Origin of the sequence: Neorhizobium descurainiae (assembly GCF_051400715.1) — a bacterium.
GTDB lineage: Bacteria > Pseudomonadota > Alphaproteobacteria > Rhizobiales > Rhizobiaceae > Neorhizobium.
Genome location: NZ_JBLFFK010000009.1, coordinates 56972 through 113116, shown reverse-complemented (window position 1 = coordinate 113116; position 56145 = coordinate 56972). Strand labels below are relative to the sequence as shown.

General features: G+C 62.6%; 55 protein-coding genes and 1 riboswitch (2 of these 56 only partly in view). Of the genes, 24 read left to right on the top strand and 31 right to left on the bottom strand.

Features of this window, described 5'->3' with window-relative positions; genetic code table 11:
- The 5 genes in view from ACMGE0_RS17270 to mnhG are tightly spaced (at most 1 nt apart) and all read left to right on the top strand, a layout consistent with a single transcriptional unit that may run on beyond the window.
- Nucleotides 1-238: the 3' portion of a Na+/H+ antiporter subunit C gene (locus ACMGE0_RS17270; protein ID WP_085421159.1), read on the top strand. It extends 101 nt beyond the left edge of the window; only the last 238 of its 339 coding nucleotides appear in the window; its start codon lies beyond the left edge, outside the window; it ends in the stop codon at nt 236-238.
- Nucleotides 235-1866, top strand: coding sequence for a monovalent cation/H+ antiporter subunit D (locus ACMGE0_RS17265; protein WP_436817107.1), 1632 nt, complete (start codon nt 235-237; stop codon nt 1864-1866). The genes ACMGE0_RS17270 and ACMGE0_RS17265 overlap by 4 nt, the downstream gene beginning before the upstream one ends.
- Nucleotide 1867: 1 nt before the next feature.
- Nucleotides 1868-2344, top strand: coding sequence for a Na+/H+ antiporter subunit E (locus tag ACMGE0_RS17260; protein WP_436817106.1), 477 nt, complete (start codon nt 1868-1870; stop codon nt 2342-2344).
- A complete protein-coding gene (locus tag ACMGE0_RS17255) occupies nt 2341-2622 on the top strand; it encodes a K+/H+ antiporter subunit F (protein ID WP_436817105.1) in 282 nt (93 codons plus the stop codon). The genes ACMGE0_RS17260 and ACMGE0_RS17255 overlap by 4 nt, the downstream gene beginning before the upstream one ends.
- Nucleotides 2619-3008, top strand: coding sequence for a monovalent cation/H(+) antiporter subunit G (gene mnhG, locus ACMGE0_RS17250; protein ID WP_436817104.1), 390 nt, complete (start codon nt 2619-2621; stop codon nt 3006-3008). The genes ACMGE0_RS17255 and mnhG overlap by 4 nt, the downstream gene beginning before the upstream one ends.
- A gap of 576 nt (nt 3009-3584) precedes the next feature.
- On the opposite strand, the gene ACMGE0_RS17245 is transcribed toward mnhG, so the two are convergent.
- The 7 genes from ACMGE0_RS17245 to dgoD form a co-directional block, all read right to left on the bottom strand.
- Nucleotides 3585-4787, bottom strand: a complete 1203-nt coding sequence (locus ACMGE0_RS17245; protein WP_436817103.1) for a mandelate racemase/muconate lactonizing enzyme family protein — start codon at nt 4785-4787, stop codon at nt 3585-3587.
- A 38-nt stretch (nt 4788-4825) separates the two neighbouring features.
- Nucleotides 4826-5857 (bottom strand): L-idonate 5-dehydrogenase, encoded by a 1032-nt coding sequence (locus ACMGE0_RS17240; RefSeq protein WP_436817102.1) that lies wholly within the window; start codon nt 5855-5857, stop codon nt 4826-4828.
- A gap of 40 nt (nt 5858-5897) precedes the next feature.
- A complete protein-coding gene (locus tag ACMGE0_RS17235) occupies nt 5898-6671 on the bottom strand; it encodes an SDR family oxidoreductase (RefSeq protein ID WP_436817101.1) in 774 nt (257 codons plus the stop codon).
- A gap of 59 nt (nt 6672-6730) precedes the next feature.
- Nucleotides 6731-8011: a TRAP transporter large permease subunit gene (locus tag ACMGE0_RS17230; RefSeq protein ID WP_436817100.1), complete on the bottom strand. Its 1281-nt coding sequence runs from the start codon at nt 8009-8011 to the stop codon at nt 6731-6733.
- Nucleotides 8012-8032: 21 nt separating this feature from the next.
- Nucleotides 8033-8539, bottom strand: coding sequence for a TRAP transporter small permease (locus tag ACMGE0_RS17225; protein WP_436817099.1), 507 nt, complete (start codon nt 8537-8539; stop codon nt 8033-8035).
- 78 nt (nt 8540-8617) lie between these two features.
- Nucleotides 8618-9625 (bottom strand): TRAP transporter substrate-binding protein, encoded by a 1008-nt coding sequence (locus ACMGE0_RS17220; protein WP_436817098.1) that lies wholly within the window; start codon nt 9623-9625, stop codon nt 8618-8620.
- 130 nt (nt 9626-9755) lie between these two features.
- On the bottom strand, nt 9756-10904 hold the full coding sequence (gene dgoD, locus ACMGE0_RS17215) for a galactonate dehydratase (RefSeq protein ID WP_436817097.1): 1149 nt from the start codon (nt 10902-10904) through the stop codon (nt 9756-9758).
- 310 nt (nt 10905-11214) lie between these two features.
- Between dgoD and ACMGE0_RS17210 the strand changes: the two genes are divergently transcribed.
- The gene (locus tag ACMGE0_RS17210) at nt 11215-11973 is read left to right on the top strand and encodes a FadR/GntR family transcriptional regulator (protein ID WP_436817096.1); all 759 of its coding nucleotides are present in this window, start codon (nt 11215-11217) and stop codon (nt 11971-11973) included.
- A 51-nt stretch (nt 11974-12024) separates the two neighbouring features.
- On the opposite strand, the gene ACMGE0_RS17205 is transcribed toward ACMGE0_RS17210, so the two are convergent.
- The 3 genes from ACMGE0_RS17205 to ACMGE0_RS17195 form a co-directional block, all read right to left on the bottom strand.
- Nucleotides 12025-12582, bottom strand: a complete 558-nt coding sequence (locus ACMGE0_RS17205) for a helix-turn-helix transcriptional regulator (protein WP_495885022.1) — start codon at nt 12580-12582, stop codon at nt 12025-12027.
- Between the two features lie 161 nt (nt 12583-12743).
- Nucleotides 12744-12989, bottom strand: coding sequence for a WGR domain-containing protein (locus ACMGE0_RS17200; RefSeq protein ID WP_436817094.1), 246 nt, complete (start codon nt 12987-12989; stop codon nt 12744-12746).
- 86 nt (nt 12990-13075) lie between these two features.
- Nucleotides 13076-13831, bottom strand: coding sequence for an IclR family transcriptional regulator (locus tag ACMGE0_RS17195; protein ID WP_436817093.1), 756 nt, complete (start codon nt 13829-13831; stop codon nt 13076-13078).
- 158 nt (nt 13832-13989) lie between these two features.
- Here ACMGE0_RS17195 and ACMGE0_RS17190 point away from each other — a divergent pair, with 158 nt between their 5' ends.
- From ACMGE0_RS17190 to ACMGE0_RS17175, 4 genes are all read left to right on the top strand, one after another.
- Complete coding sequence (locus ACMGE0_RS17190) at nt 13990-14697, top strand: 3-oxoacid CoA-transferase subunit A (protein WP_436817092.1); 708 nt, start codon at nt 13990-13992, stop codon at nt 14695-14697.
- Nucleotides 14694-15398 (top strand): CoA transferase subunit B, encoded by a 705-nt coding sequence (locus tag ACMGE0_RS17185; protein ID WP_436817091.1) that lies wholly within the window; start codon nt 14694-14696, stop codon nt 15396-15398. The genes ACMGE0_RS17190 and ACMGE0_RS17185 overlap by 4 nt, the downstream gene beginning before the upstream one ends.
- A 10-nt stretch (nt 15399-15408) precedes the next feature.
- Nucleotides 15409-16614, top strand: a complete 1206-nt coding sequence (gene pcaF, locus ACMGE0_RS17180) for a 3-oxoadipyl-CoA thiolase (protein WP_436817090.1) — start codon at nt 15409-15411, stop codon at nt 16612-16614.
- A 167-nt stretch (nt 16615-16781) separates the two neighbouring features.
- Nucleotides 16782-17249 carry a group III truncated hemoglobin gene (locus tag ACMGE0_RS17175; RefSeq protein ID WP_436817089.1) on the top strand — a complete coding sequence of 156 codons (468 nt, stop codon included), beginning with the start codon at nt 16782-16784 and terminating at the stop codon, nt 17247-17249.
- Nucleotides 17250-17274: 25 nt separating this feature from the next.
- Here the strand turns inward: ACMGE0_RS17175 and recX are convergent, their stop codons facing one another.
- The 3 genes from recX to ACMGE0_RS17160 form a co-directional block, all read right to left on the bottom strand.
- On the bottom strand, nt 17275-17829 hold the full coding sequence (recX, locus tag ACMGE0_RS17170; RefSeq protein WP_436817088.1) for a recombination regulator RecX: 555 nt from the start codon (nt 17827-17829) through the stop codon (nt 17275-17277).
- 95 nt (nt 17830-17924) lie between these two features.
- Nucleotides 17925-18656, bottom strand: coding sequence for a L,D-transpeptidase (locus tag ACMGE0_RS17165; RefSeq protein WP_436817087.1), 732 nt, complete (start codon nt 18654-18656; stop codon nt 17925-17927).
- A gap of 156 nt (nt 18657-18812) precedes the next feature.
- On the bottom strand, nt 18813-20342 hold the full coding sequence (locus tag ACMGE0_RS17160; RefSeq protein ID WP_436817086.1) for a S10 family peptidase: 1530 nt from the start codon (nt 20340-20342) through the stop codon (nt 18813-18815).
- A 284-nt stretch (nt 20343-20626) separates the two neighbouring features.
- Between ACMGE0_RS17160 and ACMGE0_RS17155 the strand changes: the two genes are divergently transcribed.
- The 5 genes from ACMGE0_RS17155 to ACMGE0_RS17135 all read left to right on the top strand — a co-directional run bounded on the left by ACMGE0_RS17155 (nt 20627) and on the right by ACMGE0_RS17135 (nt 26429).
- The gene (locus tag ACMGE0_RS17155) at nt 20627-21577 is read left to right on the top strand and encodes a DUF1403 family protein (protein WP_436817085.1); all 951 of its coding nucleotides are present in this window, start codon (nt 20627-20629) and stop codon (nt 21575-21577) included.
- A 2-nt stretch (nt 21578-21579) separates the two neighbouring features.
- Complete coding sequence (gene scpB / locus ACMGE0_RS17150) at nt 21580-22224, top strand: SMC-Scp complex subunit ScpB (RefSeq protein ID WP_436817084.1); 645 nt, start codon at nt 21580-21582, stop codon at nt 22222-22224.
- A 69-nt stretch (nt 22225-22293) separates the two neighbouring features.
- Nucleotides 22294-22665, top strand: a complete 372-nt coding sequence (locus tag ACMGE0_RS17145; RefSeq protein ID WP_436817083.1) for an antitoxin Xre/MbcA/ParS toxin-binding domain-containing protein — start codon at nt 22294-22296, stop codon at nt 22663-22665.
- Nucleotides 22658-23170, top strand: a complete 513-nt coding sequence (locus tag ACMGE0_RS17140) for an RES family NAD+ phosphorylase (RefSeq protein ID WP_436817082.1) — start codon at nt 22658-22660, stop codon at nt 23168-23170. Before ACMGE0_RS17145 ends, ACMGE0_RS17140 begins: the two co-directional genes overlap by 8 nt.
- 160 nt (nt 23171-23330) lie before the next feature.
- Nucleotides 23331-26429: a response regulator gene (locus ACMGE0_RS17135; RefSeq protein WP_436817081.1), complete on the top strand. Its 3099-nt coding sequence runs from the start codon at nt 23331-23333 to the stop codon at nt 26427-26429.
- A 34-nt stretch (nt 26430-26463) separates the two neighbouring features.
- Here ACMGE0_RS17135 and thiD read toward each other — a convergent pair whose 3' ends face one another.
- The 3 genes from thiD to thiM are packed head-to-tail and all read right to left on the bottom strand — an operon-like array spanning nt 26464 to nt 28696.
- On the bottom strand, nt 26464-27264 hold the full coding sequence (gene thiD / locus ACMGE0_RS17130) for a bifunctional hydroxymethylpyrimidine kinase/phosphomethylpyrimidine kinase (protein ID WP_436817080.1): 801 nt from the start codon (nt 27262-27264) through the stop codon (nt 26464-26466).
- Nucleotides 27261-27896, bottom strand: a complete 636-nt coding sequence (gene thiE, locus ACMGE0_RS17125) for a thiamine phosphate synthase (RefSeq protein WP_436817079.1) — start codon at nt 27894-27896, stop codon at nt 27261-27263. The genes thiD and thiE overlap by 4 nt, the downstream gene beginning before the upstream one ends.
- A complete protein-coding gene (gene thiM, locus ACMGE0_RS17120) occupies nt 27893-28696 on the bottom strand; it encodes a hydroxyethylthiazole kinase (protein WP_436817078.1) in 804 nt (267 codons plus the stop codon). Before thiM ends, thiE begins: the two co-directional genes overlap by 4 nt.
- 41 nt (nt 28697-28737) lie before the next feature.
- Nucleotides 28738-28834, bottom strand: a riboswitch (TPP riboswitch).
- Nucleotides 28835-28944: 110 nt separating this feature from the next.
- On the opposite strand from thiM, the gene ACMGE0_RS17115 reads away from it, so the two are divergent.
- Nucleotides 28945-31167, top strand: coding sequence for a heavy metal translocating P-type ATPase (locus tag ACMGE0_RS17115; protein ID WP_436817077.1), 2223 nt, complete (start codon nt 28945-28947; stop codon nt 31165-31167).
- A gap of 4 nt (nt 31168-31171) precedes the next feature.
- Here ACMGE0_RS17115 and ACMGE0_RS17110 read toward each other — a convergent pair whose 3' ends face one another.
- Nucleotides 31172-32047: an MBL fold metallo-hydrolase gene (locus ACMGE0_RS17110; protein ID WP_436817076.1), complete on the bottom strand. Its 876-nt coding sequence runs from the start codon at nt 32045-32047 to the stop codon at nt 31172-31174.
- A 94-nt stretch (nt 32048-32141) separates the two neighbouring features.
- Nucleotides 32142-33842, bottom strand: coding sequence for a glycoside hydrolase family 13 protein (locus ACMGE0_RS17105; RefSeq protein WP_436817075.1), 1701 nt, complete (start codon nt 33840-33842; stop codon nt 32142-32144).
- 125 nt (nt 33843-33967) lie between these two features.
- Here ACMGE0_RS17105 and ACMGE0_RS17100 point away from each other — a divergent pair, with 125 nt between their 5' ends.
- Together ACMGE0_RS17100 and ACMGE0_RS17095 are read left to right on the top strand one after the other, a co-directional pair.
- The gene (locus ACMGE0_RS17100; RefSeq protein WP_436817074.1) at nt 33968-34150 is read left to right on the top strand and encodes a hypothetical protein; all 183 of its coding nucleotides are present in this window, start codon (nt 33968-33970) and stop codon (nt 34148-34150) included.
- A gap of 11 nt (nt 34151-34161) precedes the next feature.
- Entirely contained in the window at nt 34162-34371 is a 210-nt protein-coding gene (locus tag ACMGE0_RS17095) for a hypothetical protein (RefSeq protein ID WP_436817073.1), read from the top strand.
- 156 nt (nt 34372-34527) lie between these two features.
- Here the strand turns inward: ACMGE0_RS17095 and ACMGE0_RS17090 are convergent, their stop codons facing one another.
- The 4 genes from ACMGE0_RS17090 to ACMGE0_RS17075 all read right to left on the bottom strand — a co-directional run bounded on the left by ACMGE0_RS17090 (nt 34528) and on the right by ACMGE0_RS17075 (nt 39421).
- Nucleotides 34528-35601 carry an HlyD family secretion protein gene (locus tag ACMGE0_RS17090; RefSeq protein WP_436817072.1) on the bottom strand — a complete coding sequence of 358 codons (1074 nt, stop codon included), beginning with the start codon at nt 35599-35601 and terminating at the stop codon, nt 34528-34530.
- A gap of 23 nt (nt 35602-35624) precedes the next feature.
- Entirely contained in the window at nt 35625-37196 is a 1572-nt protein-coding gene (locus tag ACMGE0_RS17085; protein WP_436817208.1) for an efflux MFS transporter permease, read from the bottom strand.
- Nucleotides 37197-37386: 190 nt separating this feature from the next.
- Nucleotides 37387-37851, bottom strand: a complete 465-nt coding sequence (locus tag ACMGE0_RS17080) for a MarR family winged helix-turn-helix transcriptional regulator (protein ID WP_436817071.1) — start codon at nt 37849-37851, stop codon at nt 37387-37389.
- 160 nt (nt 37852-38011) lie between these two features.
- Entirely contained in the window at nt 38012-39421 is a 1410-nt protein-coding gene (locus tag ACMGE0_RS17075) for a DHA2 family efflux MFS transporter permease subunit (protein ID WP_436817070.1), read from the bottom strand.
- 140 nt (nt 39422-39561) lie between these two features.
- Here ACMGE0_RS17075 and ACMGE0_RS17070 point away from each other — a divergent pair, with 140 nt between their 5' ends.
- The 4 genes from ACMGE0_RS17070 to ACMGE0_RS17055 all read left to right on the top strand — a co-directional run bounded on the left by ACMGE0_RS17070 (nt 39562) and on the right by ACMGE0_RS17055 (nt 44254).
- The gene (locus ACMGE0_RS17070) at nt 39562-40377 is read left to right on the top strand and encodes an IclR family transcriptional regulator (RefSeq protein WP_436817069.1); all 816 of its coding nucleotides are present in this window, start codon (nt 39562-39564) and stop codon (nt 40375-40377) included.
- 136 nt (nt 40378-40513) lie between these two features.
- Entirely contained in the window at nt 40514-41266 is a 753-nt protein-coding gene (locus tag ACMGE0_RS17065) for a gluconate 2-dehydrogenase subunit 3 family protein (protein ID WP_436817068.1), read from the top strand.
- 13 nt (nt 41267-41279) lie between these two features.
- On the top strand, nt 41280-43046 hold the full coding sequence (locus tag ACMGE0_RS17060; RefSeq protein WP_436817067.1) for a GMC family oxidoreductase: 1767 nt from the start codon (nt 41280-41282) through the stop codon (nt 43044-43046).
- Nucleotides 43043-44254 carry a c-type cytochrome gene (locus ACMGE0_RS17055; RefSeq protein ID WP_436817066.1) on the top strand — a complete coding sequence of 404 codons (1212 nt, stop codon included), beginning with the start codon at nt 43043-43045 and terminating at the stop codon, nt 44252-44254. Before ACMGE0_RS17060 ends, ACMGE0_RS17055 begins: the two co-directional genes overlap by 4 nt.
- A 49-nt stretch (nt 44255-44303) precedes the next feature.
- Here ACMGE0_RS17055 and ACMGE0_RS17050 read toward each other — a convergent pair whose 3' ends face one another.
- The 6 genes from ACMGE0_RS17050 to ACMGE0_RS17025 all read right to left on the bottom strand — a co-directional run bounded on the left by ACMGE0_RS17050 (nt 44304) and on the right by ACMGE0_RS17025 (nt 50744).
- The gene (locus ACMGE0_RS17050) at nt 44304-45560 is read right to left on the bottom strand and encodes an MGH1-like glycoside hydrolase domain-containing protein (RefSeq protein WP_436817065.1); all 1257 of its coding nucleotides are present in this window, start codon (nt 45558-45560) and stop codon (nt 44304-44306) included.
- A gap of 19 nt (nt 45561-45579) precedes the next feature.
- Nucleotides 45580-46638 carry an ABC transporter ATP-binding protein gene (locus ACMGE0_RS17045; protein ID WP_436817064.1) on the bottom strand — a complete coding sequence of 353 codons (1059 nt, stop codon included), beginning with the start codon at nt 46636-46638 and terminating at the stop codon, nt 45580-45582.
- Between the two features lie 15 nt (nt 46639-46653).
- Nucleotides 46654-47496 (bottom strand): carbohydrate ABC transporter permease, encoded by an 843-nt coding sequence (locus ACMGE0_RS17040; RefSeq protein ID WP_436817063.1) that lies wholly within the window; start codon nt 47494-47496, stop codon nt 46654-46656.
- Entirely contained in the window at nt 47493-48344 is an 852-nt protein-coding gene (locus ACMGE0_RS17035; protein ID WP_436817062.1) for a carbohydrate ABC transporter permease, read from the bottom strand. The genes ACMGE0_RS17040 and ACMGE0_RS17035 overlap by 4 nt, the downstream gene beginning before the upstream one ends.
- Before the next feature lie 74 nt (nt 48345-48418).
- The gene (locus ACMGE0_RS17030) at nt 48419-49693 is read right to left on the bottom strand and encodes an ABC transporter substrate-binding protein (protein ID WP_436817061.1); all 1275 of its coding nucleotides are present in this window, start codon (nt 49691-49693) and stop codon (nt 48419-48421) included.
- A 40-nt stretch (nt 49694-49733) separates the two neighbouring features.
- Nucleotides 49734-50744, bottom strand: a complete 1011-nt coding sequence (locus tag ACMGE0_RS17025) for a LacI family DNA-binding transcriptional regulator (protein ID WP_436817060.1) — start codon at nt 50742-50744, stop codon at nt 49734-49736.
- Nucleotides 50745-50950: 206 nt separating this feature from the next.
- Here ACMGE0_RS17025 and pepT point away from each other — a divergent pair, with 206 nt between their 5' ends.
- Both pepT and ACMGE0_RS17015 read left to right on the top strand, forming a co-directional pair.
- Nucleotides 50951-52186, top strand: a complete 1236-nt coding sequence (gene pepT, locus ACMGE0_RS17020; RefSeq protein WP_436817059.1) for a peptidase T — start codon at nt 50951-50953, stop codon at nt 52184-52186.
- A gap of 158 nt (nt 52187-52344) precedes the next feature.
- The gene (locus ACMGE0_RS17015; RefSeq protein ID WP_436817058.1) at nt 52345-53946 is read left to right on the top strand and encodes an ABC-F family ATP-binding cassette domain-containing protein; all 1602 of its coding nucleotides are present in this window, start codon (nt 52345-52347) and stop codon (nt 53944-53946) included.
- Here the strand turns inward: ACMGE0_RS17015 and ACMGE0_RS17010 are convergent.
- The 3 genes from ACMGE0_RS17010 to ACMGE0_RS17000 all read right to left on the bottom strand — a co-directional run.
- Complete coding sequence (locus ACMGE0_RS17010; RefSeq protein WP_436817057.1) at nt 53924-54484, bottom strand: isochorismatase family protein; 561 nt, start codon at nt 54482-54484, stop codon at nt 53924-53926. The genes ACMGE0_RS17015 and ACMGE0_RS17010 overlap by 23 nt on opposite strands.
- Before the next feature lie 125 nt (nt 54485-54609).
- A complete protein-coding gene (locus ACMGE0_RS17005; RefSeq protein WP_436817056.1) occupies nt 54610-55692 on the bottom strand; it encodes an ABC transporter substrate-binding protein in 1083 nt (360 codons plus the stop codon).
- 34 nt (nt 55693-55726) lie between these two features.
- Nucleotides 55727-56145, bottom strand: the 3' portion of a protein-coding gene (locus tag ACMGE0_RS17000) for a TetR family transcriptional regulator C-terminal domain-containing protein (protein WP_436817055.1). Its footprint extends 262 nt past the window's final position; the window shows 419 of its 681 coding nt (coding positions 263-681); its start codon lies beyond the right edge, outside the window; its stop codon occupies nt 55727-55729.

Genomic DNA, 56145 nt, shown 5'->3' with positions numbered 1-56145 from the left:
TTTGTCCTATGCCGTCAACCTGTTCATCTTCGGCGTCGGCGGCGTGAAGACCAACGTTCCGCCGATTCTATCCGATGACGTGGCCATTTCAACGCTCGCGGATCCGGTTCCTCAGGCGCTTGTGCTGACCGCGATCGTCATCGGTTTCGCCACTACGGCCCTTTTCCTCGTCGTGCTTCTTGCTTCCCGCGGACTGACGGGCACCGACCATGTGGACGGCAGGAGTGATCCGAAATGATAGGCTGGTCGCATCACCTGATCATCGCGCCGATCCTGCTTCCCCTTATGGCGGCAGCGCTCCTGCTGTTCATCGATGAACGTCAGCGCGTGGCCAAGGCTATGATCAGCCTTGGCTCGACACTTCTTCTCGCCGGGATTTCGTTCGTCCTGTTCCGGATCGAAAGCAGCCCGAACGGCTTTGACGGCGTTTATCTTCTTGGCAACTGGTCTGCGCCGTTCGGGATCGTGCTTGTGCTGGATGGGCTGTCGGCCCTCATGCTCCTCCTCACGGCAGTGCTCGCGATTGCGGCGCTCGTCTATTCCCTCGCGCGCTGGCACGCGGTCGGGGCGCACTTCCATACCATGTTCCAGCTCCTGCTGACGGGATTGAACGGCGCCTTTCTGACGGGCGACCTCTTCAACCTTTTTGTCTTCTTCGAGGTGATGCTCGCTGCCTCCTACGGCCTTTTGCTGCACGGGTCCGGGCCTCTGCGCGTCAAAGCAGGCATGCATTACATCGCCGTCAACCTTGCCGCAGCCCTTCTCTTCTTGATTGGCGTCAGCCTGATTTACGGTACGGCAGGCACGCTCAACATGGCCGATCTCGCGGCTCGCATCCCCCATATCGAGCCGGATCGACGCATGCTGATGGAGGCAGGCGCGGGCGTGCTTGGCATCGCGTTCCTGATCAAGGCGGGCATGTGGCCGCTTTGTTTCTGGCTTCCAACGGCCTACAGCGCCGCATCGGCCCCGGTTGCGGGCATCTTCGCGATCCTGAGCAAGCTCGGGATCTACATCATCCTGCGGCTCACCATGTTGCTTTTCGGCGATGGACCGTCGGCCGGCTTCGGGTCGGGCGTGCTGCTCTACGGGGGCATGGCCACGCTGATCTTCGGAACCATCGGCGTCCTCGCCTCCCAGGCACTCGGTCGGCTTGCAGGCTTTTCGGTTTTGGTGTCGTCGGGAACGTTGCTGATGGTGCTCGGCATCAACGACGGCGCGGTTTCCTCCGGCGCACTCCTTTATCTCGTCAGCTCCACCCTGACGATCAGTGCCTTCTTCATGCTGATCGAACTCGTTGAACGCGGTCAGGACGCCGGCGCCAATGTCTTGGCCGTTACCATGGAGGCCTATGGCGATGCGGAGGAGGACGAGCCGGAAGAGGGGGACGGCGTGACCATGCCGGGGACGATGGCGATCCTCGGCACCTGCTTTGCGGCATGTGGCCTCCTGCTTTCCGGCCTGCCGCCGCTTTCCGGCTTCGTCGCCAAATTTGCCATGCTGTCGGCGATGATGGGCACAGGCGCGATCGGCGTGCCGCCGACCGCCGCGGTGTGGGCGCTGATCATACTGGTGATCCTTTCGGGTGTCGCGGCGTTGATCTCGATGACCCGCGCCGGCATAAGAACCTTCTGGAGCTCGATTGAAGGAACCGTCCCGCGCGTCCTGGTGATCGAGATCGTGCCGGTGATGTTCCTCCTGGCACTGACGCTTGTGCTGACGGTGCGTGCGGAGCCAGCCATGCAGTATATGGATACGACCATCCGTACACTTAGCAATCCGTCGATCTATATCGATGCGGTCAGGAATACGGCGGTGGTCGAGAGCCCTGATGCCGGCACAACCGGTAACGGAAAGGGGGATTGATATGCTGCCCTATCCGCTTCTCACCCTTTCGCTGATCGTCATGTGGCTGCTCCTCAACGGCTTCACGCCCGGTCACTTCGTGCTTGGTGCCATCGTTGCGGTTTTCGCCTCCTGGGCGATGGCATCTCTCCGTCCGGACAAGCCGAAACTGAGGAAGTGGTATCTGCTGCCGAAGCTGCTCGGCATCGTCCTCTACGACATCGTCCGCTCCAACCTGGCGGTCGCATCGGTCATTCTGAGAGGACGGTCCAAGGGACACACGTCGAGTTTCCTGACCGTACCGCTGGAGATGGAAGACCGCACGGCGCTCGCGTTTCTTGCCGTCATCCTCACCAGCACGCCGGGTTCGGCCTGGCTCGAATACGATTCGGTCGATCGGACGGTTCTGCTGCATGTGCTTGACGTGATCGATGAAGATCAATGGATCGAGATGATCAAGAGCCGATACGAGACGCTCTTGATGGAGATATTCGAATGAGCGCCATTATCCTCCTCACCGCCGTTTCGCTTGCCCAGTTCATGCTTGCGGCGGCGATGGCCATCGCGTCCATACGCATGTTCCGCGGCCCGCGCGCGCAGGACCGCATCATCGGCCTCGATACCCTCTACATCAACGCCATGCTGTTGCTCGTCACCTTCGGTATCGGCACGGGTCGTGTCATCTATTTCGAAGCCGCATTGGTGATCGGCATGCTGGGTTTCGTGGCGACCGTCGCTCTTGCAAAATTCCTCATGCGCGGGGAGGTGATCGAGTGATACACTCCGCTGCCGACATCCCTCTCTGGGCCGCCGTTGCTGTTGCCTTCTTCCTGCTCGTCGGCGCGTCGCTGGCGCTGATCGGCGCGATCGGCTTCCTGCGCTTGCCGACTTTCTACGAGCGGATCCATGCGCCCACACTTGGCACGAGTTGGGGGATCGGAGGCGTCATGCTGGCATCGATGATCTTCTTTTCCGTTGCTTCGTCACGACCGGTGCTCCATGAAATCCTGATCGGGATTTTCGTGACGGTAACGACCCCCGTAACTTTCATGTTGCTCGCCCGCGCAGCGCTCCACCGGGACCGGGCGGAAAGCAATGGCAATGTTCCCGAAAAGCAAGGCAGAAGCGACGAGCCGGAACCGGATTCCGTACCATCGGCCTGAGTCCCGTCACAGTCTCGGGCCGTCGGACGGGTGGAATCCGGAAAAGTTCATCTCGGCAGTCACGTCCCGTTCCTCCGGCAGATTTTGGACCCTTCCGGCCGGCAGTGCTGCGGAAGGTCTTTCGCGGAAATTGTCAGCTGCCGGTCAGGCCGAACGCCTTGAAAAGCTGCATACCGGCGGTGATCAATCCGATCCAGACGGCGACCGACGCGAGAGCCATCAGAATCCAACTCATCCGGCGGGATATACCCCGCTTGCGCGGCCGTTGCCTCAAATGCCCGCGCCTTCGAACGTTCGGCGGATATAGCGGTCACCGTTGCCTGTGTGGCCCATCGTCTCCTCCGCAAGACATGCCTGATATACGGCGTTGTATGACCGCTGGAAGAGTTTGAGCAAGTTACCCTAATGGCTGAATGCCATCCGTCTGTCGGGTAACGGCGGCTACGCCGCGCATGAAAGAACGAGCGGGACGTCAATAGGTCCGGCCGCTTGGCTCACCGGCATGCAGCCGCCTGCACCCGGCACATATCGCCAATGGGCCTTGCAATTCGCTGGACCGATCGGGCGTGAAGATCGTCAGATGCTTTGTGCGTCCGACTTGCGTCTTGTCGCCGTGAAGGTCCGATCAAGCTCGGGATGGAGCTCCATGCCGAGGCCCGGGCCTGGCGGCACGGTGATCATGCCGTTCCGGACCTCCGGCAAAGCGGTCACGAGATCGCGATACCAGGTCCGGTAGAAGGCGCGCACGCTTTCCTGGATGAGCGCGTTCGGCGCGTTCAGCGAAAGATGCGTCGAGGCGCAGAGCAGCACCGGACCGGTGCAGTCGTGCGGGGCGATTGGCAGGTGCCAGGCTTCCGCCATGGACGCGATCTTGCGGGCTTCGGACAGACCGCCGCACCAGCCGATATCAAGCATGACGATGCCGGCGGCGCCGGTCTCGAGAAGGTCGCGGAAAGCCCAGCGGGAGCCGAGTGTTTCGGATGCCGAGATCGGCGCGGGCGAGACCTCGACATAGCGCTTGAGGCTCGAAAGACTGTCCATTTTGATCGGGTCTTCGTGCCAGAAGGTCTGATAGGGTGCCAGCGCCTTGGCGATCTGCATGGCCGGCAAGAGCTGCCACATGGAGTGGAACTCCACCATGATATCGATCTTGTCGCCGATCGCCTTGCGGATCTTTTCGAAAGGTTGCAGCGCCAGCTTCAGGTCGGGTAACGAGATATACTGGCCTCGGGTCTTCTCGGCTGCAGCATCGAAGGGCCAGATCTTCATGGCGGTGATGCCTTCCTCCAGCAGCGATTCCGCCAGCTCGTCGGCGCGGTAGAGGAAACCGTTCAGGTCATCATAGGAGGTACCGGCATTGAGTCCGTAATTGCCGGTCTGCTGTCCGGTGTTGCGCTTGACATATTCCGTGCCGGCGCAGGTGTTATAGGTGCGGATTTCCCGGCGGCTGAAGCCGCCGAGGAGCTGGGCGATCGGCTGGTTTACCGCCTTGCCGAAAATATCCCAGAGCGCGATGTCGAATGCAGAATTGCCACGTACTTCGGCGCCGGACGAACGGAAACCGATATAACCGACGAGGTCCTGCGCCAAGAGATCAATCTGCAGCGGGTCACGGCCGATGACGCGGGGCGCGATGTATTCGTGCACATGCGCTTCCACGGCCTGGACGCCGTAGAAGGTCTCCCCGAGACCTGTAATGCCTTCGTCGGTATGGACGAGAACCCAAAGGATGTTTTCGCGCTCGGCGATGCGGACGGTTTCGATGCCTGTGATCTTCATGGCTTTTTCCGTGAACGTGTAGAGTGTGCCTGTGGAGGTCAGAAAACCAGGTGAACCTTCATGGACTTCGTGCGATCGCTGGCGAGCTCGAAGGCTTCGACCGCCCGCTCCATCGGGATCTGCGCGGTGAGAAGAGGCCGCACGTCGATGCGGCGTTCGGCGATGAGCTTGGCGGCCCATTCGAATTCGGCGTCGAAGCGGAACGTGCCGCGCAGCACGATTTCCTTGGTGACGATCGCGCTGATCGGCAGGCTCACTTCCTTGCCGAGGCCGACTGCGACGATCGTGCCGCGGGGACGCACGACATTCAGCAGGCCGGCCATGACCGCGCCGTTGCCGGAGCATTCGAAAGCAGCATGGAAGGTGCCTTTGGCCTCTGCGTAGGGGGTAAGCGCATCCGGCTCCTTGGCCGTGTTGAACGCCTTGTCGGCGCCGACGGCCTTGGCGATTTCGAGCGCCGAATCCGAGATGTCGGTCGCGACGATCTCGGTCGCGCCGGCAAAACGAGCGGCGAGGATGGTCAGGCAGCCGATCGTGCCGGTGCCGGTGACGAGCACGCGCTTGCCGACCAGCGAACCTGCCTGCATGATCGCATGCAGGCAGACGGCAAGCGGCTCGCAGCAGGCGGCTTCCTCAAAAGGCGTGTCGGCGGCAACCGGTACGGCCTGTTCGGCCTCGACGACGATCTCCTCACGGAACAGGCCCTGGACATGCGGAAAGCGCATGGCCGACCCGTTGAAGCGCATGTCCATGGCGTGCTGGCGCTCGCCTTCGCGCATGAATTCGCAATCTCCGCCGGGCCGGCTGGGGTTGATCGCCACGCGCTGGCCGACAGTAAGATGGGTGACACCTTCGCCGATGGCGGCGATTTCACCGGAGGCTTCGTGTCCGAGGATCATCGGCTCGCGGACGCGCACCGTGCCGAACCCGGCATGGTGATAGTAATGGAGGTCGGAACCGCAGATCCCGCCCGCCTTCAGGCGGATGCGTACTTCGCCCGGACCGGGTTCGCCAACGCTGCGCTCCTCGATCCTGAGATCATGTTCCTTGTGAATGACGACGGCTTTCATCCGGTATTTCCTTGAGTTTTCGAGATGGGGCAACGGCTCGTCAGAGCTGCGCGAGCCAGCCGCCGTCGACGTAAAGCGTCTGCCCGTTGATGTAGTCGGAGGCCGCGCTCGACAGGAAGATCGCTGCGCCGACAAGCTCTTCCGGCTTGCCCCAGCGGTCGCTCGGGTTCGAGGCACGCACCCAGGCGTCGAATTCCTTGTTGTCGATCAGCGCCTGGTTCATGTCGGTCAGGATGTAACCGGGGCCGATCGCGTTCGACTGGATGTTGTGCGGCGCCCATTCGACCGCCATGGTGCGGGTGATTGCTGTGATCGCGCCCTTGGAGGCGGTGTAGGGCGCCACTGTGGCGCGGCCGGCGGCGCTGGTCAGCGAGGCAATGTTGACGATCTTGCCGCCGCGGCCGCGGGCGATCATACGCCTCGCCGCCTCGCGGGCGATGACGAACGAGCCGGTCAGATTGACGTCCAGCACCCGCTGCCAGTCCTCGACGTCCAGGTCGACCATCGGCTTTCGGAACTGGATGCCGGCATTGTTGATGAGGATGTCGATCTCGACCCCCTCGCGGTCAAAGGCCTTGAAGGCTTCGACGATCGAGGCCTCATTGCCGACGTCGAAATGCTTGCCGGAGACTTTGTAACCCTTGCCGGCGAGCTTCGAAACGGCTTCCGCCACACCTTCGGCGCGGGTGCCGTTGACGATCACGTTGGCGCCGACATCCGCCAGGCCCTCCGCATAGGAAAAGCCGAGGCCGCGAGTGGAGCCGGTGATGAGCGCCGTGCGCCCGGTCAGATCGAAAAGCTGCTTGAAGGACATGGGGATCGCCATCGAAAGAGGAGGAAGAACGGAAGGGCGGTAAAACCGCCCTCCAGCGGTCAGCGGAGCCAGCTTGCCGGCACGGTGATCAGCTCGGGGAAGAGCACGAACACGAAGAGCAGCACGGTATAGGCGATCAGGAAGGGCAGCATGCCCTTGATGACCTGATCGAGTTCGACGCGCGCCACGCCCGATACGACGTTCAGAACCGTGCCGACCGGCGGCGTGATGAGGCCGATCGCATTGTTCATCATGAACATCACCCCGAAATAATAGGGGTCGATGCCGGCCTGCTTGACGAGCGGCATCATGACCGGGGTAAGGATCAGGATCGTCGGGGTGAGGTCGAGCGCGGTGCCGACCAGGAAGACGATGACCATCAGCATGAACATGAAGAGGGTTTTGTTCTCCATGTATGGTGCAAGCGATTCGCCGATTTCCTGGGGAATGTTCGCGACCGTGATCAGCCAGGCCGAGACGTAGGCTGCGGCGACGAGGAACATGATCGTGCTCGCCGTCTTCGCCGCCTGAAGCAGCAGGGACGGCATGACGGAAATTTTCAGCTCTCCGTAGACGAACATGCCGATGAGGAAAGCGTAGACGACGGCCACCACACCGGCCTCGGTAGGCGTGAAGACGCCGGTCTTCATGCCGCCGATGATGATCGCCGGGAGCACGAGCGCCCAGACGCCTTCCTTCAGCGCCTTGAGCAGGCGGCCCATGTCGAACTTCTGGTCGGAGGCCATGCGCGGGTCTTTCCGGGCATAGAAATACCAGGTGACCATGAGCGTCGCAGCCATCATCAGGCCCGGTGCTATGCCGGTCATGAAAAGCCGCGTGACGGAAAGCTCCGCGGCGACGCCGAAGACCACGAAAGGGATGGACGGCGGCAGAAGCGGCGCCACGATACCAGCGGAGGAGATAAGACCGGCCGACAGCGGCACCGGATAGCCGGAACGGCGCATCAGCGGAATGACGACGGCGGCAAGCGCTGCGCAGTCGGCGATCGCCGAACCGGAGATTGCGGCAAGGATCAGCGCAGCGAAGACCGCCACATAGCCGAGGCCGCCGCGGAAATGGCCCACCGCCGCGATCGCCACGGCGACGATGCGTTTCGAAACGCCGCCCGCATTCATGATCTCGCCGGCGAGCACGAAGAAGGGCAAGGCCATCAGCGGATAATTATTGGCGCCGTCGAGAACGTTCTCGGCAAGAATCTGGACGTCGAAGATGTCCAGATGGATCATCAGAACGACGCCGCAGATCAGCAGCGAGAAGGCAACCGGGATGCCGAGCAGCATTGCGCCGCAGAGCGAGCCGACGAAAACAAGAATAGTCATGCGCGTTGTCCCCTTCGCCGCTTACTCGACCAGGCCTTCGGCGTTGCTGGCGAAGATTTCCTCATCGGGAATCCGGCCGGTCGCGACATCGAAGATCGAACGAAGTTGAAGAACGGCCATGCCGACGCAGCAGAGCACGCAGGAGAAATAGACCCAACCGAGCGGAATGCCGGCGACCGGCGAGTAATTCTCCAGGTTGTCCATGGTCTGGCGCCAGGCGCCGAGACCGAGCAGGTAGCAGCAGGCCAGGGTGGCAATGTCGCCGCCGATGCGGACGACGCGCTGAGCCTTGAACGGCATGGCTCGTACCAGACTGTTGACGCCCAGATGAGCACGGTCGCGAAGCGTCAGGAAGGCGCCGATGAAGATCAGCCAGACGAAGATGAAGCGCGACATCTCTTCCGACAGTGTGATGCCGGAATTGAAGCCGTAGCGCAGGACGACATTGCCGAAAATCAGGATGACCATCAGCGCAAGCGCGGCCATCAACAGTTTTTCCAGCGTGCCGAACAGGATGCGGGAAATCATGGGCGCTCCCCCATAGAAAAGAGATTGATGGTCCGGCCCTTCCGGGAGGGCAAGGGCCGGACCGATGCGGGGAAACGATTAGTTTCCGGCGCGAACCTTGGCGATCGTGGCCTGGATCTCATCGACGAGTTCGGCGCCCACGATCGGCTTGTACTTCTCGATGACCGGCTTGGTGGCTTCGCGCAGCTTGGCGAGCTCCGCTTCCGGCAGCGTGTCGACCGTCATGCCCTGGGCTTCGAGATCGGCAACCACCTTGGCATTGCCCTCCTCCATGAGCTGGCGGAGATACACCATGGACTCCTTGCCGGCCTTGACGATCGCTTCCTGATCGGCCGGCGTCAGCTGTTCCCAGAACTTCTTCGAGGTGACGAGAATGCAGGGCGTGTAGACGTGGTTGGTCGTCGTGCCGTACTTCTGGACCTCATAGATCTTGTTGGCGTACATGTGGATGTACGGATTTTCCTGGCCGTCGAGCGCGCCGGTTTCGAGCGCGGTGAAGACTTCCGCATAGGACATCGGAAGCGCGTTCGCGCCGATCGCCTTCCAGCTGTCGAGAGCCACCTGGTTCTGCATGACGCGGACCTTCAGGCCCTTGATGTCGTCGGCGGTCTTGACCTCATGCTTGTTGTTGGAAAGCTGGCGGAAGCCGGTTTCGCCCCAGGCGACGCCGTGCAGGTTGTGCGGCTCGAGCAGCGTCATCAGCTTGTTGCCGATCGTGCCGAGGAAGACGGCGTCGACTTCCTTCATGTTGCCGAACAGGAAGGGGAAGTCGAAAACCTGCACTTCCTTGATCTTGCCGGCGATCGGCGCCAGCGAACCGTAGAACATTTCCTGCGTGCCGCTCTGGGTCGACTGCAGCATCTTGTCGTCGCCGCCGAGCATGCCGCCGTGGAACACGGTGACCTTGACGCGGCCGTTGGTATACTGGCCGGCGAGTTCGGCGAACTTGTTGAGCGCGACCGCCTGCGGATGTTCCTGCGGCATGGCATGGCCAAGCTTGGCCCGGATTTCCTGCGCGGTCGCGATCGTGCCGGCTGCGGCGGTGGCCAACATGGCGAGGGCGATGGCGGCTGCAAGTTTCGTCATTCTACCTTTCATTGAACCTCTCCCTTTGGTTCCAGTCAAAACGGTGGTCTCCCCACCCACTCCCGAACCATCGGCCATGCGATGTGTCCGACAATCTCATGCGGCCAGGCAGCTGCCGGCCTTCAAATTCTCACCACTCGGCAACGCTGCCGTCTTCATGACGCCAGACGGGGTTGCGCCAACGATGGCCTTCCCTGGCGCGCGCGATGACGTATTCCTCGTCGACCTGGATCCCGAGACCAGGGCCTTGCGGGATGGCGACAAAACCGTCTGCATAGGCAAAGACGTCCTTGTTGACGATGTAGTCGAGGATGTCGTTCGCCTCGTTGTAGTGGATGCCGAGGCTCTGCTCCTGAATGAAGGCGTTGTAGCTGACGGCGTCGACCTGGAGGCAGGCGGCAAGCGCGATCGGCCCGAGTGGGCAATGGGGGGCGAGCGCCACGTCGTAGGCTTCCGCCATCGCCGCGATCTTGCGGCATTCTGTGATGCCGCCGGCGTGGCTCAGGTCCGGCTGGATGATGTCGACATAGCCGTCCGCCAGCACCTGCTTGAAATCCCAGCGGGAATAAAGCCGCTCGCCAAGCGCGATCGGCGTCGAGCAGTGATTGGCTATTTCCTTGAGCGTCTCGCGGTTCTCGGAAAGAACCGGTTCCTCGATGAACATCAGCTTGAACTGCTCGAGCTCCTTGGCGAGCACCTTGGCCATCGGCTTATGGATGCGGCCGTGGAAATCGACGCCGATGCCGATATGCGGGCCGACCGCCTCGCGGATGACGGCAATGGTCTCGACCGCCTTGTCCACCTTCTCGTTGGTGTCGACGATCTGCATCTCTTCCGAGCCGTTGAGCTTGATCGCCTTGAAACCGCGGGCGACGACGTCCCTGGCATTGCGGGCGACATCCGAGGGTCTGTCGCCGCCGATCCAGGAATAGACCTTGATCCGATCGCGGCACTGTCCGCCGAGCAGCGAATGCACCGGCACACCAAGTGCCTTGCCCTTGATGTCCCAGAGCGCCTGGTCGATGCCGGCCAGCGCGCTCATGTGGATTGCACCGCCGCGATAGAAGCCGGCGCGGTAAAGGACATTCCAGTGATCCTCGATCAGGAACGGGTCCTTGCCGATGAGATAGTCTTCGAGCTCATGCACGGCCGCCTGCACCGTCAGCGCACGGCCCTCGACCACCGGCTCGCCCCAGCCGACGACGCCCTCGTCCGTTTCCATCTTCAGAAACAACCAGCGCGGCGGGACGAGATAGGTGGTCAGCTTGGTAATTTTCATCAGTCTTCCAACTCATCGGCCGGCTGCAGCGCCGATACATTCGCATCCGTGCGATGGAGACGATCCTTGTTCTCGACAAGCGACAGACGATCTCGTTCGCGCAACGCATCAAAGCGCGCACGGGCTCAGGCCTGCCGTTCTGCAGGATCGTCAGCTGTCGGTGTTCGGGTCTCCTCCGGCACCTCCAATTGCGATCTAAAATAAATCGTATTTATTGTCAATTTAAATGCGATTTATCTTTAGGCCCAGTTGGAGTATGGAAGCGTTCAGGGATCACGAGGGTGGAGCGGATATGCCGGAAGCTGGGAGAATGAGCGGGAGAAATGGCGGCAAGGGGGGCCGTCGTCCCGTGAAGGACAATCTCCTTCACGTCCTCATCGACAAGATTGTTTCCGGCGAGATCGCCGAAGGCTCAACGCTACCGAACGAGGCGGAGCTCAAGGATCATTACGGGGTCAGCCGAACCACGCTGCGTGAATCGATGCAGCATCTGGTGGCGCAGGGCATGGTCCGGTCGCGCACCCGTGCGGGCACGATCGTCCTGCCTCGGGCGCAATGGAACTATCTCGATCCGATCGTCCTGGATGCCGCGATGCGACATCCGAAAGACAAGCTGTTCTACAAGTCGTTGGTGGACGCACGACTCGTGCTGGAGCCTGCGGCAGCTGCGGCAGCCGCGGAAAACGCAACGACCAAGCAGATCATGGTCATCGCGGAAGCTTTCGAAGACATGGTCGCCGCCCATTCGCTTTATACGGATGCGTGGAGTGATGCGGACTTGGAATTCCACACGGCGATCATCGACGCTTCCGGCAACTGGGTTTTCAGGCAATTCGCCACTGCGATCGGCGCAGCCCTTTTGGCGAGCTTCCGCATCACCAATCGGGCAAGCCAGTCACACGAACGAGCGCTCGACATTCATCGCGCCGTCTTGGAGGCAATCCGGATGCGTGATCCGGACGGTGCGCGCAAGGCAATGGAAGTCCTGGTCAATGGCGCCCGCAGGGAGCTTGCGGAAGCGCTCAGTCTAGGAAAGGGGGACATGCCGATCCTTCCCACCCGATCATAGAACCCGCTGGCGATCTCGGCCGGTGCCACGGCATATATGGGGATTCGCACGCTACCCGGGGCGGGCGGCTTGCCGGGGCGTTCTACCGAACCGTTTCCGAAAGGCTGTCGCGAAATTGGCGGGATTGGAATAACCCGCGATGAGGCTTGCCTCCGAAACGGTGACCTCCTCCGCCCGCAAGGCGGTAAACGCCCGCTCAAGCCTTTGCTGCCGCACATATTCGAACACGCTGAGCCCCACGGATTGACGGAACAATTTCTGCAGACCGCTGGCGCTCACGCCGGCTTCGCGCGCGATCATCTCGACGGTAAGCGGAACTACAAGATTGGCGGCAATGACATCGACGGCGCGCTGCAGCTTGATCCTGTCCTTGTGCGTCAGGATCGCTCCATCATCGATGCGAGGCTCCGCCTGCATGGCGACGGCAAGGCTCTCCGCGACAATTTCGACCGCCCGGCCTTCGAGATAGAGATTGCGCAGTTCGGGCACGAGGGGCGAAGGCGAGAGGATTTGCCCCACCAGTTCGACAGCCCTCGGCGTCAGAGCCCAGCGATGATCGCTCAGATGATCCTGGAGGAGCCGCCTGCCGCGCGAATTCGAAGCCTTCAGCGCAATCCGCGCCCACCTGCGGAACGACCAGGGCCTGAAAAAGCATGAACATCTGGTCGTGTCCTACTGGCGCCGGGGCGCCAGCGAGGATTAGGGTCTGATCATCGATGCGCGGTCCCATCCACAATGAACGAAAGCGACCGCGCGGCACTTGTCAGCTGTCAACCTTCCGGGGCCATCCTGTATCCTCGCCTTACCTTGCGGTTTGCGATCGCCGCCAGCCGCCCTTCCGCCTCCTGGCGCGAGCCGAAAAGCTCAATGCGAAAACGCCCTTTGGTGCCGATACGGCCCCAATTGCGGGTAAGTGCTACGCCATTGAAAAGGTCCGGCTCGACGGTCAGCATGTAGAAGCGCGCCATATTGCGGGAGGGGTCGCGGCGGGTGAGAAGAAGCGGTTCGTCTTTCATGCGAGGCAGAATCGCAAGCGACGATTCCGCCGTCCAACGACTTCGATGAATCGATGCAGTCTGATCGATTCATCCGGCTGATGGTTTCAGCGCAGCATAGGTTTCAGCGATTTCGCGACGGTCTTCAGTGGTTGAAGGTAGCGCTCAGCCATCTCGCCTGCCGATACTTGCGCCGCCGGCGCGCCGATATTGAGCGCAGCGATCACCCGCCCGCGATCGTTGGTGAGCGGCACGGCGATCGAGCAGAGGCCAAGTTCCAGCTCCTGGTCGATGACCGCAAAGCCTTCAGAGCGAATGCGGGCGAGTTCCTGCATCAGTTCGGCAGGGTTCGTTTTGGTATTCGGCGTGAATGCCTTCAGTACCGTTTTCCCGAGCAACTCCCGCGCCTCTTCCTCCGGCAAGGCCGCGAGCAGCACGCGTCCCATGGAAGCGCAATAGGCGGGCAGGCGGCTTCCCGGCATCAGGTTGATCGACATGACACGCTTTTGAGAGGCCCGGGCGATGTAGACGATTTCGGTGCCGTCCAGCACGCTGGCCGACGCGCTCTGATGCACTTCCTCCGACAGCTTGTCGAGAAACGGCTGGACGATATGGGGCAGGGGGGTTGCCGAGAGATAGGCATGGCCAAGCCGCAGGATCTTCGGCGTCAGCGCGAAAAATTTGCCGTCGTGATCGGCATAACCGAGCTCGGCAAGGGTGAGGAGGCAGCGGCGCGCCGTGGCCCGGTCCAGTTCCGTCGCTCGTGCGACTTCCGCGATCGTGAGCTTCGGCGTCGTTTCACCAAAGGCCTCGATCACCTTCAGCCCTCGCGCAAAACCACTGACGAAATCCGTTTCCCGCATGACTTCCTCCACCACGCGAAAAGATAATGTGCGATATATGAACAAAAGTCAATTATCGCACAAACTTCTTGCTGTCGGCTTTGCCGCGATTTATGTCTGAATAAGGAGGCGCGGAAGGACCGATTTCCGGGCCTGAAGCGAGGCAAGGAGAAATCCCTATGGACAAGACAATCGGGAGCCTGGCGGAAGCCGTCTCGGAAATCGGCGATGGCGCGACCGTCATGATCGGCGGGTTCGGCGGTTCCGGCGCGCCGATCGAACTTATCCACGCCCTTATCGACAAGGGGCCGAAGAACCTCACCGTCATCAACAACAATGCCGGCAACGGCCGTATCGGCATTGCCGCGATGATCGACGCGGGCATGGTCAGAAAAATGATCTGTTCCTTCCCGAAGTCATCTGATCCGCGCGCCTTTACCGACAAGTATCTTGCAGGCGAGATCGAGCTCGAGCTGGTGCCGCAGGGCACGCTCGCCGAGCGCATCCGCGCCGGCGGCGCCGGCATTCCGGCCTTCTACACACCGACGGCCTATGGCACAGAGCTTGCCGAGGGTAAGGTGATCGCCGAGTTCGACGGCCGGCACTACGTGCAGGAGCGCTGGCTGAAAGCGGACTTCGCGATCGTCAAAGCACATCTCGGGGATACCTACGGCAACCTGACCTACAACAAGGCTGGCCGCAACTTCAATCCGCTGATGTGCATGGCGGCGGCCAAGACGATCGTTCAGGTCTCGAAGATCGTCAAGGCCGGCGAGATCGATCCGGAGCACGTCGTGACCCCCGGCATCTTCATCGACCGTGTCGTTGAAGTCGCAAACCCGCAGCAGGAAGAAGAGCTCATTCGAGCCGGAGTGGCCTACGTATGACCCCCGATACACAGAAGATTGACACCCGCGAAGACATCAAGCTCTCCAACGCCCAGATCGCCTGGCGCGCCGCGCAGGACATCGCCGACGGCGCCTATGTGAACCTCGGCATAGGCTTTCCGGAAATGGTCGCCCGCTACCAGCCGCCCGGCCGGCAGGCGATCTTTCACACGGAAAACGGCATCCTGAACTTCGGCGAGGCGCCACCTGCCGGCGAGGAGGACTGGGACCTCATCAACGCCGGCAAGAAGGCCGTCACGCTGAAGCCGGGCTCGGCCTTCTTCCACCATGCCGACAGCTTCGCAATGGTGCGCGGCGGCCATCTCGACGTTGCGATCCTCGGTGCGCTGCAGGTCGCCCAGAACGGCGACCTCGCCAACTGGCGGGTCGGTTCGAAGGGTGTGCCGGCCGTCGGCGGCGCCATGGACCTCGTCCACGGCGCCAAGCAGGTCTTCGTCATCACCGAACACGTCACCAAGAACGGCGATCCGAAGCTCGTCGAGAAATGCACTTTCCCGCTGACCGGCGTTGCCTGCATCACGCGTGTCTATACGAGCCATGCGGTCATCGATATCAGGCAAGGTCATTTCGTATTGCGCGAGAAGCTGGCCGGCATGACCGTCGAGGAACTGCAGGCCATGACGGGTGCGACCCTCCACATCGACGGGCCGGTTGCCGACCTTGTCGTGCCGGAACTTTGAGGAGAATTCCATGACCGAAGCCTATATCTGCGACTATATCCGCACCCCGATCGGCCGTTTCGGCGGCTCCCTCTCCTCCGTCCGCGCCGACGATCTCGCCGCGATCCCGTTGAAAGCGCTGATGGAGCGCAATGGCAAGATCGACTGGGAAGCCGTCAACGACGTCATCTATGGCTGCGCCAACCAGGCCGGCGAAGACAACCGCAACGTTGCCCGTATGGCGGCGCTACTTTCCGGCCTGCCTGTCTCGATTACCGGCACCACCATGAACCGGCTGTGCGGCTCCGGCATGGATGCGGTCATCACCGCCGCCCGCGCCATCAAGGCAGGTGAGGCGGAACTGATGATCGCCGGCGGCGTGGAAAGCATGAGCCGCGCACCTTTCGTCATGCCGAAGGCCGAGACCGCCTTTTCGCGCAACGCCGAGATCTACGACACGACGATCGGCTGGCGTTTCGTCAATCCGTTGATGAAAAAGCAGTATGGCGTCGATTCCATGCCGGAGACCGGCGACAACGTGGCGATCGACTGCAAGGTCTCCCGTGAGGCCCAGGACGCGTTTGCCGTCCGCTCCCAGGCGAAAGCCGCCGCGGCACAGGAGAACGGCCGTCTCGGCAAGGAGATCACGCCGGTGAGCGTGCCGCAGCGCAAGGGCGACCCCGTCGTGGTTTCCAAGGATGAGCATCCCCGCGCGACAAGCATGGAAGCGCTCGCCAAACTGAAGCCGGTCAACAAGATCGAAGGCGGCACCGTCACCGCCGGCAACGCCTCCGGCGTCAACGATGGCGCGGCGGCGCTAATCATCGCGTCGGAGGCGGCGGCGAAGAAATACGGCCTCACTCCGATCGCCCGCGTCATGGGCGGCGCGACGGCCGGCGTTCCGCCGCGCGTCATGGGCATCGGTCCGGCACCGGCGACGCAGAAGCTCTGCTCCCGCCTCGGACTTTCGCCGAAGGATTTCGACGTGGTCGAGCTCAACGAAGCCTTCGCCTCCCAGGGCATCGCCGTGCTGCGTGAACTTGGGCTTGCGGAAGATGCCGAACACATCAACCCGAACGGCGGCGCGATCGCGCTCGGCCATCCGCTCGGCATGTCGGGCGCACGCATTTCCGGCACGGCGGCGCTGGAACTGTCGCTGCGCAAGGGCCGCTACGCGCTCGCCACCATGTGCATCGGGGTGGGGCAGGGGATCGCGGTCGCGCTGGAACGGGTGTGATAAAAATGGCCCTCCCGGAGGCGGGAGGGCCATCAGCTTATCCGTTCCGCAGTCGGCGCTTTCATGCCTGTTGTTTGACAGATCGTCGCAACCGGCAGTTCAGTCTTTGGCGCCAGTCCACGGCACCTAGAGCGGACCGCGAATGCTGCAGAGCCGGGATTTTTGACATGAACAACGAATTGCAGGGGCGCGCTGCTCACGTCGCAGCGATCCGCGAGCGCGTCGGAGAGGAGATGAAAGTGATCGGCATCGACGAGGCTTTCATCGGCAATCTGGTCGACACGTTTTATGGCCGCGTGTTGGCCCATCCGGAATTGGGACCTGTATTCGACACAAGGCTTTCGGGGCGCTGGCCCCAGCACATGGAGAAGATGAAGAGCTTCTGGTCTTCCGGTGCCTTCCGCAGCGGCGCCTACGGCGGAAAGCCCGTCCAGGCGCATCTCGGCATTGCCGACATGACGCCGGAGCTTTTCCCGAAATGGTTGGAGCTTTTTGCCGCGACGCTGAACGATGTTGCCCCGAATCAGGAAGCGAAAGCTTGGTTCATGACCACGGCGGAGCGCATCGCGCGAAGCCTGACGCTCTCGCTCTTCTACAATCCGGCGCTCGACGACCCGGCTCTCAAGCGGGCCTGACCGGCAGAAGGTGCCGTCTTAACCGTTAGAGGGGGCGACCTGAAGCCAGCGCCTCTTCGGCTTCGTCCAGCGGCATTTCGAAAACCCGTTTGCCGATTTCGAAGCTGAAGCCTGCCCTGGCAAATGCGGAGAGCTCCTTCGCCTTGCGTTTTTCATCGAGTTCTCCCTTGCGGAATGGCCCGAAGGCACGTTTGCGAGCAAGGACAAGAGCCGCGTACAGGTCGTCCGCCTCGGCCACGGCTGCTGCGACAGTCTCTCCCGCGACACCCTTCTGCGACAGTCTTAGAGCAATGGCTCGTTTGGACCTGCCGCCGCGCATGCCCGAGCGCGTGCTGATTTCGGCATAGGCCACATCATCAAGCGCCTTATGGCCATGGGCGAACTTCACGGCAGCGTCGGCCAGTGCCTTCGCCTGTGCTTCGGTGATGTTCTCGAATTTCTGCAGCGCCTTCCGCAATATGGCGTTGAAGAGCTGTTTTTCCGTATGCATCCGCCGCTCAAGGCGATAGATCGCCGAATTGCGCGCCCATGACAGCATCCGCGGCGTCAGCGTGTCGGATTGCGGCTCCTGTTCGTCCAATCCCAGTTTGCGCCTCCAGCCCCTTTGCCCATTGTTTCTGCGTTTTAAAGCGGGCTCTTACATGACCCGACCGTGGCGAAACAACAGCGGCTATATCAAACGGTGGAAACCGGCCTCAAAGGCTCCTGATGCACCACGATGCGGGCGTGATAAGGCACGCGGGTGTAGAGATCGAGGACGTCCTGGTTGACCAGCCGGACACAGCCGGACGAGGTCGCCTTGCCGATCGAGGCCCATTCCGGCGTGCCGTGCAGCCTGTAGAGCGTGTCTTGGCCGTTCTGGAAGATGTAGAGGGCGCGCGCGCCGAGCGGATTGGTGATCCCCGGCTCCATGCCGCCGTTTTCGACCGAGTATTTTTCGAGATGCGGCTGTCGCGCGATCATCTCGCGGGGAGGCTTCCAGCGCGGCCAGGGCTGGCGCCAGTGAATGATGCCCTCGCCCTGCCAGGCAAAGCCGTCGCGTCCTATCCCGACGCCGTAGCGCATTGCGGTCCCACCCGGCTCGACGACGTAGAGGAAACGGCCGGGCGTATCGACCACGACAGTTCCTGGCGTTTCGCCGGTCGGATCGACAACGCGCTGGCGGAAATATTTGGGATCCATCTTCTGATAGGGAATGGCAGGGATGAGGTGCCCGCCATCCTCAAGTGCCGCATATCTTGCCTGCAGTTCCGCATCCGCCGGAGGAGCGACCGGCCGGCTGACTTTTTCCGGAAAGGGGACCCGTCGGGCGGATGACGTCGTGGCGGCGCAGCCCGCCAGAGTTGCCGTCATCGAGATGGAGGCCAGCACGAAGGCACGCCGCGACAGCCGGTGTTCGCTGATCATTGATCGAAAGGACTCTCTGAAAAGTAAGGTTGCCCAGGCTAATAACGACTTCAGGCCGGCGCCAGCAAGGCGATGCAGATCACATCGCCGTCACCTCGCTATCATTCGGTAAGACGTGGCGGAAGCGCCACAGTCGCCTCTGTGAGGACGCAGTCCTCAATCCGTCGCCTTCGATCCGTAGAACGTCCTCACATCCGCTTCGAAACCCTTTCGCGAGTCCGGCTTCGTGTAGAACATGTGTCCGCCGCGGTAGGTTTTCAGCTCGGCGCGGCCGGCGGCGAGTTCCGGCGGCAGATGGTCGATCACGTAGCGGCTGGCGCCATAAGGGGTCAGCGCGTCGCTGTAGCCATGGGCGATCATCAGCTTGAACGTCGGGATCACGGAGAGCAGGTCGCGGATATCGGTCGAAGCGCTGGCGAGCGTCCGGCTATCGCCGCCGCGGCCGCCGTTCCATTCCCAGCGGCGGTTCACGTCCTCGTTCAGGAGATTGTAGGTCATCTCGGTCGAGAATTTCAGCTCGTTGCGTGCATAGGAAGCGAAGGCAGCGCCATAGGCGCGCGTATACCCTTCGAGGATAGGATCGTCGTTGCGGCTGTAGGAGCCTTCCGGATAGGCGTCCGGCACCGCATAGGTCGCGTCATAAGGGCTGACGATTTTTCCCGGCCCGCCCATCTGCTTGGCATAGACGTCCCCGACAAAACCGCGGGTGCGAGCCACCACGTCCCTCGGAATGCCGGTGAGGTCGGAGACGCGGCCGTAGAGCGTATCCGCCGCCGGGCCGGCAGGAGAGGGGCCGGCAAGCGAGGTGAGATAATCGTTCATGGCGAAACGTTCGGCTTCGGCCAGCCGTTCGGACGTGAACTGATTTCGCTGCTCCAGCACGGCCGCGGCGAGCGAGGGGAGCTGCAGCGCGGCACTGAGCGGATCATCGGAATTGGCGAGGAACTTGCCCTCGACCAGCGGCGACAGCATGATGATGCCGGACGTCAGGATGCCTTGGGTATTCTTCAACGAAACCGCGGTCTTGGCGGCGCGGAATCCGCCATAGCTCTCGCCGAGCAGGTATTTCGGCGCATCGAGCCGATTGTTCTTCTGGACATAGAGCGCGATCGCCTTGGCGAGGCTTTCGGCATCCTGCCGGACGCCGTAGAAGCCTCTGGCCGCATCGTCGTTGGCCGCACGGCTCCAGCCGGTGCCGACGGGATCGATCAGCACCAGATCGGTGAAGGCGAGCCAGCTTTCCGGATTGTCCATGAGCTTCGGCGTGGTGCCGTCGTCTCCGCTTGGACCGAATTCGAGGATCCTCGGGCCGACCAGGCCGAGATGCAGATAGGCCGACGCCGCACCTGGCCCACCGTTGAAGGCGAAGGTGAGCGGCCGGCCCGGTGTGCGATCCTTGGCGATATAGGCCGTATAGAAGATCTTTGCGTTGCGGTTGCCGTCCTGCCCGAAGAGGTCGAGCGTGCCGGCGGTCGCCGTATAGGGTAGATCGCCGGACGGCGCCTTGAAGACGTGCTCCGTTTCGGAATCGGCCGGGATGAGGCTGAAGATGCCGCCGGACGTGCCTTGTTCGGCCTGGCGCCCCCGGTCGCGCGGCTGGTCCCCGCCGCGGCTCTGCTGCGCCGAAACCGGCGCGGAAAGTGCAAGCAGCACGGCGAAAGATGCAATCGTCCGATGAAACAGCAAACCGAATTCCTCCTTGGCTCAGGCGAAACCCCTATGTAGGGCGGCCGGGCGATCCGCAAAATTCAACTCCTATTGATCGGAAGGACTGCGGCAGAACCGAGGACTCGCCATCAAACCAGCTAATGGCCGGCCCGACATTTCTTTCCCAATGCCGCGGGCTCCGGAGCAAATGTCGAATTCGCTCCATCAGCCGGACGTCAAAAAGGGGTGCAAAATCCGGGCAGGCCGTGCGGTTTCAGGCGAAAGCCATGGTCAGAAACGCACGCCGAGTTTAGGCTCGATGCATGATTCCGGAAGCTGCATCGTCCCGGTCGTCCTATCCGCCTCTTGCGGCACCGCGCTGGGCCGCGTCCTCCGCCTTTGCCGAAACGGCGGCGGATGCCGCCTTCATGGCGGGTGGAGCGCTTTATCCGCTCGATCAGATCGTTCGAACGGAGCCGGAATGGATCGGCGTCTGGCGCCAGCGCCTGGCGCTCAAATGCGCCGCAACAGCCGTGCGACTGGCGGGACGCATCGAGGACGAGAGGGCGTTGCGTGATGCTTGGCTGTTGCGCAGGCCGGGCGACGACCCCGGCCCTTCGGGCCAGATACTTTCCGCCTGGAAGCGGCTTGCTTCACGCCCGGCAGCGCTCGATACTGAGACACTGCAGTCGATCGCAGGCCTTCTCGGCATCCGCTGGGACGAAGCACTGACATCGCTTGCCGATGCTTTCGACGACCTCCGTCTGGGTGGGCGGGCAGCACCCTTTGCAGCCGCAGATATCATCGCAAAGGCGTTTTCGATCCACCCCGAGGCGGAAATGCTCGGCTGGTGGTTGGCCGACATGTTGGTGGCCGACAAGCTCCGCTGGTCGGTTCCGGTCCCGCTGATGATGGGGCAGCGCTTCTCCGCCGTGTTTCGCGGTGCGGGCGGGCGCGGACGCATAAGGCCTGGCGAAGAAGGGTTCGAGCGGGCGATCTGCTTGGCGCTGGCGCAGGCTGCAACCGAAGCTTCCCGGCTGGCGGCCGAAATCGCCCGCCGCGCCGAACGGCTCGCGGCCGTCACGCCGAAACTGCGCTCGAAAGGGGCGGGCGATGTGATCCGGCTGCTGCTGTCCGAGGACGCAATCGCCGGCACGGTGCAGACGGCAAGGCTCTCCCGCTTCGCATCGCGACGCCTCTTCGAAAGGCTGCAGCAGCTGGATGCGGTGCGCGAGCTTTCCGGCCGTCCCACCTTTCGCATCTACGGGCTCTGACCATGGCGAAGCGGGCGAGGCCGAATACGATCGACAGGGAGCTTGCGCATCTTTCTCCCAAGGAACGCCGTCGCGAATGGACGGCGCGGGTGGAAGCGGTGCTCTTCGCCTCCGCCGAACCGGTGTCCCGCAAAGTGTTGGAACGCGTCGTCGGTCCGGATTGCGATATCGAAAAGATCATCGAGGATATCCGCGAGGTGTTGCGTGACCGGCCCTATGAGCTCGTTTCGGTCGCCGGCGGCTGGCAGCATCGGACGCGGCCGGACTTTGCCGATGTGATCCATGCCTCGGGCGCCGCCAATGCTCCGCCCTCCGACCTCACGCAGCATCAGGCGCTGGTGCTGATGACTGTCGGTTATTTCCAGCCGGTGACGCGCGCCGAACTTTCCAAGATCTTCGGCCGTGAAGTAAGTCGCGATACGATCGCAACATTAAGACAGCTCGGTTTTCTGGCCTCCGGTCCACGCAGCCCGACGCCAGGCGCGCCCTATACCTATGTCACGACGCCGGCCTTCCTCTCGGCTTTCGGTTTCGACACGCTCCGCGACCTGCCGGATTCCGAAATGCTGGAGGATGCCGGATTGCTCAGCCGCAACTTGCCGCCGGACGATTTTGTTGAGCCGGAACTTGAAGAGGGCGACGACTGAGCTTGAAATACGCCATGGTTGCGCTCATATTGGACATGTATTGATTAAAGTGAGATCAGGATAGGTCCAATGGCTGCACATGCTTTCGAAATGGGCGCGTCATTCTTCGGTGAGCCGCAATCTTCCTTCCTGTCCGCGCGACGGGTTTGCGACCTTCTGGGGATCACGCAAGCGGAACTCGCGAAGCTGATCGGCGTCGCCCGCAACACGCTGACCGCCAAGAGCGGCGCCCGCAAAGTGGATGCGGCGCTGAGTCCGGTCGTGCGCATCCTCTCCATGGCAAGCGAGATGGCCGGCGACGAAAACCGCGCGGCTATCTGGTTCAAGCACCAGCCGATCCCCGGTTGGGCCGGCAAGACGGCTTACGATCTCGTCGGCGAAGGCAAGGCGGGCAAAGTGCTCGCCTATCTTGAGGCGGTGCGTTCCGGCGTCTATGCCTGAATCCAGCGAAACGCTGATCCTCTGGCGGGCCTATGTGCCACGCTGGGCGCATATCCCGCTTTCCGGCGACGGCGCGGCACGTTTCGGCGGGCGCTGGAACCCGATCGGGGCACCGGCCATCTATGCCGCACGAGAGCTCTCCACCGCCTGGGCGGAATATAATCAAGGCTTCGTGCAGCATCCGGCCCTGATCGCCGAGCTTCGGCTCGAAGGCGCCTGCCTGGCCGACCTGACAGACGCGAACGTGCTTGCCGATCTCGGCACGGACGAGAGCATCCACCGCTGCGAATGGCGGGCCGACCTCGACGTCGGAAGAGCGCCAGCGACCCATGCATTGCGGGAGAGACTGCTCGATCAGGGTTTCGATGGCGTCATCTATCCCTCCTTCATGTCGCCGGGCGGCACCTGCGTCGCGCTCTGGCGCTGGAATGGAGAGGGGGAGTCAAAGCTCACCGTCACCGATCCGGATGGCCGCCTCCCGAAGACCCCGGCGTCATGGCTCTGAAGGCGGCACAAGAAAAACCGTCCGACCGAGGGAAAAATCGAGGGCAGGACCCGTGGCTTTTTTGTGGCGGCGCCCTAACTGAGGATGGTCAAAAAAGGCTGTCCCGGTGATTGCTCGCATATAGGACGGCAGATTATGAGCTTATGTCGCCGAAAGCCCAATGATGAACTATGCGACCGCCGAGACGGCCTTTCTTTCCCATGACGGCGAAATGGCGCGTCTTGTCGCGGCCTTCGACTGGAAGCGCACATCGCTGGGCCCGATCGGCAATTGGCCGCAAAGCCTCAAGATCGTCATCGGCCTCATTCTCCAATCTCCCGTACCGATCGTGACGCTGTGGAACGACGACGGCGTGATGATCTACAACGACGCCTATTCTGTCTTTGCGGGCGGCCGACATCCGGCCTTGCTCGGCTCGAAGGTGCGCGAAGGCTGGCCGGAGGTCGCCGATTTCAACGACAACGTCATGAAGGTCGGTCTGGCCGGCGGAGCGCTCGCCTATAAGGATCAGGAACTGACGCTGCATCGCTCCGGCGTGCCCGAGCAGGTCTGGATGAATCTCGATTATTCGCCGATCTATAACGAAGACGGTAAGCCCTTCGGCGTCATGGCGGTGGTGGTCGAGACGACCGCCAAGGTGAGGCTACAGCACGGGCTGCGCGGGGAGCGGAAGCAGCTCAAGCAGATGTTCGAGCAGGCGCCGGGCTTCATGGCCATGGTGTCCGGGCCGGATCACGTGTTCGAAATGGCCAATGCCGCCTATATGCGGCTGGTCGGAAGCCGTGAAATCCTCAGCAAGCCGATTCGCGAGGCATTGCCGGAAGTGGTGGATCAGGGATTTCCCGATTTGCTCGACGAAGTGCGAAAAAGCGGCCTTCCTCATGTCGGTCAGGCAAGGTCCGTGATGCTGGCGCGCCGGCCGGGCCTGCCGCCGGAGGAGCGGTTCGTGGATTTCGTCTTCCAACCGGTGCTCGACGAGGATCGCCGGACCACCGGCATCTTCATCCAGGGCAATGACGTCACCGACCAGAAGCGGGCGGAGACCGCGCTGCGAAAGGAGACGCGGCTTCTCGAAGTGCTGAACAGGCTCGGTGCCGATCTCTCCGCCGAACTCGACCTCGAAAAGGTGGTACAGATGACCACCGATGCGGGCGTGGAGCTGACGGGCGCCCAGTTCGGAGCCTTCTTCTACAATGTCAAGGACGAGCATGGCGAGAGCTACATGCTCTATTCGCTCTCCGGGCGGCCGCGTTCCGCCTTCGAGAATTTCCCCATGCCGCGCAATACGGCGGTCTTCGCGCCGACCTTCAAGGGCGAGGGCGTCATCCGCTCGGACGATATCCTGAAGGATCCGCGCTACGGCGGGAACGATCCTTACTACGGTATGCCCAAGGGCCATCTGCCGGTGCGCAGCTATCTCGCGGTGCCGGTGATCTCCAGGTCAGGCGAGGTGATCGGAGGCCTGTTCTTCGGCCATGCCCAGCCCGGCCAGTTCCGCGAGGAGCATGAGCGACTGGTGGTGGGCGCCGCCGGCCAGGTGGCGATTGCGATCGACAACGCACGGCTCTTTCGGGAGGCGGAGAGGGAAATCGCCGAGCGCGGTCGGGCAGAAGAGGCGCTGCAGGCGCTGAATACAGGTCTCGAGCAGCGCGTTGCGTCAGAAATCTCGAAGCGCATGAAGGCGGAAGAGGCGCTGCGGCACTCGCAGAAGATGGAGGCACTCGGACAGCTCACCGGCGGCGTGGCGCATGATTTCAACAACCTGCTGCAGGTCATCTCCGGCAACCTCCAGCTTCTCGTGAAGGATGTCGGCGACGATCAGCGTGCCGGTCGCCGGATCGAGAATGCGCTTGCCGGGGTGCAGCGCGGCTCGAAGCTCGCGAGTCAGTTGCTGGCCTTTGGCCGCCGCCAGCCGCTCGAGCCGAAGGTCATCAATATCGGCCGTTTTCTGACCGGCATGGAGGAGCTTCTGCGGCGCACGCTCGGCGAGGACATCGAGATCGAGACGATCCGCTCCGGAGGTTTGTGGAACGTGCTGGTCGATCCGACGCAGATCGAAAACGCGCTTCTCAACCTGGCGATCAATGCCCGCGATGCGATGGACGGTGGCGGCAAGCTGACGATCGAAGCGGGTAACGCCTTTCTGGACGACAACTATGTGCGCCAACACGCGGACGTGCCGGCAGGACAGTATGTGATGCTCGCCGTGACCGACACGGGTACCGGCATGTCGCCGGAGGTGATGGAGCAGGCCTTCGAGCCGTTCTTCTCGACGAAGCCCGTCGGCAAGGGTACAGGTCTTGGCCTTTCCATGGTCTACGGCTTTGTCAGGCAGTCCGGCGGCCATATCAAGGTCTATAGCGAACTGGGGCAGGGCACGACGGTCAAGATCTATTTCCCGCGCGTTCAGCGCAGCGAGGATTTGGTGACGGACGCCGATTTCGACCTCGTGACCGGCGGCACCGAGACCATCCTGGTGGCGGAGGACGACGAACAGGTGCGCGCCACCGTGGTGGAGATGCTGGGCGACCTCGGTTACGGCGTATTGAAGGCCAAGGATGCCGCAGGCGCCCTGAGCGTCATCGAAAGCGGCGTGCCGATCGACATGCTCTTCACCGACGTGGTGATGCCGGGGCCATTGAAAAGCACCGAACTTGCCCGCCACGCGCGCGAGCGGTTGCCGGACATCGCCGTGCTCTTCACCTCAGGCTATACGGAAAATTCGATCGTGCACGGGGGGCGGCTCGATCCCGGCGTCGACCTTCTCTCCAAGCCCTACACGCGCGAGGCGCTGGCGCGGAAAATCCGCCATGTGCTGAGCAACCAGCAGCACCGCAACCGGATGAGAGCAACGCTGGCGGCCAAGTCCATGCCGGCCATGGATGAGCGGCCGTCGACGCCGCGCTGTTCGGTGCTTCTCGTCGAGGACGATTTCCTCATCCGCATGAGCACCGCCGATCTCTTGACCGAGCTCGGACATCAGGTTCTGGAAGCCTCGACGGCCGAAGAGGCGCTTGCCATGCTGCAGGAGCAGCGTTTCGACGTGGTGGTGACGGACCTCGGGCTGCCGGGGATTTCCGGCGGACAGTTCGCGCAGGAAGCGCGAAAGCTTTCTCCCGAGGTCGGCGTCGTCTTCGCGACGGGCAGCGACCGCATTCCCGAAGAGGCGGCAGTCGAAGGAGCCGTGCTGCTCAAGAAACCCTATGGAAACGAGGATATCGCAGCGGCTTTCGAGAAGATCGCGGCACGGAAGTCGTAGCAACATATTCAGGATAGATGGTGAGTAGGTTCGTTCACCACCATTCATGAAAATGCTGCACGGGGCCATGGCCAGTACCGACGTTAAGCATCTCTGCGGCTGCGATGGCGCCGGCAAGATAGGCCTTGGCTATTGCGACAGCCTCGGCCGGCGCTGCCCCCTTGGCGAGTTCGGCGGCAATGGCGCTGGAGAGTGTGCAGCCCGTGCCATGGGTGTTCTTGGTGGCCGTGCGCCTGCCCTCGAACCAGTGGAGCCCGGTCGATTCGGCCAGCACGTCCGGGCTGTCCTCGCTTTCCAGATGGCCGCCCTTCACCAGCACCGCCTTGGAGCCGAGCTTGCGCAGACGCTCCGCCTGGATGGCCATGGCTTCGCGGCTCGTCGCGGCCGGCACGTTCAGCAAAGCTGCGGCTTCGGGCAGGTTGGGAGTGACCACGGCTGCGATCGGCATCAGGCGATGGGCGACCGCATCCACGGCCTCGGAGGCAAGCAGCGGGGAGCCGCCCTTGGCGATCATCACCGGGTCGAGCACGATCGGCAAAGTATCGTGGTAGGGACGCAGCACCTCGGCGATCGTTTCGGCGATCTCGGCGTTGGCGATCATGCCGATCTTCACCGCATCGACGCGGACATCGGCAAAGATCGCGCGTATCTGTTCGGCGACGAAGGCTGCCGGCACGGCATGCACACCGGTGACACCCTGGGTGTTCTGGGCAGTCAGGGCCGTCAGCACCGCCATGCCATAGGTACCGCGGGCGGAGAAGGTTTTCAGGTCGGCCTGGATGCCGGCGCCGCCGGAGGGATCCGAGCCGGCAATGGAGAGAACATTCCTGATCATGCGCGGGCCTTTTCGATTTCGCCGGCTATTCTGCGCGCGGCCGCCTTGGGATCGGGCTGACCGCAAATGGCGGAAACGACGGCGATGCCCTTGGCGCCGGCGGTCAGCGCCGGGCCGGCATGTTCCGCCTTGATGCCACCGATCGCCACAGCCGGCACGGGTGCTGCCGAGACAATACGGGCGAGGCCATCGAAACCGATCGGCTGCTTGTGGTCCGGCTTGGTGGCGGTGGCAAAGACCGGACCGATACCGACATAATCGATCACCGACGGGTCCACCCGCCGCGCCAGCTCTTCCGTTTCGACGGAGAGGCCGAGGATCATGTCGCGGCCGATGCGTTGTCGTGCCATCACCGCGACCATGTCGCTCTGGCCGACATGCACGCCGTCGGCCTCGATGGCGATTGCAGCGTCCACATCGTCGTTGACGATCAGCGGCACGCCGGTGCCGCGGAGCGCCGCCTTCAAGGCGCGGCCTGTCTCGATCATCTGCGCTATGTCGGCATGCTTGTCGCGGAGCTGCACGATCGTGGCGCCGCCTTCGACGGCGAGCCTGGCGGTTTCCACCATGCCGATCCCACTGCAGAGATCGGGATCGAGGACGAGATAGACGGAAAGGTCGAAGGTCTTCATGCAGCGGTGATCCTTGCCTTGGCGTCGAGCGTCTCGCCGGTCAGCGCCGCGAGATGGTCGAGGAAGAGAGGGGAGAAGGAGCCGGGGCCGGCGGCCGCTAGGGCGGCTTCCTCGCCAGCGACAGCGAACATCGCGAGCGCCGCGACCGTCGCCTCGAAGGGTCTGTCCGGGGCAGTCGCGGCGAAGGCGCCCGTGAGGCAGGTCAGCGAGCAGCCGAGCGCGGTGACGCGCGGCATCAGGGCCGAACCGCCCATGATGCGCGCCGAACGGTGGCCATCGGTGACGAAATCCACTTCGCCGGTGACGGCGACGATCGTGCCGTTCTGCTGAGCAAGGGCGACCGCCGCACCTTCCGCCGCATAGGTCGGGTCGCCGCTGTCCACGCCATGGCCGCTCGACCGGCTGCCGGCGAGCGCGATGATTTCGGAGGCGTTGCCGCGGATGATGGTAGGCCTCAATTCGAGGAGCTCGGCGGCGGCGGCGCGCCGATAACCGGTGGCGAAATGCGCGACCGGATCGAGCACCCAGGGCCTGCGGGCCTCGGTCGCGGCCTTCGCGGCCTCCTTCATGCCGGCCAGAAAATCCGGCGAGAGCGTGCCGATATTGATGGTGAGTGCCGCGGCGATGCGGGTAAATTCTCCGGCTTCCTCCCTCGTATGCACCATGGCGGGGGAGGCGCCGGCCGCCAGCATCACGTTCGCCGCGATGTTCATCGCCACGAAATTGGTGATGTTCTGCACGAGCGGGTTTTTCGCACGCATCGCCGTCAGCAATTGGCCGGAAGTCTCTATCGTCTGCATTTTCGCCTCGTTCGGCGGGGCAGACGCAGGGGCGTATCTGTTCGAAGGCCCGGACGACTCCCTCCGCCAGCATGATCTGGTTCAGGTTCAAAGGGTGCTTCTCAGCCCGGCTTTCGTCGGACGCCCCTGTCTGAGACTAGGCTTACAGCAAAGGTCATCGCTGCCGCCAGCAAATTTTTGAAAAAAGCTCTTGAAGCTAGAGCGGCTAGAGGTTGTAGGGAAATGTCTCGACCCGGAAGGAAGAGACGATGACAGCGACAAATCAGGCTCGGTACAAGGTTGGCGGCATGGATTGCGCGAGCTGCGCGACGAAGATCGATACGGCAGTGCGCCGCATGCCGGGCGTCGAGGACGTCTCGGTGTCTGTAGCGTCCAGCACGATGACGGTCAGCCATGACGGCACCAGCGATCTCGGTGCGATCGAGAAGAAAGTTGTTGGGCTGGGATATTCGCTGAGGGCGCTGGGGAAGAAGGCGCCTGCGGGCGACGCCGGCCACATGCACGACCGTCATCCTCATGACCACGACGGCGGGCACGATCATGGGGATGATCATTCCGCCCACCCCGAAAAAGGAGAAGGCCTGCACGGCCACGATCACGGGCCGATGGAAGGGCCGTGGTGGAAGAACGCCAAGGGGCGTCTGACTATTCTCGTCGGTTTGGCGCTGGCTGTTGCCTATGGGATCGGCCATCTGATCCCGGCTTATGATACCTATATCTTCACGGCTGCGATGCTGATCGGCCTCATTCCGATTGCCCGCCGGGCGATCATGGCAGCGCTCGCCGGGACGCCGTTCTCGATCGAGATGCTGATGACGATCGCCGCGGTCGGAGCGGTGATCATCAACGCGTCGGAGGAGGCTGCGGCCGTCGTCTTCCTCTTCCTTGTCGGCGAGCTGTTGGAAGGTGTGGCGGCCGGGCGGGCGCGTCAGAGCATCCGGGGCCTGACGGCGCTGGTGCCGAAGAACGCGCTCCTGGAAGTGAACGGCCGGACCGACGAGGTGCCGGCTGCAAGTCTTCGCGTCGGCTCGATCATCCTTGTCAGGCCCGGCGACCGGATTTCAGCCGACGGCGTCATCGTCGCCGGCGAAAGCACGGTGGACGAAGCGCCGGTAACGGGCGAAAGCACGCCTGTTGTCAAGGGGGTGGAGGACACGGTGTTTGCCGGCACGATCAACGGCGATGCGGCGCTTCGCGTGCGGGTCACGGCCGCCGCCGAAGACAACACGATCGCCCGCGTCGTGCGGCTTGTCGAGGAGGCGCAGGAGAAGAAGGCGCCGACTGAACGCTTCATCGACCGTTTCTCACGCTATTACACGCCGGGCGTCGTGGTCGTCGCGTCGCTTGTCGCCATCCTGCCGCCCCTCATCGCCGGCGCGAATTGGAACGAATGGATCTACAAGGGTCTCGCGATCCTCTTGATCGGCTGCCCCTGCGCGCTGGTCATCTCGACGCCTGCGGCGATCGCCGCCTCCCTTTCGTCGGGCGCCCGGCGTGGCCTTTTGATGAAGGGAGGCGCTGTGCTGGAAACCCTCGGCAGGTTGACGGTCGTGGCATTCGATAAGACAGGCACGCTGACCTCCGGCAAGCCGCAGGTGACGGATATCCTCGCTTTCAGTCGCAATGCCGAAGACGTGCTGCGCTATGCCGCAGCACTTGAGACCGGCTCCAGCCACCCATTGGCGCAAGCGATCCTTGCAAAGGCTGCAGATGAAGAGGTGGATATCCCAGCGGCGACAGATGCGAAGGCGCTGGGTGGCAAAGGTGTCACAGCGACCATCGAGGGCATGGACGTGTTTCTCGGCTCGCCAAAGGCTGCGGCCGAGCGGGTCTCCCTGCCGATGGCGCACTCGCGGCGGATCACCGGCCTCAACGACGAGGGCAAGACGGTCTCTATTCTGATTGTCGGCGGCGCACTTGCCGGGGCTATCGCCATGCGCGACGAACCGCGAGCCGACGCCAAGGCGGGTCTCAAGGCATTGGCCGATGCGGGCGTGAAGACCGTGATGCTGACCGGCGACAACGCCCGCACGGCTACGGCGATCGGAAAGCAACTCGGCATCGAGGTACGCGCCGAACTGATGCCGGAGGACAAGAGCCGCATTGTCGGCGAGCTGAAGCGCGAGGGCTTCGTGGCCGGCAAGGTGGGGGACGGCATCAATGACGCTCCGGCGCTCGCGGCGGCGGACGTCGGGATCGCCATGGGCGGCGGCACGGATGTGGCGTTGGAAACGGCGGATGCTGCTGTGCTGCACGGCAGGGTCGGAGACATCGCCGGGATGATCGAGCTCTCGAAACGGACGATGCGCAACATCTACCAGAACATCACCATCGCGCTCGGCTTGAAGGCGGTGTTCCTGGTGACGACGATCATCGGAGTGACGGGTCTCTGGCCGGCCATTCTTGCCGACACGGGCGCCACCGTGCTTGTGACGATCAATGCACTGAGATTGCTGAGGGTAAGGACCTGATCCGCTATGTCCAGACAGAGCCCGGCAGGGCGCCGATCGGGATTTTGAGGTAACGGCGGCCATTGTCTTCCGGCGGCGGAAGCTCGCCGCCGCGGATATTGACCTGCAAGGCATGCAGCATGAGCTTGGGAATGGGCAGCGTTTTGTCGCGCGCCTCCCGCAGGGCCACGAAACCGGCCTCGTCCATGCCGGCAACGTGCGGATTGTCTCGTCTTTGCTCCGCAACAGTGCTTTCCCAGCGCGCCGCCCGTCCGCCCGGCCGATAATCGTGGCCGGTGAAAAGGCGCGTCCTCTCGGGCAAGGCGAGAATCGTCTGGATCGATGACCAAAGACTGGTGGCGCTTGCGCCGGGAAAGTCGGCGCGGGCCGTGCCGCTGTCCGGCATGAAAAGCGTATCATGGATGAAGGCGGCGTCGCCCACGACATACGTGACAGAGGCGGCCGTATGACCCGGAGAATAGATCACCTGGACCTGAAGCGTGCCGACCGCGAAGACCTCACCATCGGTGAAAAGCCGGTCCCATTGCGAGCCGTCGCAGGCGAAATCCGGCCAGTTGTAGATGTCCTTCCAGATCTGCTGGACTCTCCTGACATGCTCGCCAATGGCTGTCGATGCGCCGGTGCGAGCCTTCAGGTAATGGGCGGCGGAAAAATGATCGGCATGCGGATGAGTGTCGAGAATCCATTCCGCCGTCAGGCCATGCGTGGATATGAAGGCGAGGATGGCGTCGGCATTGTTGGTTCCGACCGTGCCGGATTTCTCATCGAAATCCAGAACCGGATCGATGATGGCGCATGCCTTGGTAGCGTTATCCGCGACCACATACTGGATGCTGCCGGTCCGGTCGTCATAGAACCCCTGCACCTCCGGTATCGCCATGACCGCTGTCCCTGCTGCCCGTGCTCCGGCGGCAAGACTAGCGTGCCGCCTCAGATACGGAAAGGGGAGACAAACGGCGTTTTGCCATCCTCCTTTAGGGGCCCTGTGATAGGATCGCAAACGCCTCGTAAGGCTTCAGATCGATATTTTCGCCGGGGAGAGCGTCGATCGGCTCATAGTTCGAGATCAGGCATTTTCCCGATACCGCGAGCTCGCATGGAACAGTCAGCGGTACCTCTCGCGGCGTGAAATTGGCAATCACCACCAGCCGGTCCTTATCCAGCGTACGGGTATAGACGAACACATCCGGATGCTGATCCAGCCAGGACTGGTAGAGCCCATAGACGATGACCGGATGGGTTTTGCGGAAAGCGATCAACTTCCGATAATGGTTCCAGATGGAACTCTCGTCCGTCATTGCCGCTTCCGCGTTGATTGTCGCGTAATTGGCATTCACCTCGATCCAGGGCACGCCCTTCGTGAAGCCGCCATGGAGCGCAGCGCTCCACTGCATGGGCGTGCGGGCATTGTCGCGGGCGCTCTCGTTGGCGCCCCTGATGAAATCTTCCGGCGACAGTCCCGCCTCGACATGCAGCCGGTGCATGTTGATCGTCTCGATATCGCGATACTGCTCGATCGTGGTGAAGGGCACATTGGTCATGCCGATCTCCTCGCCCTGATAGACGAAGGGGGTGCCTTTCATCAGGTGCAGCACGGTCGCCAGCATCTTGGCCGATTCAGCGTGATAGCCGGTGACGTCGCCATATCGCGACACGGCGCGCGGCAGGTCGTGATTACCCCAGAAGAGCGAGTTCCAGCCGTCATCCGAGAGCGCATATTGCCATTTGCTGAGCACGGACTTCAGCGTGACGAGATCAAAAGGCTTGGGGCGCCACTTGCCGTACACCTCGTCCCATTGCTGCGTAACATGCTCGAACTGGAAGACCATGGAGAGCTCGTTGCGGTCCCGCCCGGAATAAAGAAGCGCCGAGCCCGGCGTGGCGCTCCAGCATTCGCCGACCGTCAGGATATTGCGGCTGCCGAAGGTTTCGCGGTTCATCTCCTGCAGGTATTCATGCAGGCGCGGTCCGTCCTTGACCAGTTCCTGGTCCACCTGCTTGCCGATATAGTCGATGACATCCATCCGGAAACCGGCGATGTCCCGCTCCAGCCACCAGTTCATCATCCTGTAGATTTCCCGGCGAACCTCAGGGTTTTCCCAGTTGAGGTCGGGTTGACGGCGGGAAAACATGTGCAGGTAATATTCGCCGGTTTCGCTGTCGAGCGTCCAGGCCGGGCCACCGAAGGAGGACATCAGCCCGTTCGGCGGGCCGCCGTCCTCTGCCGGTTTCCGCCAGATGTAGAAATCGCGGAACGGATTGCCCGGCCCCTTGCGGGATTCGACGAACCAGGGGTGTTCGTCGGACGTATGGTTGACGACGAGGTCGAGGACGATGCCGATCCCATGCTTACGCGCCTTCGCCACCAGATGATCAAAATCGGCAAGCGTGCCGAATTCCGGCGCGATATCCCGGTAGTCGGATATGTCGTAGCCGTTGTCGTCCATCGGCGACTTGTAGATCGGCGACAGCCAGATCACGTCTATGCCGAGCGATTTCAGGTAGTCGAGTTTCGAGGTAACGCCGGGGATATCGCCGATGCCGTCGCCGTTCGAATCGCAGAAGCTGCGTGGATAGATCTGATAGACGGTCGCCGTGTGCCACCACTTGCGCACGACCGGCGGCGCTTGCGGCTGCCGGATCGCGGCGGCGGATTGGTCCTGAAACTGGTCCATCTGGGAGTCTCCCTCAAGTCTCTTGGGCCGAACGCCCGAGACCGGAGCCTGTTCCTTCTTCGGGGAACATCGGCAGCCACCGGCGGTTAGGTTTTCGGAAAATCCGAGACGATGAGGAGACCCAAATGAGCAGCAGACTTCCCCCTACGCCCCAAGACAACCTGAGCCACAAGGGTACGGGCGAGCAGAACCATTCGGCGGATGCAAAACGCGGCGCGACGCCGGCGGCCACCGATCCCGCCAAGCAGGGTCAGCAAGGCAATACCAAGGTCAACACTACCCATCAGGGCTATCAGCAGGACCGATAAGGAGCCATCCCATGTCCACATCGCAAAAGACCCCGGCGAGCATCCGTCAGGGGGGACCGGGTGCAAGCCACGAGAATGCCAAGGCGCCGCTCGACGTGAAGAAGCCGCCGGCCGAATCCGACCTGCGTTCCAAGAGCCGGGTCTCCGGCGGCGGCGGCGAACGCGACAGCCACCATACGCACGATGCGGAAAAGAAGGGCGGCGGCACTCGTCCTGCCTGATGGGTCTCCTTTAGGGCAGCATCCATCTCCACCTCCAGCGCCGGATCGATTTCGGATGCGGCGAAGACAAACGCCCCGCGCCGTTGTGCTGAACAGTGGCGCGGGGCGTTCTCCGTCGGATCGCCATGGAGACGGGGCTCGATCGCGGGGGAGCGATCAGTTGAGCTCCGCCGCCTGGACTGAAGCCGCACCGCCTTGCGCGAGGTCCACGCTTGCTACGACCGACATGCCAGGGACGAGCCTGTCGGTGAGCGGCTGTTGCGGCTCGATGGCGATCCGGACCGGAATGCGTTGGGCCACCTTGGTGAAGTTGCCGGTGGCGTTGTCGGCCTTGATGACCGAGAATTCCGAACCCGTAGCCGGCGCGAAACGTTCGATCCGGCCGGTGAATTTCCGATGCCCAAGGGCATCGACCGTGAAGGTCACCTCCTGTCCCGGCCGCATGTCGGCAAGCTGGGTTTCCTTGAAATTGGCGACCACCCAGACATGATCGGGCACGACCGAACCGATCTGCGTGCCGACCGAGACATACTGGCCGATGCGGCCGGTCACCTCGCCGAGCGTGCCGTCCTGCGGTGCTGTGATGCGGGTGTTTGCCAGATCGATTTCGGCGAGCTTCACCGCGGCTTTGGCGCTTTCCACATTCGCCTCCAGCGAACGCCGGCCGACGACGATCGTGTTCAAATCCTGTTCGGCGACGAGTTCGGCGGCTTCTGCCTGATGCACGGCGGCCTGAGCCTGATTGTAGGCGGCGCGGTTCTTCTCGGCCTCGCTCTGACTGGCAATATTCTTTTCCAGCAGGTTTTCGGTGCGCTCGTAGGTAGTACGGGCGGCCTCGAAGGCAGCCTCGGCGCTTTCAACCGCCGCCTTGGCAGAGGCGATCTTCGCTTCCGCCGATTTGCGGCTCTGCTCGGAATTGGCAAGAGAAGCCTCGGCGGTCGCGAGCGCCGCCTTCGCCTGCTCCAGCTTCTGGGTGTAGATGCGGTCATCGATCCTGGCGATCAGATCGCCAGTCTTGACCTTCTGGTAATCCTGCACCGGCACTTCGACGAGATAACCTGCAAGCTGTGGACTGAGAAGCGTCACCTGGCCGCGCACATAGGCGTCGTTGGTCATTTCCACCGAGCCGTGGAAGGGCGGCAGATTCCAGGCGTACAGCACGACGAGCACGCCGGCGATGCCGACGAGGAATGCCACATAGGTGGCGATGGAGCGAAATACGGATCTCATGGTCTTAGGGTCTGTTCTTGAATTTATGAATGAATGGTGGAGGGCATCTCCGATGCCGGAACTGGGCGAGGCAGGAGGCGATGACGATTGCTCCAGGCAACATTGAGGAGCAGCACGGCGATCGCCCCGACCGCAATCAGGAAAGTCGCAAAGAAGGCATCGTTGTAGGCGAGCACATAGGCTTGGGTCTGCACCTGCTTGGCGAATAGGCTCGCCCCTTGTGCGGTTCTCTGGATGCCGTCGGGCGTCGATTTCGCATAGGCGCCGACATATTGCTGCAACCGTGCCGCCACCAGCGGGTCCGTCGACAAGAGCCGCGATGCCATAATGGCGGAATGATATTGTTCGCGGATTGTCACGAACGTGCCGAACAGCGCGCTGCCGATGAAGGCGCCGACCTTTTGCGTAAACAGGAAGACGGCAAAGAAGCTCAGGATGTAAGGCATGCCCTTCTTGATGGCCGCGGAAAAGCCGACGGCCATGGCGGGCGGCAGAAAGAGACCGCTGCCGAAGGCGATGATCGACTGGCTCACATACATCTGCTCAGGCCTCGTGAGCGTGGTGGCATAGCTATCCATCAGGGAACCGATGGCAAGCAGGATGAGGGCCACGAGGTGTATGCCGGCTTCGCGGCCGGGCTTCATGACGGCTGCACAGGCAAAACCGGATACGACGCTGGCGATCAGGATGCACCAGTAGAGCCCCGTCATCTGCTCGTTGAGCATGCCGATCTGGCGCAGGAAATTGATGGCCCCGGTTGATTGCTCGGTGAGAAGGATGCGGAAGACAAGCAGGACGCCCGCGAAGTGAACGATCTCGCGCGAGGTGATCCAGCGGAAATCCACCAGATTGTTCTTGCGGTTGAGCTCGATCATCGCCATCAGGCAGCCCGTGACGATCGCGACGATCAGCAGCCAGGCGAGCCAGTCCGCCTCGAACCACCAGTAGAGCCGGCCCATGGTGAAGACGATCGCCAGACATCCCATCGAAACGGCGAGGAGCGCGTAGTCCAGGATATCCATCGAGGAAATGACCTTGGCGCGCGGCGGCGAAGACAGCGGCAGGACATAGATGAAGCCGAAGGTGATCAGCGCCAGGCCAAGCTCCAGCAGGTAAAGGCCGCGGAGGTCGTTGGCATCAAGGAGCGAGGGTGAGATCAGCCCGGCGATCGGCGTTGACAGAGCAAGGCCGATGAGCGCCATGCACAGTCCGATATTGAGCTTCTTCTCCGGTGGAAAAATCTCCAGCATGTAGAGGAAGGCTACCGACGAAATGGGGGCGGCCGCAGCACCCGCGAAGAACCGCAGCAGGATATCGAGACCCAGGTCGTCGACCCACAGATGGGCCAGGCAGACCAGCACATAGGGAATGATGGCGATCTCGCAGAAATTCCGGATGCCGTACTGGGTGCGGACCTTGAAGAGGATAAGGCCGAGGCTGACGTTCGGAAACAGATAGGCCGCCATCAGCCAGGAGGCTTCGGTCTGGGTCGCTTCCAGCGGGCCGGCGAGTTGCTGCAGGTTGAGCGAGATCAGGCTGGTGCCGAGCCCCTGCATGACCGCAGCGGTCAGAGAAGCCATCACATAGGCTAACATCACCAACGGCGACTTGGGCACGAAGGCAGGCGGTGCAGCCGGCGCTGAAGACGTAGAGCCGGGGGAAGGAGCCGGCGCGGCGGATGCCGGCTCCGGCTGCTGTTCGGCGGCTCGAATGGTTTCGGCCGGCTCCGCATTCTCGCGGGATTCCGGCCGTTCAAGCATCTCGTCCTTCAGTTTTGCTGCTGCCTCACGCGAGGACATCGATATCCTCCAAATCGGTGACATTGGCCGAGATGCGCTCCAAAAGAGCCACGGCGGCGTGCAGTTCGTCGGGATCGATATCCTGGAAAATCTGCTCGCGAATCCGATCGGCGATGGAGCGGACCATGGCGGCCTGCTCTTCGCCATAAGGGGTGAGGACAATGAGCTTGACACGGCGGTCATTTGCGTCCGGCCGTCGTTCGATGAGCCCGTTCTCCTCCATCCGGTCGAGGAGGCGCACCATGGTCGCCTGCTCGAGCTCGAGATCGCAGGCAAGCTCGCTCTGGGTCATGTTCTGTTTCTTGGCGAGGCGGAACAGCGCCCTGGCGCGCGGATAGGTCAGCCCATGCGCGGTGACCTGCTGGTTGAACGCCGTGCGGATCTTGCGGCTCACCTTGGTGAGCGCCTCCAGGAAGTCGGATGCGATGGGATCTGATTTGATCGTGGACATAAAGTTAGTGCGCTAAGTGTTTCTCTTGCATTAGTTAGCATGCCAACTATCTCGTTTCAAGGGGAGATGGGGGGCAGCCGCCGAATTCTCCGGGCATGCTCCTCAAGTGGCGCCTTGTTCAGCCCGAATACGGCGGTTTGAGCAGCCTTCGAGCCTCCTCTCACTCCGCCGCCTCGGGCTCCTGGGCCTCTACCACCTCTTTCTTTCGGCCTGCGAGCACGTCTCCTGCATTCTGCGACAGCCGGAAGAAAGAAAGGCAGGAAGAAGCTGAGACGATCGCGATGATGGCGAAGGACATTGCGAAGGCAAAATTGGTCAGCGTCTCCGAACCGCCGGAAAAATAGTTCAGCAGCACGGCCGACAGCGCGACGCCGGTGCTCTGGGCGATGCGCTGCGCCATCTGCGACAGCGAGGTCGCATGGCTCATCTCCGAGTCCTCGGTTTCGGCAAATGTCAGCGTATTGAGCGACGTGAATTGCAAGGCCCGGAAGAAACCGCCGAACAGGATGATGACGATCATGACGACAGGCGCCGTGCCGGGCGTGAACGTGGCCAGAAGCGCCATCGACGCGCTGGCGATCAGCGCGTTCCACAGCAGGACGCTGCGGAAGCCGAAACGACGCAGGATGCGTCTCGTCATGGTTCGCATGCCGAAGGCGCCGATCGTGGAGACGAAGGTGATGGCGCCGGATTGCAGCGGCGTATAGTGGAAAACTTCCTGCATCAGCAGCGGCAACATGAAGGGCAGGGCGCCCATGCTGATCCGGAACAGCGAACCGCCCGTGACGCTCGAACGGAATGTGGGGTAGCGGAAGAGTTTCAGATCGAGAATGGCATTTGGCGTTTTGCGCGCATGCCGGATGTAGAGGCCGAGTAGGGCGCAGCCGACCGCAGCCAAAGCCAACGCGCTGGAGTTCATGCCACGGGCGAAGGAATCGAAACCGAAAATGACCGCGCCGATGCCGGCGCCGGTGAGGATGAAGCCCGGAAAATCGAAAGAGGTGCGTTCAGCCGGCGGGATCTTCTCGATGAGCGCGAGCGTCAGGATGATCGCGACAATGCCGACCGGCAGGTTGATCCAGAAGATCCAGTGCCACGAACTGATGCCGGTGATGAAACCGCCGAGCAGCGGCCCGATCGCCGGCCCGACGACGGCCGGCATGCTCATCAGCACCATGGCGGAGACAAGTTCCTCGCGCGGCACGGAGCGCACCAGGATCAGCCGTGCCGTCGGCAGCATCAGGGCGCCGCCGAAGCCCTGAAGGGCGCGGGCGGCGATCAGCATGGTGAGGCTGGCCGAGGCGGCGCAGAGCAGCGAGGCGAAGGTAAAGAGCGCGATCGCGGAACAGAACACCAGCCGGGCGCCGAAACGGTCGGCAAGCCAGCCGCTCAAGGGCAGGAAGACGCCCAGCGAAAGCACGTAGACGGTGATCGTCGAATGCAGCGCAAGCGGCGGTTCGCCGAGTGCATCCGCAATCGTCGGCAGGGCCGTGGCGATCGCGGTCGAATCGATCTGCTGCATGATAAGGGCCGATGCGACGATCAGCGGCACGGTCTTGCGGGTGTCCAATTTGGTGTGTTCTTCTATATGGAACGACGGTCCGATTTCAGGATATTCTTTTGGATATTCGGCTGTCAACGGCACTTTATAATTGCCCTGTTCGCGGCGTGTTGTCGGTGTGCTGTCGGCAGGCTGTCATGGGAGCGACGATGGAAATGAAGATCACGGGCATCGGAGAGGACCAGCAGAAGGGACGGCTTTCCTCGGTTTCGATGGCGATCCGGATCCTGAAAGCTTTTTCGGGGGACGAGGCCGAGATCGGCATCAGCGAACTCGCCAAGCGTCTCGGCATCGCCAAGAGCACCGTCCACCGCCTGGTCGTCACGCTGATGGCGGAGGGTTTCCTCGACAAGAACCAGGAGACGGGCCGCTATCGGCTGGGGCTTGGGCTTTTCGGCCTTGGCTCGCTGGTGCGCCACCGAATGGATCTGTCCACGGAAGCGCGCACCGTGCTCATCGATTTGCGTCAGGAGACGGAGGAAACGGTACTGCTGGCGGTGCCGGCCGGGTCGGAGGTGATGTATATACGGACCCAGACATCCCGCCAGGCCGTGCGCATCAATGCGGAGATCGGCATGCGGGCTCCAGGCTACTGCACGGCGGCGGGCCGGGCGATCCTCGCCTTTCAGCCGGAGGGCCGCATCGCCGCTGCCATTGCCGCGCCCATGGTTCCGCGCACGCCGAAAACGGTGACAGATCCGGACAAGCTCCTGAAGCTGCTCGCCAATGTCCGCCGTCTCGGATACGCCATTGAGGACGAGGAAAGCGAACTCGGGATGCGCGCTATCGCAGCGCCGGTCTACGACGCCCAGTCGGAGGTGGTCGGCTCTGTCGCGATTGCCGGTCCCGTTCAGCGCCTGTCGCTCAAGAATCTCAACGGTCTCGTCGAGCCGCTGCTTGCGGCGGCGCGGGCCATTTCCGTCCGCTTGGGACATCGCGGCTCTATGGGCTCCGACGAATTCTGACGATTTTACCCCCCTCTCCGGGGTTGCCGCCGTTCCTGAACGCCCTAGGTTGATTGCTGAACCGTTCGGTTCGATCACCTCGGCGCACGTCGTTTCGGCGCGTCACCGGCCTTTTCTCTTCCGGGGAGGTCTTCTTATGGAAACCCACTGTCTCAAGCGCCCAACGCGGCGCCAATTCCTTTCTTCCGTCGCATTCACCGTTCTTGCCGCCAGCTCCGGGCCCGTCCTGGCACGCAGCATTTCCGGCAGCCTGCCGTGGGAGGCGCGTTCCGCCGATCCGCCGGTACAGGTAAAGCCGGGAGGCTGGCTGTTCTTCACGCCGGAAGAGGTTTCGACCATGGAGGCGGTGGCCGATCGGCTGATCCCCGCCGACGAGCTTTCGATCGGCGGCAAGGAAGCGGGCTGCGTCGTCTACCTCGACCGGCAGCTCGTGGGTTCCTACGGCACGTCAAGCCGGCTCTATACGAAAGGGCCGTTCATGCCGGGCCTGCCAACGCAGGGATACCAGGCGCCCGACACGCCGGCACAGCGCTACCGCACGGGACTTGCCGCACTCAACGGCTGGACGCGTGACAACAAAGGCGGCAAGCGCTTCTTCGAGCTTTCGCCGGACGATCAGGACGCGACCTTGCGCGATCTCGAAGCCGGCAAGATCACGCTCGCCAACAATGTGGATGCCAAGTCCTTTTTCAATCTCATGCTGAGCAACGTGATGGAAGGCTTTTTCGCCGATCCGATCTACGGCGGCAACAAGGACATGGCTTCGTGGAAGATGCTGGGTTTCCCCGGCGCGCGATACGACTATCGCGACCACGTGACGAAGCACAACCAACCCTATCCCTTGCCTCCGGTTTCGATCGCAGGCTCGACGGAATGGATGACCAGGTAGGGACGAAGATATCATGACAACCATTCTACCGCGCAAGGACGTCGTCATTGTCGGCCTTGGCTGGACGGGCTCTATTCTTGCCCATGAACTGACTGAAGAGGGGCTCGATGTCGTGGCGATCGAACGCGGTCCCTGGCGCGACACGGCCACCGATTTCAACATCGGTTACGCGCAGGACGAACTCCGTTACGCGATCCGCCGCGACCTCTTCCTGCAGCCGACCGTCGAAGCGATGACCATGCGCAACAATACCGCGCAGACGGCACTGCCGATGCGCGACTACGGCTCCTTTCTGCCCGGCAACGGGGTTGGTGGCGCCGGTGTCCACTGGAACGGCCATACCTGGCGGTTTTGGGACAGCGACTTCCGCATCGTCGACCATCTCAACGAACGCTACGGTTCCGGCAGGGGCGCCGACCTGACGCTGCAGAACTGGGGTGTCAGTGCCGAGGAGATGGAAAGCGCCTACGACCGCTTCGAATATCTCGCCGGCATTTCCGGGAAGGCGGGCAATATCAAGGGCCAAATCCAGGAGGGCGGCAATCCGTTCGAAGATCCGCGCTCCCGCGACTATCCCCTGCCGCCGTTGCAGATGACCTATGCGCCGACGCTGTTTGCCGAGGTGACGAAATCCATGGGCCTGCATCCATTCCCCACGCCTGCGGCGAACCTCTCGAAGGACTATATCAACCCGCTCGGCATCGCTATGGGTCAGTGCACGATGTGCGGCTTCTGCGAGCGCTTCGGCTGCGCCAATTATTCGAAATCGTCGGCCCAGACGACCATCCTGCCGGTCCTGATGAAGAAGAAGAACTTCGAGGTCAGGACAGACTCGGAAGTGCTGCACGTGGACCTCGACGTCTCGAAGAAGCACGCCCGCGGCATTACCTATGTCGACACCTCGGGTCAGGAATTCTTCCAGCCGGCCGACCTCGTGCTGCTCTGCGCCTACGGCCTGCACAATGTCCGGCTGATGATGCTCTCGGGCATCGGCCAGATCTACGATCCGAACACAGGCGAGGGCACGGTCGGGCGGAACTACTGCTACCAGACCAATTCCAGCGCCCAGGTCTTCTTCGACGACAGGAACTTCAATCCGTTCATCGCCGCCGGCGCGCTCGGCCAGACAGTGGACGACTATAACGGCGACGCCTTCGACCACGGGCCGCTGGATTTCGTCGGCGGGGCGGGCATCAATTGCATCCCGACCAACGGCCGTCCGATCCAGACCAGACCGACGCCACCCGGCACGCCGCGCTGGGGCTCGCAATGGAAACAGGCGACGGTAAAGGCCTATAAGGCGACGCTCGGTTTTTCCTCCCAGGGATCGAGCTATCCGACCCGCAGCAACTATCTCGATCTCGATCCGACCTACACGGACCGGTTCGGACGGCCGCTGCTGCGCGTCACCTTCGACTTCCCCGACAACGATATCCGCATGTCGGCCTGGGTGACGGCCAAGATGGAGGAGATCGCCAAGACCTTCGGCGGGAGGCAGTACAATATATCGCCGCGCAAGAAGGGCTGGGACTCGGTTCCCTATCAGAGCACCCACAATACCGGCGGGGCGATCATGGGCGCGGATCCGAACACCAGCGCGGTCAACAAGTATCTCCAGAGCTGGGACGTGCCCAACGTCTTCGTCGTGGGCGCCTCCGCCTTTGCGCACAATGCCGGCAAGAACCCGACCGGCACGGTGGGCGCGCTTGCCTACTTCGCGGCGGATGCCATCCGCCAGCAGTATCTCCGCAACCCGGGTCAACCTCTGGTGTCGGCATGAAGAAGATCGTCTTTTCCGTAATCCTTGCGGCGGCCGCTCTTTCGTCAGGCTCCGCTTTTTCTCAGGCTCCCGATCAGGCCGACGAAATCATCCGCGGTCGCTATCAGGCGATCCTCGCCGACTGTGCCGCCTGTCACACCGCGCCGGGAGCGAAGCCGCTTTCCGGCGGCCTTCCGCTCGAAACGCCCTTCGGCCAATTGATCCCGCCGAACATCACGCCCGACAAGGCGACCGGCATCGGCAACTGGACCGAGCAGGATTTCCATAGGGCCATGAAGACCGGCATCGGCCATGACGGCAAGCGGCTCTATCCCGCCATGCCGTATCCGGCCTATACCAAGATGAGCGACGAGGACATCGGCAATCTCTGGTCTTATCTGCGGACGGTGGAGCCGGTCTTCAATCCGGTCGAATCCAACCAGTTACCGTTTCCGTTCAACATCCGGCTCTCGATGCTCGGCTGGAACACGATCAATTTCGAGGCACGTGCATTCGAGCCCGATCCGTCGAAATCGCCGGAATGGAACCGCGGCGCCTATATCGTCCAGGGACCCGGCCATTGCGGCACTTGCCATTCGCCGAAAACCTTCCTCGGCGCGGACAAGACCGACGAGGCGCTGCAGGGTGCTTCATTGCAGGGATGGTATGCGCCCAATATTACCGGCAATCCCCATATCGGGATCGGCAGCTGGAGCGAGGACGAGATCGTCCAATACCTGAAAACCGGGGCGAACGCGCATACGATCGCGTCCGGCCCGATGGCGGAAGCGATCCAGGCTTCGACCTCGCTGATGACCGACGAGGACCTGAAGGCGATCGCGACCTATCTGAAGAGCACAGAAGGCGGCCCGACAGAAAAGCCGCAGCCGCTTGCCGCCAGCGATCCGCATATGGCGGCGGGTGCGGCGATCTATCATGACACCTGTTCGGCCTGCCATGGCGGCGACGGCAAGGGAGCACGACAGCTCTTCCCGGCGCTTGCCGGCAGTTCGATCGTACAGCAGCCGAGCGCCGAAACCTTGGCCCGCCTGGTGCTGAACGGCAGTCAGGCGGTCGCGACACCCGAAGCGAGGACGACACCCTCCATGCCCTCGCTTGGCTGGCGGCTCTCCGACCAGCAGGTTGCGGACGTGCTCACCTATGTCCGCAACAGCTGGGGCAATGCAGCGCCGCCGGTGCAGGCATCGGATATCGCCAGCCAGCGGTAGAGCGGAAACAGGCGCCGATGAGGCGTCTGTTTCTTCCGGAGATACGGGATCAGGTCTTCATCAGCCACATATAGGCTGCGGCCGTCCAGGAGAAGCCGAGGCCGCCGCAGCCTTCGCCCGTCACCGGATCGAAATATTCGGCAAAGCCTTCCGCCTCGATCGCCGTGACGGTCGACCTGCGGAGCTCTTCCGCAGCCTGCGGATGTCCGTTGCGCTTCAGCCCGTCGATCAGCAGCCAATTGATGATTGCCCAGGCCGGGCCGCGCCAGTAACGCTTCGGCTCCCAGCTGGCGATTCCCGGCTTGGTGGTCGGGAAGGCCACTTTCAGCCCCTTCGACCATGCCTTCATCTCCTCGACCAGTGCATCGGCGATCTCTCTGCTAAGATCGAGCGAGAGGAGGGGGATGAAACCTGCCTGCGTGGCAGCGTTCACGTCGTCGCCGGAGATCAGGTCGCGGGAGACGAAGCGGGAGAGTTTCGGCCGCCACTGAGCGAGGATGGCCTTGCGGGTCCGCTCGTTGAAGGCGGAGATCTCGGCCGCATCTTCCGTTCTGCCGAACAGGCGGGCGAGATGCTCCAGGTCCTCGCCGGCTTTCAAAAGGATCGCGGTCGTCTGTATCTCGGCGATCTTGAACGGCGCCTTTTCCCATTGGCTGGCCGGGTCCCAGCCGCAGGCGGCATAGGTATCGACCAGATGGATGAAACGGTTGTAGTCCTCGTCGCGCGGCCGCATGTCGGCATTCACATGGCCGGTGTCCTTGCGCATGACGGGGGTGTCGGTGGTGGTCGGCACGCGGGCGAGCGCGATGTCCCAGGCGGGAGAATTGTCGCTGCCGCTCTCCCAGGGATGCAGCAGCGCCACCAGGCCCGTACCTTCCGGGTCGCGCGCGGAATACCACCAGCGATGCCATTTCAGCGCCGCCTCGTAAAGCGGCAGGGTGCGGGCTTCCGCCTGTCCGCCGGCAGCCTCATAAAGCTTGCGAAGCGCGATCGCGAAGACCGGCGGCTGGGTAATGCCGGAGGTGGGGATCACATGCTTGGTCCGCCAGACATTGGGACCGGGGAAATAGGTATCGCTCGGCTGATGGAAGACGATATGCGGGATCATGCCGTCCGCCCACTGGCCTTCGACCAGACGCTCCAGCTCCCGATAGGCGCGGTCGGTATCGTAGAGAGCGAAACCCATGGCGACGAAAGCGGAATCCCAGTTCCACTGGAAGGGGTAGAGCCGGTCGGCCGGAACCGTATAGCCGCCGCGGTCATTGGCGACGAGGATGCGTTTCGCCTCGGTGATATGCAGGTTCATTTCGGGTACTCCAGAATGCTCAGGCCATCACGGCCGGGAAGGATTTGCCGCTTTCGGGCGAAAGCCAGGTAATGCGGTTGCGGTCGAGCTTGAGACCGATCGTGTCGCCGCTTTTGACGGTCTCCGAGGCCGGCAGGATGACGCGGACCGGCTGGTCGTGGATCGAACCGGTCAAAAGCAGATGCGAACCCATGGGTTCGGCGACGCGGACCTTCATTTCCAGCCCCTCGGGAAGGGGCGCCAGCTCGACCGCCTCGCCGCGCAGGCCCAGCACGATCTCATCGCCGGATTCCTTCGGCGCCACAAACAGTTCGGCGCCGGCCGCCACCTGACCGTTCGAAACCGGCACCTTGATGAAGTTCATCGGCGGATTGCCGATGAAGCCGCCGACGAAACGCGTTGCCGGGTGATTGTAGATCTCGACCGGATGGCCGACCTGTTCGACCACGCCGCCATGCATGACGGCGATACGGTCGGACAGGCCCATGGCCTCCGTCTGGTCGTGGGTAACGTAGATGGTCGTGGTGCCGGCCGATTGCAGCACGGTTTTCAGCTCCGTGCGCATTTCGAGACGCAGCAGCGCGTCGAGGTTTGACAGCGGCTCGTCCATCAGGAGGACCTTCGGCTCGACCGCCAGCGCGCGGGCGACCGCGACGCGCTGCCGCTGGCCGCCAGACAGCTTGTTCGGATAGCGGTCGAGATACTGCTCGATATGCAACAGGCCGGCCGCCTTCTCGACCTGCGCCTTCACCCGCTGGTCGTCGGCCTTCTGCATTCGAAGCCCGAAGGCGACGTTCTCGTAAACCGTCATATGCGGGAAGACGGCATAGTTCTGGAAGACCATCGCCAGGCCACGGTCCTTTGGCGGCAGGCCGATTACCGATTTTTCGCCGATGCGGACGTCGCCGGAAGTGGCGGTTTCGAGGCCCGCGATAATGCGCAGCAGCGTGGTCTTGCCGCAGCCGGAAGGGCCGAGCAGCGAGACGAATTCGCCGTCGTTGATCGTCAGCGAGACCTCTTTCAGCGCCTCGAAGGAGCCGAAGCTCTTGCGGATACGGTCGATGACAATATTGGCCATGAGTGGATGGTCCCGTTACTTGGAAGAAATGCCCCAGATCGCGAAGAGGTAGCGCCTGACCGCGAAGATGAAGACAACGGAAGGGAGGATGAGCATCAGGCCACCGGCGAAGCGGTAATGCATCGGGCTTTCGGAAAGCACCGTCAGCAGATATGCCGTCAGCGTGCGGTTCCTGACCGTCAGGACGGAGGCTGCAAAAACCTCGTTCCAGGAGATGACGAAGGCGAAGACGGCGGTCGCCACGATACCGGGCAGCGCCAGCGGGGCGACGACCTTGAAGAAGGCCTGGACGCGGGTGCAGCCGAACACCCAGGCGGCTTCCTCAAGCTCCTTCGGCACGCCGAGAAAAATGCCTTGCGTGACGAGCGCCGCAAACGGGAGCGCCAGCACCGTGTAGATCAGGCCGACGCCGACGATCGTGTCGTAGAGGCCGAGCCTGATGAAGGAGACGGTGAGCGGCAGGGCGAGGATCGCCAGTGGGAAGGCGCGCGTGAGCAGCACCAGCAGCCGGTAACTGTCCTTGCCGTGGAAATTGTAGCGGGCCAGCGCATAGCCCGCCGGTGCGCCGAGGATGATCGAAAGCGCCACAGTGATGCCCGCCGCGCCGAGCGAATTCAGGAAGGACTGGACGACGCCTTCCGTTCTCAGGAACAGAAGGAACGGATCGATCGAGATGCCGGTCGGCAGGCCGGTTTTCGGCCATTGATAGACGCCCTGGCGGCCCCCGAGCGCTCCGAGCGCTACGAGGTAGATCGGCACCAGTACCCAGGCGCAAAGCGCCGCGATGCCGCTCCAGAGCAGCCATCGGCGGGAGGAGACGAAACCTGCCGGACTAATCGACGTTGCTTGCGAACTCATGGCAGGCGCTCCGGATCGACCTTGATGGCTTTCAGATAGACGATGGTGGCGGCGAGCGAGATGATCATGATCAGCACCGCATAGGCCGCGGCGACGCCATAATTCTGGTTCTGGTTCTGCCAGTTGTAGGCTTCGCCGACCAGGACCGGGAAATTGCGCCCGCCGAGAGCGTAGACGACGGCGAAGACCTCGAAGGCAAGCACGGTGCGCAGGATGAGCGCCGATTGCAGCGCCGGGCGGATGAGCGGCAGCGTGATACGCCAGAAGCGCGTCCAGGGACCGGCGCCGAAGATCTCGGCCGCTTCCCTGAATTCCTTCGGCACCTGGTTGAGGCCGGCGACGATGATGACCATGACGATCGCCGTGCCGCGCCAGATTTCTGCTACCGCGATCGCCAGGAAAAGGGCGACCGGCGTCTGATAGGAAAGCCAGCTCGCCTGCCGTTCGATGATGCCGAGGCCGAATAAAGCGGAATTGAAATAGCCGGTGTTCTGCAGGATCGACAGCCAGACGAGGCCGGCGGCGAGATCGGAAATGCCGAGCGGGATCGTCCAGATCCACAGGATGGTCTCGCGGCCGCGCCCGACCTTGGCGACCAGCGTGCCCATCACGAGCGCCATGCAGAGTTGTACCGGCACGACGACGATCGTCAGCAGGAAAGTGTTCCTGACCGAGCGCGCGAAGTTGATGTCGTTCACCATCCGCTCGGCATTTGCGAGCGAGGGCACGCCATTATCCGACATAGCCAGCCAGATCGTTTGCACCAGAGGCACGACGAAGAGCAGCGCCAGGAAAGCGACGGACGGCAGGATCAGCAGATAGGGTATCCAGGATCGATTATTGGTCATCGGCTCCCGCCTCGGAGGTTTTTCGATACGATGCCCGGGCATTCGCGCCCGGGGCATCGTCAGCCTTGGGAGGCTTATTCAACAGGGCAGGGGCCGTCGCTCTTGGCGTCCGGAGCCCAGCAGGGCGCCTTGGTGTCGGTCATCAGCTTGGCCATGGTGGCGCCTTGAGCTTTCAGCACGTCGGCAATCGGCTCGTTCTGCAGCACGATGCGCTGGAAGGCGTCCATATAGACCTTGTTGAACTCACCGCCCTTGTCGCCGAGACCAACCGGGAGAAGCGAGATCAGCGCGTCCTTGGAGGCTTGGGTGGCCGTTACCGCACCGGCGAGCAGGGCTACGCCGGGATCCAGGTCTTCCGGGAGCTGGACGTTCAGCGTCGGGAAGAAGCCGACCCGCGAAGCGGTAAGGAGCTGCACGTCAGGCGTCGTCAAGTGCTCTATGACCTTGGTTGCTCCAGCCGTGTCCGGTGCGCCTTTCGGGATCGCGAGGCCGGCGATGACCGGCATGTAACCGCGGCCCTTCGGACCGGCGGGGGCGGGGAAGACGACATAGTCGTCCGGCGAGGCGGAGATGGCGTTTTTCAGCCGCGCGACGTGATCCCACGCGACCATGACTTCACCGGCGGCCAGCGGCTCCTGCATGAAATCGTAGTTGGTCGAATTCGGGTTCACATAGGTCCAGAGTTCTTTCAGTTTCTCCCAGCCGGCAGCCGCATCGGCGTTCTGGAAAGTGCGCACGACGCCGCCCGTGAAGGACGGATAGAAGTAGCCCTGGAAGTAGCGGGCCATCAGGCCCTTCGGACCGGCCGGAAAGCCGATCTGCTGCTGGCCGGTTTCTTCCTGCAGCTTCTTGCCCCACGCTATGAGCTGATCGTAGGTGAGTGCGTTCACGTCGGCGCCGGCGGGCAGATATTCCAGGGCTTCCTTGCGGGCCGCCATTACATAGGTCGCCTGCATCCATGGGATATACTGCTGGTTGGACTTGCCGAGCTTTCCGAGATCGAGAACGGACTGCGGCATGCCGGCTGCGGCGAGTTTCGTGGCGAGATCATCGAGCGGTTCGAGCTGGTCCTTGTCGGCGAGCGGCGAGAGCTCGCCGTGCAGGGCGCCGACCAGGCTGACGGTATGCTTGCCCGCCTGGCGTTCGGCTTCCATGCGCACCGCGAACTGCGGCGGTTCTTCCACCACGTAGTCGACCTCGCCGACATCCTGCAGGAGTTCCTCGCGTACCACCGTTGCCTCTTCGATCGGGCGAAGCTGGGTGGACACGAAAACCGTCTGGGCGAGAACCGGCGAGGCGAAAGCCAGCACGGTGGACGCCAGAATTCCAAATGACATGAGACGTTTCATCTTCTCCTCCTTCATTGTTATTGTCTGAGATGCACTGCGGTTATGCCGCCACGGGTGGACGGCGATGGCTGTCGCGGTCGACGAATTCGATCGCATGAAGCTCCTGAAGCTGTTCTGCCGGTTCGCCGGCGATGGCGCGCAGCAGAAGCGTGGCAAAGCTCGCGCCGAGATTCTCGCCGGTCATGCGCATGGTGGAGAGCGGCGGACTGGTGAAGGCGCCCATCGGCAGGTCGTCGTGACCGATAATGCTGATCTGGTATCCGCCCTCGACCTCGCGTAGCGCCCGTAACGCTCCGATCGCCATTTCATCGGTGGCGCAGACCAGTGCCGTCGGGCGCGAAGGCTGACGCAGGAGTTCGAGAGCTGCCATGTATCCGCCCTGCTCGGTCGGCGCACCCTCCGCACAGAGGTCGGTCGCGAGGCCGCATTCCTCCATCGCCGCCTGCCAGCCCATGCGGCGCACATGAGCGAAATAGTATTCCTGCGGGCCGGCGATATGTCCGATCCGGCGATGGCCGGCCGCATGGAAACGCAGCGTCGCGGAGCGGAAGCCGGCAAAGCCGTCGCCGTCGATATAGGGGTGGGGAGCCAGGCTTTCCGTGCGGCCGTTGGTGACGAAGGGAATGCCTCGCGATTGCAGGAATTCCACACGTTCGTCGCGCCGCTTGGTTCGAACGAGCAGCATGGCATCGACGCGGCGGCCGTCGACGAAGCGACGGCAGATTTCGAGTTCGCTCTCGCCGCGCGGCACGGGTGCGATGACGAGATTGAGACCGGAGGCGGCCAGATGTTCGGCGCAGCCGGACAGCATGTCGAGGAAGTGGGGCGGGCCGATATGGCCGGGATCGCTCGGAAGAGTAACGGCAACCAGTTCGGCGCGCTGCTTGCGCAGCCTGCGCGCGGATGCGTTCGGCCGGTAGCCTGTCTTTTCGGCAGCCTCGCGGACCCGCTCGCGGGTGGCGGCGGAGACATCCGAATAGCCGTCGAGAGCACGGGAGACCGTGGTGATCGACAATCCGAGCGACTGCGCAAGCTGTTTGAGATTGGCCAAGATCTTCCTCCCGAATTACTTTCAAAGATTCTCCAAAACGTTTTGGGAGTCAAGCCAAAACGTTTTGGGGTCATTGCTGTCCTCGTTTCGATGAAAGGAGGAAGAAGGGTTGCTCGGCCGAAGGATTTTCCAAACACCCCATTCACGTGGCCGTTCTGCCTCGCTACAAATCTCAAGTTCCCGTTCTCAGATTTGGATCTTCAACCATGGCCGATAGCGTTACCGATCGTTTCCTGCGTTATGTCGTCATCGATACCCAGTCGAACGCAGCCTCGCCGACCCAGCCATCGACGGAAAAGCAGAAAAATCTCGGACGCCTGCTCACCAAGGAGTTGCTGGCGATCGGCGTCTCCGACGCGTATCTGGACGAACACGGCTATGTCTACGCCACCATTCCGGCGACGACTTCGAAGAACAATGTGCCGGTCATCTGCTTCTGCGCCCATATGGACACCGCGCCGGATTTTTCAGGCACCGACGTCAAACCGCAAGTGGTGAGGAACTACCGGGGTGGCGATATCCAGCTTCCCGGCGACAAAGCCCAAGTGATCCGCGCAGCCGATCACCCGGTGCTGAAGGACCTGATCGGCCATGACATCGTCACCTCCGATGGTACGACGCTGCTCGGCGCCGACGACAAGGCCGGCATCGCCGAGATCATGGCCGCGGCCGAATTCCTCATCAGCAACCCCGACATCAAGCATGGCGCGATCCGTATTCTCTTCACCACCGACGAGGAGATCGGGCGCGGCGTTGACAAGGTGGACCTGAAGAAGCTCGGCGCCGATTTCGGCTATACGATGGACGGCGGGACGACCGGCACGATCGAGGACGAGACCTTTTCCGCCGATGCCGTGGAGATTGTCATCAAGGGCGTCGCGATCCATCCGGGCTTCGCCTATGGCAAGATGGAAAACGCCATCCGCATTGCAGGCGCAATCATCGACCGGCTGCCGAAGGGCATGGCCCCCGAGACGACCAAAGACCGCGACGGCTTCATCCACCCGACCGGCCTTTCAGGAGTGATGGAGAAGGCGAATTTAAGCTTCATCATCCGCGACTTCACCGAAGAAGGCCTCAAAACCAAGGAAGAGCTGCTTAAGAGGATCACGCAAGAGGTGATGGCCGCCTATCCTGGCTCCAGCTACACTTTCACGGTAAAGGAGCAGTACCGGAACATGAAGCTGGTGCTCGACCAGCATCCGGAAATCGTTGATTATGCGATAGAGGCGATCCGCCGTGCCGGCATGGAGCCGGTGCGCGGCAGCATCCGCGGCGGCACCGACGGCTCGCGTCTTTCTTTCATGGGCCTTCCCTGTGCCAATATCTTCGCGGGCGGACATGCCTTCCATTCGCCGCTCGAATTCGTCAGCGGCCAGGACATGGAAAAGGCGGTGAAGACGATCGTCGAACTCGCCAAACTCTGGGAGGAGCGGGCTTAGGCGTGCGCGAGCGGACACAATGGATGCCGTTATCGCCTTGAATCGCACCCATTTCCCGCCTAAATTCCAGTCACCCGCAACACTCACAGGATGGTCGATCATGGATTTCACCCCGATTGCAACGCCGCTTCGCATTGCCATTGGGGAACTTCGTATCCATGCCTGCCTCCATCACCCTTTCCGATCTTTCTGGGTCCACGCCTGACGGCCGGCCGCTCTTTTCAAATCTCAATCTCAGCTTCGGTCCCGAACGCGCCGGCCTTGTCGGCCGCAATGGCGTCGGCAAGACGACGCTGCTGAGGGTCATCACCGGCGAGCTGTCGCCGACGTCCGGCACGGTCTCCGTCTCAGGCATGGTGGGCGTGTTGCACCAGAGCGTGCAGATATCACCCGGCGAAACCATTGCCGATCTGTTCGGCGCCCGGGAGGCGCTTGGTCTGCTCGCCCGCGCCGAGCGAGGGGAGGCAACGGCCGATGAAATCGCCTCTGCCGACTGGACGCTTGAAATCCGCATGGCGGAAGCTTTGGCCCGCTCCGGGCTTGCAGCCGATGCGGAGACACCACTCGTAGCCCTCTCCGGCGGACAGCGAACCCGTGCCGCACTTGCGGCGCTGATCTTCGCCGAGCCCGATTTCCTGATTCTCGATGAACCGACCAACAACCTTGACCGTGACGGCAGACGCGCGGTGATCGATCTGCTGGCCGGCTGGAGGGGCGGTGCGATCATCGTCAGCCACGACCGCGAACTGCTGGACACCGTGGATGCCATTGTCGAACTGACCACGCTCGGAGCGATGCGCTATGGCGGCAACTGGAACCACTACCGCGAACGCAAGGCGCTGGAACTCGCCTCTGCTGAAAATAATCTCGCAGATGCCGAAAAGCGGGTGGCGGAGGTGAACCGCACAGCGCAGGAGACGGTGGAGCGCAAGGCACGCCGCGACAGCGTCGGGAAGAAGAAGGCCGCGCGAGGCGACATGCCGCGCATCGTCGCCGGCGGCCTGAAGCGCAAGGCGGAGAATACCAGCGGAGAAAATGCCCGGCTCGCGGAACGCCGCCGTGCCCAGGCGTTGGAAGAGGCGGCTGAGGCGCGTCAGAAGATCGAGATCCTACAGCCGCTTTCGGTCACCTTGCCGCCGACAGGCCTGCCGGTAAACAGGGTTGTGCTCAGGATGGATAACGTCACGGCCGGTTACGCGCCGGACAGCCCGGTCCTGCGCGACCTTTCCTTCGAGATCACAGGACCGGAGCGGATTGCCGCCACCGGACCTAACGGATCGGGCAAGACGACGCTGCTCTCGCTCGTGACCGGCGCATTGCAGCCTTTCTCCGGGTCGGTACGCGTGGCGGTCAAATCCGCCATGCTGGACCAGCGCGTCAGCCTGCTCGAGCCAGGACTGTCGATCCGCGACAATTTCAAGCGGCTCAATCCCCGGGCTGACGAGAATGCCTGCCGCGCCGCGCTCGCCCGCTTCATGTTCCGTGCCGATGCGGCCCTGCAGGTCGTCGGCACGCTCTCCGGCGGACAAATGCTGCGGGCCGGCTTGGCTTGTGTGCTCGGCGGGCCGGAGCCTCCGTCGCTGCTCATTCTCGACGAGCCGACCAACCATCTGGATATCGCCTCCATCGCGGCCGTGGAAGCGGGATTGCGCGCCTATGATGGCGCCCTGCTGGTGGTCAGCCACGACGAGGTGTTTCTCAAGGAGATCGGCGTCACCCGCCGGCTGGAGCTAGGTGTCAGCCAGCGGGAGGGCCGGTGAGCGCCTCGGTCGTCACCAGGTTGACGCCAGCCTCGGCGAATTGCGCATTGTATCGGTTGATGATCGCGGGCGCTGCTTCGTCCGGCTGGTCGAGCGTGCTGTGGGCGTCCGAAACGACGGTGACTTTCAGCCCGTTCGAGAGGGCGCCCTTCACCGTCGCGGCGATGCAGAAATCCGTCTGGGCGCCGAGCAGCACGACCTCCGGCGCACCTTGCTCCTCGACCCATTTCCCAAGCTCGGGATTGCTGAAGGCATCGCCGACCTTTTTGGAGAAGATCGGTTCGTCCGCGGCCTGGCCGAGCGCCGGCCAGACGGGCCAGCCCGGTTCTCCCGGCGCCAGCGGATCGCCCGCCGGCCCGTCATGGCGGATGAAGGCGACCTTCCGGCCATCCCGCCGCGCCCAGTCGATCACTTTCCGCGCGCGCTCCGTCAGGCGGTCGGCATCGTGGAGCGGCGGTTCGACGATGCCGTCGAACATGCCGGTCTGGAGATCAACGACGATAACGGGAGCGGCCCCGATAGGTTTTTCCTGAGACATGACGGAACTCCTGCGGATAAAAGATGGCCATGCCTATCTTATGCGCGCGGATCGGACATATTCAACTGCGCGCGTCGCCGAAAGCGGTAAAGCGACAGCGCCGGCCGTCGCTTATGTGAAAGGGATCAATACCCCGATTTGATCTTCTCGAATTCCGCGATCATCTTCTGGCGCAGTTCGGTGGGCATCGGCGCCTGGAAGAGCGTGTTGGACACGAACTTGTCGATATCGGCATAACCCTTGTCGGCGAGGATCTTGGGATCGACGGCCGCCATGCCCTTGGCATTCGCGTGGCCATAACCCCAGCTCTCGACCATATAGGCGCTGATGGCCGGATCAGTGATCGCGTTGAGGAAGTCGTATTGCGCGGCCGCATCGCCTTCGCCGCCTTTCAACCGCACGTAGCCGCAGACCCAGGTGGAAAGCCCTTCGGCCGTATCCTTCTTCATCGCCACCGGCACGTTGTCGGCGGCGAGTGTGGTGGCCGTCTCGTTCCAGGCCCAGGCGAGGTCCACTTCGCCGCCCGCCATCGCCTGGCTGATGTCCGTATTGTCGGTCCAGTAGAGCCGGACGTTCTTGTGCACCTGGCGCAGGAAGTCGGAAGCCTGTTTGAACTGATCGTCGGTCATCGCCGTCCAGTCCTTGAGCCCGATCGCCAGCGCCGCCAGCGCATAGGCGTCGTCGACATTGTCGCCGATCGAAATGCGGTCCTTGAATTTCGGGTCGGCGAAAGCTTTCAGGGAGGCGGCTTCCTCCGGCTTCACCTTGTCGGTCCGATAGGTCAAAACCGTATTGCCCCATTCGAAGGGCAGGAAATCGGCCTTTCCGTCCGCCCCGCTCATCAGCCCTTTCATGGCTTTGATACCCGGTAGGATATCGTTCCAGCTCGCCAGCTTCGCCGTGTCAAGCGGTTCCAGCAGGCCGGCCTCGCGCCATTTAACGACGCTTTGCGAGCAGGGATGGGCAAGATCCGCCCTGAAGCCGGAACGCAGCTTCTGGAAGGCCTCCTCCTCGTCGCCGAAGAACGAGAACTCCGGTTCGGAGCCGTATTTTTCCGTATAGGCCGGATGAAAGGCGGGGTCTTCGTAGCCGGACCAGTCGAAGACGGTGATACCGTCGGCGGAAAGGACCGGAAGAGCTGTCGCAGAAAGGAGCGAGGCGACAAGCGCCGCGCGCGTGAAATGCCGAAATGCCAATGCCGAAGTCATCGCGATCTCCTCATCCGATTGTGCAGGCTGTTCCCTATCTCGTTGTTGGACCCTCCCGGGTCATATGCGTGGGGAAGGCCGCGACGACGTATTCGATCGCCGCCTGCAAGGCGGCCTCGCGGGTGAGCCCGTCGCTCATCATCAGCCGCCACCAGAGGCCTTCCATCATGGCGCAGAGCGCCAGCGTCACCGCCTTCGCCTCGAAATCGTAACCGGCCTCCGCCTTCATCTCGGACACGAGACCTTCGAAGATTTCCTGGTAACGGGCGTCACGTGCACCGCAGAGTGCCTGATAGGTGGGGCGCGATTTCGCCTCGCCCCAGAAGGCGCACCAGGCGGCGAGCTTGCGCTTGGTGGTGATCTTGCGGTCGAAATCTGCGGCCACCAGCGCCCAGAGTTTCGCCGCCGCCGAAGGGCCGGCCTTTTCCAGCGCGGTCATCCAATGGTCGGCAT

Coding starts and splice junctions, on each gene's coding strand:
- ACMGE0_RS17265 (WP_436817107.1), top strand. CDS start 235: ATGATAGGCTGGTCGCATCACCTGATCATCGCGCCGATCCTGCTTCCC.
- ACMGE0_RS17260 (WP_436817106.1), top strand. CDS start 1,868: ATGCTGCCCTATCCGCTTCTCACCCTTTCGCTGATCGTCATGTGGCTG.
- ACMGE0_RS17255 (WP_436817105.1), top strand. CDS start 2,341: ATGAGCGCCATTATCCTCCTCACCGCCGTTTCGCTTGCCCAGTTCATG.
- ACMGE0_RS17245 (WP_436817103.1), bottom strand. CDS start 4,787: ATGAAGATCACAGGCATCGAAACCGTCCGCATCGCCGAGCGCGAAAAC.
- ACMGE0_RS17240 (WP_436817102.1), bottom strand. CDS start 5,857: ATGAAAGCCGTCGTCATTCACAAGGAACATGATCTCAGGATCGAGGAG.
- ACMGE0_RS17235 (WP_436817101.1), bottom strand. CDS start 6,671: ATGTCCTTCAAGCAGCTTTTCGATCTGACCGGGCGCACGGCGCTCATC.
- ACMGE0_RS17230 (WP_436817100.1), bottom strand. CDS start 8,011: ATGACTATTCTTGTTTTCGTCGGCTCGCTCTGCGGCGCAATGCTGCTC.
- ACMGE0_RS17225 (WP_436817099.1), bottom strand. CDS start 8,539: ATGATTTCCCGCATCCTGTTCGGCACGCTGGAAAAACTGTTGATGGCC.
- ACMGE0_RS17220 (WP_436817098.1), bottom strand. CDS start 9,625: ATGACGAAACTTGCAGCCGCCATCGCCCTCGCCATGTTGGCCACCGCC.
- dgoD (WP_436817097.1), bottom strand. CDS start 10,904: ATGAAAATTACCAAGCTGACCACCTATCTCGTCCCGCCGCGCTGGTTG.
- ACMGE0_RS17210 (WP_436817096.1), top strand. CDS start 11,215: ATGAGCGGGAGAAATGGCGGCAAGGGGGGCCGTCGTCCCGTGAAGGAC.
- ACMGE0_RS17200 (WP_436817094.1), bottom strand. CDS start 12,989: ATGAAAGACGAACCGCTTCTTCTCACCCGCCGCGACCCCTCCCGCAAT.
- ACMGE0_RS17195 (WP_436817093.1), bottom strand. CDS start 13,831: ATGCGGGAAACGGATTTCGTCAGTGGTTTTGCGCGAGGGCTGAAGGTG.
- ACMGE0_RS17190 (WP_436817092.1), top strand. CDS start 13,990: ATGGACAAGACAATCGGGAGCCTGGCGGAAGCCGTCTCGGAAATCGGC.
- ACMGE0_RS17185 (WP_436817091.1), top strand. CDS start 14,694: ATGACCCCCGATACACAGAAGATTGACACCCGCGAAGACATCAAGCTC.
- pcaF (WP_436817090.1), top strand. CDS start 15,409: ATGACCGAAGCCTATATCTGCGACTATATCCGCACCCCGATCGGCCGT.
- ACMGE0_RS17175 (WP_436817089.1), top strand. CDS start 16,782: ATGAACAACGAATTGCAGGGGCGCGCTGCTCACGTCGCAGCGATCCGC.
- ACMGE0_RS17165 (WP_436817087.1), bottom strand. CDS start 18,656: ATGATCAGCGAACACCGGCTGTCGCGGCGTGCCTTCGTGCTGGCCTCC.
- ACMGE0_RS17155 (WP_436817085.1), top strand. CDS start 20,627: ATGATTCCGGAAGCTGCATCGTCCCGGTCGTCCTATCCGCCTCTTGCG.
- scpB (WP_436817084.1), top strand. CDS start 21,580: ATGGCGAAGCGGGCGAGGCCGAATACGATCGACAGGGAGCTTGCGCAT.
- ACMGE0_RS17145 (WP_436817083.1), top strand. CDS start 22,294: ATGGCTGCACATGCTTTCGAAATGGGCGCGTCATTCTTCGGTGAGCCG.
- ACMGE0_RS17140 (WP_436817082.1), top strand. CDS start 22,658: ATGCCTGAATCCAGCGAAACGCTGATCCTCTGGCGGGCCTATGTGCCA.
- ACMGE0_RS17135 (WP_436817081.1), top strand. CDS start 23,331: ATGATGAACTATGCGACCGCCGAGACGGCCTTTCTTTCCCATGACGGC.
- thiD (WP_436817080.1), bottom strand. CDS start 27,264: ATGATCAGGAATGTTCTCTCCATTGCCGGCTCGGATCCCTCCGGCGGC.
- thiE (WP_436817079.1), bottom strand. CDS start 27,896: ATGAAGACCTTCGACCTTTCCGTCTATCTCGTCCTCGATCCCGATCTC.
- thiM (WP_436817078.1), bottom strand. CDS start 28,696: ATGCAGACGATAGAGACTTCCGGCCAATTGCTGACGGCGATGCGTGCG.
- ACMGE0_RS17115 (WP_436817077.1), top strand. CDS start 28,945: ATGACAGCGACAAATCAGGCTCGGTACAAGGTTGGCGGCATGGATTGC.
- ACMGE0_RS17110 (WP_436817076.1), bottom strand. CDS start 32,047: ATGGCGATACCGGAGGTGCAGGGGTTCTATGACGACCGGACCGGCAGC.
- ACMGE0_RS17105 (WP_436817075.1), bottom strand. CDS start 33,842: ATGGACCAGTTTCAGGACCAATCCGCCGCCGCGATCCGGCAGCCGCAA.
- ACMGE0_RS17100 (WP_436817074.1), top strand. CDS start 33,968: ATGAGCAGCAGACTTCCCCCTACGCCCCAAGACAACCTGAGCCACAAG.
- ACMGE0_RS17095 (WP_436817073.1), top strand. CDS start 34,162: ATGTCCACATCGCAAAAGACCCCGGCGAGCATCCGTCAGGGGGGACCG.
- ACMGE0_RS17090 (WP_436817072.1), bottom strand. CDS start 35,601: ATGAGATCCGTATTTCGCTCCATCGCCACCTATGTGGCATTCCTCGTC.
- ACMGE0_RS17085 (WP_436817208.1), bottom strand. CDS start 37,196: ATGTTAGCCTATGTGATGGCTTCTCTGACCGCTGCGGTCATGCAGGGG.
- ACMGE0_RS17080 (WP_436817071.1), bottom strand. CDS start 37,851: ATGTCCACGATCAAATCAGATCCCATCGCATCCGACTTCCTGGAGGCG.
- ACMGE0_RS17070 (WP_436817069.1), top strand. CDS start 39,562: ATGGAAATGAAGATCACGGGCATCGGAGAGGACCAGCAGAAGGGACGG.
- ACMGE0_RS17065 (WP_436817068.1), top strand. CDS start 40,514: ATGGAAACCCACTGTCTCAAGCGCCCAACGCGGCGCCAATTCCTTTCT.
- ACMGE0_RS17060 (WP_436817067.1), top strand. CDS start 41,280: ATGACAACCATTCTACCGCGCAAGGACGTCGTCATTGTCGGCCTTGGC.
- ACMGE0_RS17055 (WP_436817066.1), top strand. CDS start 43,043: ATGAAGAAGATCGTCTTTTCCGTAATCCTTGCGGCGGCCGCTCTTTCG.
- ACMGE0_RS17050 (WP_436817065.1), bottom strand. CDS start 45,560: ATGAACCTGCATATCACCGAGGCGAAACGCATCCTCGTCGCCAATGAC.
- ACMGE0_RS17045 (WP_436817064.1), bottom strand. CDS start 46,638: ATGGCCAATATTGTCATCGACCGTATCCGCAAGAGCTTCGGCTCCTTC.
- ACMGE0_RS17040 (WP_436817063.1), bottom strand. CDS start 47,496: ATGAGTTCGCAAGCAACGTCGATTAGTCCGGCAGGTTTCGTCTCCTCC.
- ACMGE0_RS17035 (WP_436817062.1), bottom strand. CDS start 48,344: ATGACCAATAATCGATCCTGGATACCCTATCTGCTGATCCTGCCGTCC.
- ACMGE0_RS17030 (WP_436817061.1), bottom strand. CDS start 49,693: ATGAAACGTCTCATGTCATTTGGAATTCTGGCGTCCACCGTGCTGGCT.
- pepT (WP_436817059.1), top strand. CDS start 50,951: ATGGCCGATAGCGTTACCGATCGTTTCCTGCGTTATGTCGTCATCGAT.
- ACMGE0_RS17015 (WP_436817058.1), top strand. CDS start 52,345: ATGCCTGCCTCCATCACCCTTTCCGATCTTTCTGGGTCCACGCCTGAC.
- ACMGE0_RS17010 (WP_436817057.1), bottom strand. CDS start 54,484: ATGTCTCAGGAAAAACCTATCGGGGCCGCTCCCGTTATCGTCGTTGAT.
- ACMGE0_RS17005 (WP_436817056.1), bottom strand. CDS start 55,692: ATGACTTCGGCATTGGCATTTCGGCATTTCACGCGCGCGGCGCTTGTC.